At 62.1% G+C, this 57,671-nt stretch carries 56 protein-coding genes (1 of these 56 running past the window's edge); 43 read left to right on the top strand and 13 right to left on the bottom strand.

Annotation, left to right across the window (positions count from 1 at the left end):
• The 10 genes from rplA to tuf all read left to right on the top strand — a co-directional run.
• Positions 1 to 491: the 3' portion of a 50S ribosomal protein L1 gene (rplA, locus tag QWU44_RS04885; RefSeq protein WP_370914580.1), read on the top strand. 226 nt of this gene lie to the left of the window's left edge; only the last 491 of its 717 coding nucleotides appear in the window; its start codon lies off the left edge, out of view; the stop codon is at positions 489 to 491.
• Between the two features lie 456 nt (positions 492 to 947).
• Positions 948 to 1,469: a 50S ribosomal protein L10 gene (gene rplJ, locus QWU44_RS04880; protein WP_370914579.1), complete on the top strand. Its 522-nt coding sequence runs from the start codon at positions 948 to 950 to the stop codon at positions 1,467 to 1,469.
• A 98-nt stretch (positions 1,470 to 1,567) separates the two neighbouring features.
• Entirely contained in the window at positions 1,568 to 1,951 is a 384-nt protein-coding gene (gene rplL / locus QWU44_RS04875) for a 50S ribosomal protein L7/L12 (protein ID WP_370914578.1), read from the top strand.
• Positions 1,952 to 2,125: 174 nt separating this feature from the next.
• Entirely contained in the window at positions 2,126 to 3,112 is a 987-nt protein-coding gene (locus QWU44_RS04870) for a DUF3068 domain-containing protein (protein ID WP_370914577.1), read from the top strand.
• Between the two features lie 357 nt (positions 3,113 to 3,469).
• On the top strand, positions 3,470 to 6,967 hold the full coding sequence (locus QWU44_RS04865; protein WP_370914902.1) for a DNA-directed RNA polymerase subunit beta: 3,498 nt from the start codon (positions 3,470 to 3,472) through the stop codon (positions 6,965 to 6,967).
• Between the two features lie 140 nt (positions 6,968 to 7,107).
• The gene (locus QWU44_RS04860) at positions 7,108 to 11,112 is read left to right on the top strand and encodes a DNA-directed RNA polymerase subunit beta' (protein WP_370914576.1); all 4,005 of its coding nucleotides are present in this window, start codon (positions 7,108 to 7,110) and stop codon (positions 11,110 to 11,112) included.
• Between the two features lie 339 nt (positions 11,113 to 11,451).
• Entirely contained in the window at positions 11,452 to 11,823 is a 372-nt protein-coding gene (rpsL, locus tag QWU44_RS04855; protein ID WP_198734971.1) for a 30S ribosomal protein S12, read from the top strand.
• A gap of 3 nt (positions 11,824 to 11,826) precedes the next feature.
• Positions 11,827 to 12,294, top strand: coding sequence for a 30S ribosomal protein S7 (gene rpsG, locus QWU44_RS04850; protein WP_370914575.1), 468 nt, complete (start codon positions 11,827 to 11,829; stop codon positions 12,292 to 12,294).
• Between the two features lie 349 nt (positions 12,295 to 12,643).
• Positions 12,644 to 14,773, top strand: coding sequence for an elongation factor G (gene fusA / locus QWU44_RS04845; RefSeq protein WP_370914574.1), 2,130 nt, complete (start codon positions 12,644 to 12,646; stop codon positions 14,771 to 14,773).
• Between the two features lie 407 nt (positions 14,774 to 15,180).
• A complete protein-coding gene (tuf, locus tag QWU44_RS04840; protein ID WP_370914573.1) occupies positions 15,181 to 16,371 on the top strand; it encodes an elongation factor Tu in 1,191 nt (396 codons plus the stop codon).
• A gap of 1,121 nt (positions 16,372 to 17,492) precedes the next feature.
• Here the strand turns inward: tuf and QWU44_RS04835 are convergent.
• The 6 genes from QWU44_RS04835 to QWU44_RS04810 form a co-directional block, all read right to left on the bottom strand.
• Complete coding sequence (locus QWU44_RS04835) at positions 17,493 to 18,062, bottom strand: alkaline shock response membrane anchor protein AmaP (RefSeq protein ID WP_370914572.1); 570 nt, start codon at positions 18,060 to 18,062, stop codon at positions 17,493 to 17,495.
• Positions 18,059 to 18,607: a DUF6286 domain-containing protein gene (locus QWU44_RS04830; protein WP_370914571.1), complete on the bottom strand. Its 549-nt coding sequence runs from the start codon at positions 18,605 to 18,607 to the stop codon at positions 18,059 to 18,061. Before QWU44_RS04830 ends, QWU44_RS04835 begins: the two co-directional genes overlap by 4 nt.
• Entirely contained in the window at positions 18,600 to 20,534 is a 1,935-nt protein-coding gene (locus tag QWU44_RS04825; protein WP_370914570.1) for an Asp23/Gls24 family envelope stress response protein, read from the bottom strand. The genes QWU44_RS04830 and QWU44_RS04825 overlap by 8 nt, the downstream gene beginning before the upstream one ends.
• A 5-nt stretch (positions 20,535 to 20,539) precedes the next feature.
• On the bottom strand, positions 20,540 to 20,710 hold the full coding sequence (locus QWU44_RS04820; RefSeq protein WP_370914569.1) for a hypothetical protein: 171 nt from the start codon (positions 20,708 to 20,710) through the stop codon (positions 20,540 to 20,542).
• A gap of 83 nt (positions 20,711 to 20,793) precedes the next feature.
• Positions 20,794 to 21,102, bottom strand: coding sequence for a hypothetical protein (locus tag QWU44_RS04815; RefSeq protein WP_370914568.1), 309 nt, complete (start codon positions 21,100 to 21,102; stop codon positions 20,794 to 20,796).
• 7 nt (positions 21,103 to 21,109) lie between these two features.
• Complete coding sequence (locus QWU44_RS04810) at positions 21,110 to 21,619, bottom strand: Asp23/Gls24 family envelope stress response protein (RefSeq protein WP_370914567.1); 510 nt, start codon at positions 21,617 to 21,619, stop codon at positions 21,110 to 21,112.
• A 768-nt stretch (positions 21,620 to 22,387) separates the two neighbouring features.
• Here QWU44_RS04810 and rpsJ point away from each other — a divergent pair.
• From rpsJ to rpsQ, 11 genes are read left to right on the top strand one after another with little or no spacing between them, the layout of a single operon-like run.
• The gene (gene rpsJ / locus QWU44_RS04805; protein ID WP_003854291.1) at positions 22,388 to 22,693 is read left to right on the top strand and encodes a 30S ribosomal protein S10; all 306 of its coding nucleotides are present in this window, start codon (positions 22,388 to 22,390) and stop codon (positions 22,691 to 22,693) included.
• 37 nt (positions 22,694 to 22,730) lie between these two features.
• On the top strand, positions 22,731 to 23,387 hold the full coding sequence (gene rplC / locus QWU44_RS04800) for a 50S ribosomal protein L3 (RefSeq protein WP_370914566.1): 657 nt from the start codon (positions 22,731 to 22,733) through the stop codon (positions 23,385 to 23,387).
• Positions 23,384 to 24,040 carry a 50S ribosomal protein L4 gene (gene rplD / locus QWU44_RS04795; protein ID WP_370914565.1) on the top strand — a complete coding sequence of 219 codons (657 nt, stop codon included), beginning with the start codon at positions 23,384 to 23,386 and terminating at the stop codon, positions 24,038 to 24,040. The genes rplC and rplD overlap by 4 nt, the downstream gene beginning before the upstream one ends.
• Complete coding sequence (rplW, locus tag QWU44_RS04790) at positions 24,040 to 24,345, top strand: 50S ribosomal protein L23 (protein ID WP_198739022.1); 306 nt, start codon at positions 24,040 to 24,042, stop codon at positions 24,343 to 24,345. Before rplD ends, rplW begins: the two co-directional genes overlap by 1 nt.
• A 30-nt stretch (positions 24,346 to 24,375) precedes the next feature.
• Positions 24,376 to 25,218, top strand: coding sequence for a 50S ribosomal protein L2 (rplB, locus tag QWU44_RS04785; RefSeq protein WP_370914564.1), 843 nt, complete (start codon positions 24,376 to 24,378; stop codon positions 25,216 to 25,218).
• Positions 25,219 to 25,231: 13 nt separating this feature from the next.
• The gene (gene rpsS / locus QWU44_RS04780) at positions 25,232 to 25,510 is read left to right on the top strand and encodes a 30S ribosomal protein S19 (RefSeq protein WP_013241207.1); all 279 of its coding nucleotides are present in this window, start codon (positions 25,232 to 25,234) and stop codon (positions 25,508 to 25,510) included.
• A gap of 3 nt (positions 25,511 to 25,513) precedes the next feature.
• Positions 25,514 to 25,879: a 50S ribosomal protein L22 gene (rplV, locus tag QWU44_RS04775; RefSeq protein ID WP_198734956.1), complete on the top strand. Its 366-nt coding sequence runs from the start codon at positions 25,514 to 25,516 to the stop codon at positions 25,877 to 25,879.
• On the top strand, positions 25,879 to 26,631 hold the full coding sequence (rpsC, locus tag QWU44_RS04770) for a 30S ribosomal protein S3 (protein WP_198734955.1): 753 nt from the start codon (positions 25,879 to 25,881) through the stop codon (positions 26,629 to 26,631). The genes rplV and rpsC overlap by 1 nt, the downstream gene beginning before the upstream one ends.
• Positions 26,632 to 26,635: 4 nt before the next feature.
• Positions 26,636 to 27,052 carry a 50S ribosomal protein L16 gene (rplP, locus tag QWU44_RS04765; protein ID WP_198734954.1) on the top strand — a complete coding sequence of 139 codons (417 nt, stop codon included), beginning with the start codon at positions 26,636 to 26,638 and terminating at the stop codon, positions 27,050 to 27,052.
• On the top strand, positions 27,052 to 27,282 hold the full coding sequence (gene rpmC, locus QWU44_RS04760; RefSeq protein ID WP_198734953.1) for a 50S ribosomal protein L29: 231 nt from the start codon (positions 27,052 to 27,054) through the stop codon (positions 27,280 to 27,282). The genes rplP and rpmC overlap by 1 nt, the downstream gene beginning before the upstream one ends.
• Before the next feature lie 2 nt (positions 27,283 to 27,284).
• Positions 27,285 to 27,575 (top strand): 30S ribosomal protein S17, encoded by a 291-nt coding sequence (gene rpsQ / locus QWU44_RS04755; RefSeq protein WP_198734952.1) that lies wholly within the window; start codon positions 27,285 to 27,287, stop codon positions 27,573 to 27,575.
• 403 nt (positions 27,576 to 27,978) lie between these two features.
• On the opposite strand, the gene QWU44_RS04750 is transcribed toward rpsQ, so the two are convergent.
• A complete protein-coding gene (locus tag QWU44_RS04750) occupies positions 27,979 to 28,113 on the bottom strand; it encodes a hypothetical protein (RefSeq protein WP_370914563.1) in 135 nt (44 codons plus the stop codon).
• 276 nt (positions 28,114 to 28,389) lie between these two features.
• Here QWU44_RS04750 and QWU44_RS04745 point away from each other — a divergent pair, with 276 nt between their 5' ends.
• The 7 genes from QWU44_RS04745 to rplE all read left to right on the top strand — a co-directional run bounded on the left by QWU44_RS04745 (position 28,390) and on the right by rplE (position 36,156).
• Positions 28,390 to 29,703, top strand: a complete 1,314-nt coding sequence (locus tag QWU44_RS04745) for a lysine 6-monooxygenase (protein ID WP_370914562.1) — start codon at positions 28,390 to 28,392, stop codon at positions 29,701 to 29,703.
• Positions 29,704 to 29,767: 64 nt separating this feature from the next.
• Entirely contained in the window at positions 29,768 to 31,372 is a 1,605-nt protein-coding gene (locus QWU44_RS04740) for an amino acid adenylation domain-containing protein (protein WP_370914561.1), read from the top strand.
• A gap of 54 nt (positions 31,373 to 31,426) precedes the next feature.
• Positions 31,427 to 32,536, top strand: a complete 1,110-nt coding sequence (locus QWU44_RS04735) for a thioesterase domain-containing protein (RefSeq protein WP_370914560.1) — start codon at positions 31,427 to 31,429, stop codon at positions 32,534 to 32,536.
• A gap of 117 nt (positions 32,537 to 32,653) precedes the next feature.
• The gene (locus QWU44_RS04730) at positions 32,654 to 34,444 is read left to right on the top strand and encodes a siderophore-interacting protein (RefSeq protein WP_370914559.1); all 1,791 of its coding nucleotides are present in this window, start codon (positions 32,654 to 32,656) and stop codon (positions 34,442 to 34,444) included.
• Positions 34,445 to 34,900: 456 nt separating this feature from the next.
• On the top strand, positions 34,901 to 35,269 hold the full coding sequence (gene rplN / locus QWU44_RS04725) for a 50S ribosomal protein L14 (protein WP_198734946.1): 369 nt from the start codon (positions 34,901 to 34,903) through the stop codon (positions 35,267 to 35,269).
• Positions 35,270 to 35,584, top strand: coding sequence for a 50S ribosomal protein L24 (gene rplX / locus QWU44_RS04720; protein WP_198734945.1), 315 nt, complete (start codon positions 35,270 to 35,272; stop codon positions 35,582 to 35,584). It abuts the gene before it with no gap.
• A gap of 2 nt (positions 35,585 to 35,586) precedes the next feature.
• Positions 35,587 to 36,156, top strand: a complete 570-nt coding sequence (rplE, locus tag QWU44_RS04715) for a 50S ribosomal protein L5 (RefSeq protein WP_198734944.1) — start codon at positions 35,587 to 35,589, stop codon at positions 36,154 to 36,156.
• A gap of 95 nt (positions 36,157 to 36,251) precedes the next feature.
• On the opposite strand, the gene QWU44_RS04710 is transcribed toward rplE, so the two are convergent.
• From QWU44_RS04710 to QWU44_RS04685, 6 genes are read right to left on the bottom strand one after another with little or no spacing between them, the layout of a single operon-like run.
• Positions 36,252 to 40,211 carry an amino acid adenylation domain-containing protein gene (locus QWU44_RS04710; RefSeq protein ID WP_370914558.1) on the bottom strand — a complete coding sequence of 1,320 codons (3,960 nt, stop codon included), beginning with the start codon at positions 40,209 to 40,211 and terminating at the stop codon, positions 36,252 to 36,254.
• A 54-nt stretch (positions 40,212 to 40,265) separates the two neighbouring features.
• Positions 40,266 to 40,496 (bottom strand): phosphopantetheine-binding protein, encoded by a 231-nt coding sequence (locus tag QWU44_RS04705; RefSeq protein ID WP_198734942.1) that lies wholly within the window; start codon positions 40,494 to 40,496, stop codon positions 40,266 to 40,268.
• A gap of 3 nt (positions 40,497 to 40,499) precedes the next feature.
• Positions 40,500 to 42,146, bottom strand: a complete 1,647-nt coding sequence (locus tag QWU44_RS04700; RefSeq protein ID WP_370914557.1) for a (2,3-dihydroxybenzoyl)adenylate synthase — start codon at positions 42,144 to 42,146, stop codon at positions 40,500 to 40,502.
• Entirely contained in the window at positions 42,130 to 43,248 is a 1,119-nt protein-coding gene (locus tag QWU44_RS04695) for an isochorismate synthase MenF (RefSeq protein WP_370914556.1), read from the bottom strand. The genes QWU44_RS04700 and QWU44_RS04695 overlap by 17 nt, the downstream gene beginning before the upstream one ends.
• Positions 43,249 to 43,250: 2 nt before the next feature.
• Entirely contained in the window at positions 43,251 to 43,913 is a 663-nt protein-coding gene (locus QWU44_RS04690) for an isochorismatase family protein (protein ID WP_370914555.1), read from the bottom strand.
• A gap of 45 nt (positions 43,914 to 43,958) precedes the next feature.
• Entirely contained in the window at positions 43,959 to 44,699 is a 741-nt protein-coding gene (locus tag QWU44_RS04685) for an SDR family oxidoreductase (protein ID WP_370914554.1), read from the bottom strand.
• 286 nt (positions 44,700 to 44,985) lie between these two features.
• On the opposite strand from QWU44_RS04685, the gene QWU44_RS04680 reads away from it, so the two are divergent.
• The 15 genes from QWU44_RS04680 (at position 44,986) to QWU44_RS04610 (ending at position 57,582) form a co-directional block, all read left to right on the top strand.
• A complete protein-coding gene (locus QWU44_RS04680) occupies positions 44,986 to 45,930 on the top strand; it encodes a methionyl-tRNA formyltransferase (RefSeq protein WP_370914553.1) in 945 nt (314 codons plus the stop codon).
• Positions 45,930 to 47,099 carry a serine hydrolase gene (locus QWU44_RS04675; RefSeq protein ID WP_370914552.1) on the top strand — a complete coding sequence of 390 codons (1,170 nt, stop codon included), beginning with the start codon at positions 45,930 to 45,932 and terminating at the stop codon, positions 47,097 to 47,099. Before QWU44_RS04680 ends, QWU44_RS04675 begins: the two co-directional genes overlap by 1 nt.
• Positions 47,096 to 47,620 (top strand): helix-turn-helix domain-containing protein, encoded by a 525-nt coding sequence (locus QWU44_RS04670; protein ID WP_370914551.1) that lies wholly within the window; start codon positions 47,096 to 47,098, stop codon positions 47,618 to 47,620. Before QWU44_RS04675 ends, QWU44_RS04670 begins: the two co-directional genes overlap by 4 nt.
• 228 nt (positions 47,621 to 47,848) lie before the next feature.
• Positions 47,849 to 48,823, top strand: coding sequence for a sugar ABC transporter substrate-binding protein (locus tag QWU44_RS04665; protein ID WP_370914901.1), 975 nt, complete (start codon positions 47,849 to 47,851; stop codon positions 48,821 to 48,823).
• Entirely contained in the window at positions 48,820 to 49,905 is a 1,086-nt protein-coding gene (locus tag QWU44_RS04660; RefSeq protein ID WP_370914550.1) for an ABC transporter permease, read from the top strand. Before QWU44_RS04665 ends, QWU44_RS04660 begins: the two co-directional genes overlap by 4 nt.
• Positions 49,906 to 49,915: 10 nt before the next feature.
• A complete protein-coding gene (locus QWU44_RS04655; protein WP_370914549.1) occupies positions 49,916 to 50,722 on the top strand; it encodes an ATP-binding cassette domain-containing protein in 807 nt (268 codons plus the stop codon).
• Between the two features lie 103 nt (positions 50,723 to 50,825).
• Positions 50,826 to 52,055, top strand: coding sequence for a phosphatase PAP2 family protein (locus QWU44_RS04650; RefSeq protein WP_370914548.1), 1,230 nt, complete (start codon positions 50,826 to 50,828; stop codon positions 52,053 to 52,055).
• A 364-nt stretch (positions 52,056 to 52,419) separates the two neighbouring features.
• Positions 52,420 to 52,818 (top strand): 30S ribosomal protein S8, encoded by a 399-nt coding sequence (rpsH, locus tag QWU44_RS04645; RefSeq protein ID WP_198734931.1) that lies wholly within the window; start codon positions 52,420 to 52,422, stop codon positions 52,816 to 52,818.
• A gap of 17 nt (positions 52,819 to 52,835) precedes the next feature.
• Positions 52,836 to 53,372: a 50S ribosomal protein L6 gene (gene rplF, locus QWU44_RS04640; protein ID WP_370914547.1), complete on the top strand. Its 537-nt coding sequence runs from the start codon at positions 52,836 to 52,838 to the stop codon at positions 53,370 to 53,372.
• Complete coding sequence (rplR, locus tag QWU44_RS04635; protein WP_370914546.1) at positions 53,372 to 53,773, top strand: 50S ribosomal protein L18; 402 nt, start codon at positions 53,372 to 53,374, stop codon at positions 53,771 to 53,773. Before rplF ends, rplR begins: the two co-directional genes overlap by 1 nt.
• A 40-nt stretch (positions 53,774 to 53,813) precedes the next feature.
• A complete protein-coding gene (rpsE, locus tag QWU44_RS04630; protein WP_370914545.1) occupies positions 53,814 to 54,461 on the top strand; it encodes a 30S ribosomal protein S5 in 648 nt (215 codons plus the stop codon).
• A gap of 3 nt (positions 54,462 to 54,464) precedes the next feature.
• Positions 54,465 to 54,650, top strand: a complete 186-nt coding sequence (gene rpmD, locus QWU44_RS04625; protein ID WP_200253855.1) for a 50S ribosomal protein L30 — start codon at positions 54,465 to 54,467, stop codon at positions 54,648 to 54,650.
• 8 nt (positions 54,651 to 54,658) lie between these two features.
• Positions 54,659 to 55,111 (top strand): 50S ribosomal protein L15, encoded by a 453-nt coding sequence (rplO, locus tag QWU44_RS04620; RefSeq protein WP_370914544.1) that lies wholly within the window; start codon positions 54,659 to 54,661, stop codon positions 55,109 to 55,111.
• Between the two features lie 609 nt (positions 55,112 to 55,720).
• Positions 55,721 to 57,040 carry a preprotein translocase subunit SecY gene (gene secY / locus QWU44_RS04615; protein ID WP_370914543.1) on the top strand — a complete coding sequence of 440 codons (1,320 nt, stop codon included), beginning with the start codon at positions 55,721 to 55,723 and terminating at the stop codon, positions 57,038 to 57,040.
• The gene (locus QWU44_RS04610) at positions 57,037 to 57,582 is read left to right on the top strand and encodes an adenylate kinase (protein ID WP_370914542.1); all 546 of its coding nucleotides are present in this window, start codon (positions 57,037 to 57,039) and stop codon (positions 57,580 to 57,582) included. Before secY ends, QWU44_RS04610 begins: the two co-directional genes overlap by 4 nt.
• The last annotated feature ends 89 nt before the right edge of the window (positions 57,583 to 57,671 follow it).

The following is a 57,671-nucleotide window of genomic DNA, read 5'->3' as shown; positions in this document are numbered from 1 at the left end:
TCGTCTTCGCTGCAGGCGAGAAGGCAACCCAGGCTGAAGAGGCCGGTGCCGACATGGTTGGGACTGATGAGCTGATCGAGAAGATCCAGGGCGGGTGGACTGACTTCGACGCCGCGATCGCCACCCCGGATCAGATGGCGAAGGTTGGCCGCGTTGCCCGCGTCCTCGGCCCCCGTGGTCTCATGCCGAACCCGAAGACCGGAACCGTGACGATGGATGTCGCGAAGGCTGTCACCGAGATCAAGGGCGGAAAGATCTCCTTCCGCGTTGATAAGGCCTCGAACCTGCATGCTGTGCTGGGCAAGGCTTCCTTTGACGCTGAAAAACTGGCTGAGAACTACGGTGCGCTCATCGATGAGCTGCTGCGTCTCAAGCCCGCATCCTCGAAGGGAACGTATCTGAAGAAGGTCACGATCTCCTCGACCAACGGACCCGGAATCCCGGTGGATAACACCGTCGTCAAGAATTATCTCGACGAGCCGCAGGTTTAAAACGGGAACGGTTTTCCCGGTTCCTTCCGGATGAACCCCCTGGCCCTCCAATATGTGAGGGCGAGGGGGTTCGTCTTATGGAGAGGGGCGCGACGCACCTCGTGGTGCCCCGGAACCGGCTGTGGGGAGGGACTCTCGCTTGGATTCGGTACGGGATTTGACGGTAGCGATAGCAAAGATTACAATGACCATTTGAAGTTTGAACGGCGTGTATCGTGTTGCGCCGAGCTCAAGTTTCACCGAAGACCGTCGGTCATCCCTCAGAGGATCGAAGGAGTCCGCCATGTTGCGGATCGGCCCACGCAGGAGACACTTGGAGCCACTTACCTCCTACCAGGTATGTGCCCCGTGCTCTTGCACGGGGCTTTGTCGTGTTCCGGCCGCATTGTGGACGGTGCAGCGGAGAAAGCCCCGGCGGATCAGATGACATACACACATGAGGAAGGAGGCGAAGTAATGGCTAACGCAAAGAACGTCGCCGCAGTGGCTGAACTCAAGCAGCGTTTTGAGTCCACCAATGCCGTCGTGCTCACCGAGTACCGCGGACTGTCCGTGGCTCAGACCACGCAACTGCGTAAGGCTCTCGGCTCGGACGTCACGTACTCCGTCGCCAAGAACACCATGATCAAGCTGGCTGCGAAAGAAGCCGGCGTTGAAGGTCTTGATGATGTCCTGACCGGTCCCACCGCAATCGCCTTCATCGAAGGCGAGGCTGTTGACGCAGCCAAGGCGATGAAGGACTTCGGCAAGGACAACAAGGCGTTCGTGGTCAAGGGTGGCTACATGGACGGCGAATTCCTGAGCGCAGCTCAGGTTGAAGCCATCGCCGAGCTGGACAATCGCGAGACCACCCTCGCGAAGCTGGCTGGCGCCATGCAGGGCAGCTTGGCAAAGGCCGCAGGCCTGTTCAACGCACCGGCTTCCCAGATCGCACGCCTCAGTGCTGCGCTCCAGGAAAAGAAGCAGGGCGAAGAATAAGTCGTTTCCGCCACACGGCATGAAACGCACAGAGTTATACCACCGCACAAACTTTTCGGTCCGGTTCGTCCGGGCCACCAACTGAAAGGACTGCCACCATGGCTAAGTTCACCAATGACGAGCTCATCGAGGCTTTCAAGGAAATGACCCTCATCGAGCTCTCCGAGTTCGTGAAGCTCTTCGAGGACACCTTCGACGTCACCGCCGCCGCTCCGGTCGCTGCTGTTGCCGCCGGTGGAGCCGCTCCGGCCGCCGCTGAAGAAGAGAAGGACGAGTTCGACGTCGTGCTCGAGGACGCCGGTGCCAAGAAGATCGGCGTCATCAAGGCTGTCCGCGAGATCGTTTCCGGCCTGGGTCTGAAGGAGGCCAAGGAGCTCGTTGAGTCCGCTCCGAAGGCCATCATCGAAGGCGCGTCCAAGGACGATGCCGAGGCCGCCAAGGCGAAGCTCGAAGGCGCTGGCGCAAAGGTCTCCCTGAAGTAATCCTCTGGGTTCCACTTCTGTTCCCGTCCTCTGGCGGTGACAACTTGAACGGTCCCTACCACTCCCGTCAAGGAGTAGGGTAGGGACCGTTCGCCTTTTCCAGTCCCACCGGAGAGCGGCGAGCAGATGGACCGGGTGCGTAGCGCGGCCCGCATCGGAGGTAGCATCGGGGGCATGCTTGCGAAGTCGCGTATTTTCTCGGTGTTGCTCCTCGGGTTTGGATCAGCTCTCCTCACCTGGGGACTTGTGTCACCGCATTTCTTTCACGACGACGGCAGGCTTCCCCTGTCGCTGGAAGATACGACCCTGACAGTTCGGGACGACACCGCGGAAACAACGGTGAATCCCGGTCCCGGTGAGATCGTGCCCGGGCCGGTGATCCGGCAGCATCACGTCGAACTCGTCGATCCCGCCGATGCGGAAACTGTGACCGTCCGGATCGGGTCGACGATGATGCGCGAGGCGGACGTGGATGATATCGAGCGTCTGGTCGAGGCATCGGTGTGGAGTTTCGTCATGGACCGCAGGACAGGTGAAGCTGTCGGTCCTGCGACGATGACCTCGCAGCTCGGCTTGCCTCCATCGGAAGTCCCGGTGACGGGTCTATGGGCGAAGTTCCCTGTCAATCCGGGAAAAACGACCTATGAGGTTTTCGATGGCTCGCTGCGGGGCAGTGCACCGGCGGTGTACATCGATTCTGTTGTATTGGGCGACCGCATGGTCAACATCTATCGGCAAACGATTGAACCCACGAATTTGGCCACTCGCTATGCGGACTTCTTCAACACCACTACCTTTGATACGGAAGACGGTGGTACGGAACCCGGCTACCTCTTCTATTCCGCGGAGCGCGACTGGTACGTCGATACGGAGACGGGCCTGATCGTCGATATTCGGGAGAAACTTGACAGCTATTACGGAACTCGCGATGGGGAGGTCCGGAAACCGGTTCTCCGGTTCGATGGTGCCGGCACTCAGGAGTCAGTCGACGGTCTTCTCGCGGAGGCGGCGAGAATTCCCGACGGCTCGGGCCAGCGCACGTTCACCAGGATTCTCCTCGTTCTCGGAGGCTTCCTGATGCTCGTCGGGCTACTCGGCGCGTTCTTCGGTTGGCGTCGGCCGAGGGGGCCGGTGGAACACCGTGAGGGTGTTTCCGGGTAACGGAGCTAATTTCCGGGGACGCTGTGCATCGAAGTGGGGCCGTATCTGTTAGGGTGGCGCCTGCACCTCCCTCTCCGCCCGGCTCGGCGAGTTCGTCGGAAACCCTTTCTCCGGGGTCCCGTCCGCTTATCACCGGAAACTGGCGCTTTACAAGCTGTGGGTATTGGTATAGGCTAGGTCGTTGCGCTGGAATATCTCTCCGGTTATGCTGTCCGACCTTGACCAATCGGGTTCAAAAACCCGGTTTGACAAGGTCATTCAGTGCTATCCGGGGATGAATGGTTCCACAGCAGACCAAATGCTAAAAATTCTAGCGGAACGGGCCCACCATCGTCGTGGGTGTGCCCACCGCGTGAGGTGCTGGAAGGACGCATCTTGGCAGTCTCCCGCCAGACCAAGTCAGTGACCGAAATCCCCGGAGCTCCGCAGCGTTATTCGTTCGCGAAGATCACCGAGCCGATCGAGGTGCCTGGACTTCTCGATCTGCAGCTTGAATCTTTCGCGTGGCTCATCGGAACGCCCGAGTGGCGTGAACGTACCCAGGCCGCAATGCCCGAGGGTACCCGAGTGAGCAGTGGACTGGAGGACATCCTCGAGGAACTGTCCCCGATTCAGGATTACTCCGGAAATATGTCCCTGTCGCTGTCGAAGCCCCGTTTCGACGAGTTCAAGAACTCGATTGACGAATGCAAGGACAAGGACATCAACTATTCGGCTCCGCTGTATGTCACAGCGGAGTTCGTCAACAACGAAACCGGAGAGATCAAGTCCCAGACGGTCTTCATCGGTGATTTCCCGATGATGACCGACAGGGGCACCTTCATCGTCAACGGCACCGAGCGTGTCGTCGTCAGTCAGTTGGTGCGTTCTCCCGGTGTCTACTTCGACCAGACCATCGACAAGTCGACCGAGCGGCCGTTGCATGCCGTGAAGGTCATTCCTTCCCGTGGTGCCTGGCTTGAGTTCGACGTCGACAAGCGCGATACCGTTGGTGTCCGCATCGACCGGAAGCGTCGTCAGCCGGTCACCGTACTGCTGAAGGCACTCGGTTGGACGACCGAGCAGATTGTGGAGCGCTTCGGCTTCTCGGAGATCATGATGTCGACCCTGGAGGCTGATGGTGTCTCGAACACCGACGAGGCACTCCTGGAGATCTACCGCAAGCAGCGTCCGGGTGAGCAGCCCACGCGTGACCTCGCGCAGTCTCTCCTGGACAATTCGTTCTTCAAGGCGAAGCGTTATGACCTGGCGAAGGTCGGCCGGTACAAGGTCAACCGCAAACTGGGGCTCGGTGGCGACAATGAGGGCAACCTCACGCTGACCGAAGAGGATATTGCCACCACCATCGAGTATCTCGTCCGGCTGCACGCGGGCGAGACCTCGATGAAAGCCCCGGACGGTCAGATGATCCCGGTGGAGACCGATGACATCGACCATTTCGGTAACCGTCGTCTACGTACCGTCGGTGAACTCATCCAGAACCAGGTCCGTGTCGGTCTGTCACGGATGGAGCGTGTCGTCCGTGAGCGGATGACCACCCAGGATGCCGAGTCGATCACCCCGACCTCACTGATCAACGTGCGGCCGGTCTCCGCCTCGATCCGCGAGTTCTTCGGAACCTCGCAGCTCTCACAGTTCATGGACCAGAACAACTCTCTGTCCGGGCTGACCCACAAGCGTCGCCTCTCGGCGCTCGGTCCCGGTGGCCTGTCGCGTGAACGCGCCGGCATTGAGGTTCGCGACGTGCACCCGTCGCACTACGGGCGCATGTGCCCGATTGAGACCCCTGAGGGCCCAAACATCGGCCTGATTGGCTCACTCTCCTCGTATGCTCGGGTCAACCCCTTCGGCTTCATCGAGACCCCCTACCGCAAGGTTGTCGACGGACGTCTGACCGATGACATCGACTACCTCACAGCGGATGAGGAGGACCGACACATCGTCGCCCAGGCGAACACCCCGTACGACGAGGACGGACTGATCACCGAAGAACAGGTGGTCGTGCGTATGAAGGGCGGGGACAACGAGGTTGTCGAGCGCGAGCGCATCGATTACATGGACGTTTCCCCGCGTCAGATGGTCTCCGTCGGTACCGCGATGATTCCGTTCCTCGAGCATGACGACGCCAACCGTGCCCTGATGGGTGCGAACATGCAGAAGCAGGCCGTGCCGCTGGTCCGCGCCGAGTCGCCGTACGTCGGCACCGGTATGGAACTGCGCGCAGCCTACGATGCCGGTGACCTCATCATCTCCGCGAAGTCCGGTGTCGTGGAGAACATCGCCGCAGACTTCATCACTATCATGGGCGACGACGGTATCCGTGACACCTACATGCTGCGTAAGTTCCAGCGAACGAACCAGGGCACCTGCTACAACCAGAAGCCTCTGGTGGACATGGGGGACCGGGTCGAAGCCGGACAGGTTCTCGCCGACGGTCCCGGCACCCACAAGGGCGAGATGGCCCTGGGACGGAACCTGCTCGTCGCGTTCATGCCCTGGGAAGGTCACAATTACGAGGATGCGATCATCCTCAACCAGCGTCTGGTGGAGGAGGACGTTCTCACCTCCATCCACATCGAGGAACACGAGATCGACGCCCGCGACACCAAGCTCGGTGCCGAGGAGATCACGCGTGAGATCCCGAACGTTTCCGAGGATGTCCTCAAGGATCTCGACGATCGTGGCATCGTGCGCATCGGCGCCGACGTCCGCGACGGAGACATCCTCGTCGGTAAGGTCACCCCGAAGGGTGAGACTGAGCTGACCCCGGAAGAGCGTTTGCTGCGTGCGATCTTCGGGGAGAAGGCCCGTGAAGTCCGCGATACCTCGATGAAGGTTCCGCACGGTGAGACCGGCAAGGTCATCGGCGTGCGCCGCTTCGCTCGCGAGGACGACGATGACCTCCCGCCCGGAGTCAACGAGATGATCCGTGTCTACGTCGCACAGAAGCGCAAGATCCAGGACGGCGACAAGCTCGCGGGACGCCACGGAAACAAGGGTGTTGTCGGTAAGATCCTTCCCGCCGAGGACATGCCCTTCCTGCCTGACGGCACGCCGGTCGACATCATTCTGAACACCCATGGTGTTCCGCGTCGTATGAACATCGGCCAGGTTCTCGAGGTTCACCTCGGCTGGCTCGCGGCCGCCGGTTGGCACGTCGATCCGGAGGACGCCAAGAACGCCGAACTCATCAAGACGCTGCCGGATTCGCTCTACGATGTCCCGCCGGAGTCCCTTACCGCCACACCGGTGTTCGACGGTGCCTCCAACGAGGAACTCGCGGGCCTGCTCGCGAACTCCCGTCCGAACCGTGACGGTCAGACCCTGGTCGACGGCAACGGCAAGGCTCAGCTCTTCGACGGTCGTTCAGGTGAGCCCTTCCCGTACCCCGTGTCGGTCGGCTACATGTACATGCTGAAGCTGCACCACCTCGTCGACGAGAAGATTCACGCCCGTTCCACCGGCCCGTACTCCATGATCACCCAGCAGCCGCTCGGTGGTAAGGCCCAGTTCGGTGGACAGCGTTTCGGTGAGATGGAGGTGTGGGCGATGCAGGCATACGGTGCCGCCTACACTCTTCAGGAACTCCTGACCATCAAGTCCGATGATGTCGTGGGCCGCGTCAAGGTCTACGAGGCGATCGTCAAGGGCGAGAACATCCCCGATCCGGGTATCCCGGAGTCGTTCAAGGTTCTCCTCAAGGAGCTCCAGTCGTTGTGCCTTAACGTCGAGGTCCTCTCGGCTGACGGCACCCCGATGGAGCTGGGTACCACGGACGACGACGAGTTCGACCAGGCAGGTGCCTCACTGGGCATCAACCTGTCCCGCGACGAGCGAACCGACGACGTGGCCTGACAGCGAACGGACACCGCACGACGGTCTGACCGCAGGCCACCGAACCCGCGAGGGAACGGTGGCCTGCGGACGGGCAGCTAATCACCGATATTCTTTTCTTCACACAACACCCCCGGAAAGACGGGGGGAAAGGGAGTTACGTGCTTGACGTCAACTTCTTCGACGAACTCCGCATCGGCCTTGCGACGGCCGATGACATTCGCCGCTGGTCCAAGGGCGAGGTCAAAAAGCCGGAGACCATCAACTACCGAACCCTGAAGCCCGAGAAGGACGGCCTGTTCTGCGAGCGGATCTTCGGACCCACCCGCGACTGGGAGTGCGCCTGCGGCAAGTACAAGCGTGTCCGTTACAAGGGCATCATCTGCGAGCGCTGTGGCGTCGAGGTCACCAAGTCCAAGGTACGTCGTGAGCGCATGGGCCATATTGAGCTGGCGGCCCCGGTCACCCACATCTGGTACTTCAAGGGTGTCCCGTCGCGTCTCGGCTATCTGCTGGATCTCGCGCCCAAGAACCTTGAGCGCATCATCTACTTCGCCGCCAACATCATCACCTCCGTCGACGACGAGGCTCGCCACAACGACCTGTCCACTCTGGAAGCGGAGATGCTCCTGGAGAAGAAGGACGTCGAGGCTGACGCCGAGTCCGATATCGCAGACCGCGCCCAGAAGCTTGAAGAGGATCTCGCGGAGCTCGAGGCCGCCGGAGCGAAGGCTGATGCACGCCGCAAGGTACAGAATGCCGCCGACAAGGAGATGCAGCACATCCGGGAGCGTGCAGAGCGCGAGATCGCCCGACTGGATGAGATCTGGAACACCTTCGTCAAGCTCGCACCTAAGCAGATGATCGTCGACGAGACGATCTACTCGGAGCTCGTTGACCGTTACGAGGACTACTTCACGGGTGGTATGGGTGCGGAAGCTATCCAGACCTTGATCCGAAACTTTGACCTCGACGCTGAGGCCGAGGAACTGCGCACTATCATCAACGAGGGTAAGGGCCAGAAGAAGGCCCGGGCGCTCAAGCGACTCAAGGTCGTCGCTGCGTTCCAACGCTCCGGTAACGACCCGGCGGGCATGGTCCTGGACAGCATCCCGGTCATCCCGCCGGAGCTGCGCCCGATGGTCCAGCTCGACGGTGGTCGGTTCGCCACGTCCGACCTGAACGACCTCTACCGTCGCGTGATCAACCGCAACAACCGCCTCAAGCGCATGATCGATCTCGGTGCACCCGAGATTATCGTCAACAACGAGAAGCGGATGCTGCAGGAGTCCGTCGACGCACTGTTCGACAACGGTCGCCGCGGACGACCCGTTACCGGGCCGGGCAACCGCCCGCTGAAGTCGTTGTCCGATCTCCTCAAGGGCAAGCAGGGTCGTTTCCGTCAGAACCTGCTTGGTAAGCGCGTCGACTACTCCGGTCGTTCCGTGATCATCGTCGGTCCGCAGCTCCGTCTGCACGAGTGCGGCCTGCCGAAGCTGATGGCGCTGGAGCTGTTCAAGCCTTTCGTCATGAAGCGGCTCGTTGAGCGTGAGTTCGCGCAAAACATCAAGTCCGCGAAGCGCATGGTCGAGCGTCAGCGTCCCGAGGTCTGGGATGTGCTCGAGGAAGCCATCTCTGAGCATCCCGTGATGTTGAACCGTGCTCCCACCCTGCACCGCCTGGGTATCCAGGCCTTCGAGCCCGTGCTCGTCGAGGGTAAAGCCATTCAGCTCCACCCGCTCGCGTGTGAGGCATTTAACGCTGACTTCGATGGTGACCAGATGGCCGTCCACCTGCCACTGTCCGCAGAGGCACAGGCCGAAGCTCGTATTCTCATGCTTGCCTCGAACAACATCCTCTCCCCGGCGTCCGGTAAGCCGTTGGCCATGCCCCGACTGGACATGGTTACCGGTCTGTACTTCCTCACCCTGCAGAAGAACACCGATGAACTGGGTGGTCAGGGTGCCTACGAAGCCGCGACCGGGAATGGCCCGGAACGTGGTGTCTACAGCTCCTTCGCTGAGGCGATCATGGCCTACGACCGGGGCGTCCTCGGTCTACAGGCCCCGATCAAGGTTCGGATCTCCCACCTTCGCCCGCCGGCGGACATCGAAGCGGAGCAGTTCCCCGACGGTTGGAACCGCGGTGACGTCTGGATGGCGCACACCACTCTCGGCCGGATCATGTTCAACGATCTGCTGCCGTGGAACTACCCGTATCTGGAAGGCGTCATGGTCCGTAAGGGCGGCGGCACCGACAAGATCATGCTCGGTGACGTCATCAACGACCTCGCCTCCCGTTACCCGATGATCACCGTCGCGCAGACGATGGACAAGATGAAAGACGCCGGTTTCTACTGGGCCACCCGGTCCGGCGTCACGATCACCATGTCCGACGTGCTCGTCCTTCCGAACAAGGCGGAGATCCTCGACCGTTACGAAGCTGAGGCACGAGAGGTCGAGCGCAAGTATTGGGTCCAGGGCGCACTCACCGAACGTGAGCGCTACGACCGTCTGGTCGAACTCTGGAAGGATGCCACGGACACGGTCGGTAAGGCCGTCGAGGACATGTACCCCGACGACAACCCGATCCCCATGATCGTGAAGTCCGGTGCCGCCGGTAACATGCGTCAGATCTGGACCCTGGCGGGTATGAAGGGCATGGTCGTGAACTCGAAGGGTGACTACATCACCCGTCCGATCAAGACCTCCTTCCGTGAGGGCCTGTCCGTTCTGGAGTACTTCAACAACTCCCACGGTTCCCGTAAGGGCCTGGCCGACACCGCGCTACGTACCGCCGACTCCGGTTACCTCACCCGTCGTCTCGTCGACGTCGCACAGGACGTCATCGTCCGCGAGGAGGACTGCGCGACCCGACAGGGCATCAAGGCTCCGGTGTCCGTCGAGGTCACCGATGCACAGGGCAACGTGAGCGGACATCGGCGTCACCAGCTCGTCGAAACCTCGGTCACCGGCCGGGTTCTCGCAGCGGATGCCACGAACTCCTCTGGAGAGGTCATTCTCGCCGCAGGTTCAGAGCTCGGTGAATTGGAGATCGACGCACTCGTCGAGGCAGGTGTCGCCGAGGTTAAACTCCGCAGCGTTCTGACCTGCCAGACCCCCACCGGCGTCTGTGCTAAGTGTTACGGCCGTTCGATGGCGTCCGGCAAGCAGGTCGACATCGGAGAAGCCGTCGGCATCGTCGCCGCGCAGTCGATCGGCGAGCCCGGTACCCAGCTCACCATGCGTACGTTCCACCAGGGTGGTGTCGGTGGTGACATTACCGGTGGTCTGCCGCGTGTCCAGGAGCTTTTCGAGGCCCGCGTTCCGAAGAATAAGGCGCCGATCGCGTCCGTCGCCGGAACCGTTCATCTCGAGGACGAAGGTAACTTCTGGACGTTGACGATCACCCCGGATGACGGCTCGGACGAGGTCATTTACGAGAAACTGTCTAAACGACAGGGGCTCGCGATGATCAACGCCCCGATGGAGTTCTCGCCAGGTTCGCACATCGACCGCACCCTACAGGAGGGCGACCATGTTGATGTGGGCGACCGACTGCTTCGTGGTCCGGCGGACCCGCACGACGTCCTCGAGGTCCTCGGACGCCGTGGCGTTGAGCAGCACCTCATCGACGAGGTGCAGGCTGTCTACCGTGCTCAAGGTGTGGCAATCCACGACAAGCACATCGAGATCATCATCCGCCAGATGCTGCGGCGTGGCACCGTCATCGAATCCGGCTCCACCGAGTTCCTTCCCGGTACGCTCGTTGACCTTGCTGAAGCGAAGATCGCGAACGCCGAGGCTCGGGCGGCGGGCGGCGACGTCGCCGCACTACGCAGTGAGATCATGGGTATCACGAAGGCCTCGCTCGCAACCGAATCGTGGTTGTCGGCGGCCTCCTTCCAGGAGACCACCCGCGTGCTCACGGACGCCGCGATCAACAAGCGCTCTGACAAGCTCATCGGGCTCAAGGAGAACGTGATCATCGGTAAGCTGATCCCGGCCGGTACCGGCATCTCCCGCTACCGCAACATCTCGGTCAAGCCGACCGAGGCGGCGCGGAATGCGGCGTACGCGATCCCGACCTACGGCGACTCGATCTACGGTGACGACGGTTACGGTGAGTTCACCGGGCCTTCCGTCCCGTTGGACGACTACAGCTAAACCGTTTCCTTCGGGGGAGAGCAGCTCTCCCCCGTGGGCAAGGCCCCCGGTGGTGCTTCGCACCTTCCGGGGGCCTTGGATTTAACGGTGTCTCTGTTCCGCCGATACCGTGGTATTGGAGGTGAGGTTGGATTCCTGTGGCTGGTGAGGTATGGTAGTTAGTTAGTCCCACGTCTCCATGGTGGGAGCCTGAATTTCCCCGGTAGGCCAGCGAGAGCGGCTGACTGGGTTTCGCGCGTTTTCATTACGTTTCGCGCGATCAGGCGACAAGCAAGGAACGTACAGTACTCGGTCGGCGTCATCGAACCGAGGAAGCCGATCAGACAAGAAAGACGGTTCATGCCCACTATTCAGCAGTTGGTCCGAAAGGGCCGCCATGACAAGACCACCAAGGTGAAGACTGCGGCGCTCAAGGGTTCACCCCAGCGTCGTGGTGTGTGCACCCGTGTGTACACGACCACCCCGAAGAAGCCGAACTCGGCGCTCCGTAAGGTCGCGCGTGTTCGATTGACCTCCGGCATCGAGGTTTCCGCCTACATCCCCGGTGAGGGCCACAACCTGCAGGAGCACTCCATGGTGCTCGTGCGCGGCGGCCGTGTGAAGGACCTTCCCGGTGTCCGTTACAAGATCGTACGTGGTTCCCTGGACACCCAGGGCGTCAAGGACCGCAAGCAGGCCCGTTCCCGCTACGGTGCGAAGAAGGAGAAGTAAGACATGCGTAAGTCTGCAGCGCCGAAGCGCGAAGTAGTCAAGGATCCGGTCTACAACTCCGAGGTCGTCACCCAGCTCGTCAACAAGGTGCTCCTGGACGGTAAAAAGTCCACCGCACAGCGAATCGTCTACGGTGCGCTTGAGGCCTGTCGCGAGAAGACGGGCACCGACCCGGTCGGCACCCTGGAGAAGGCTCTCGGCAACGTAAAGCCTGACCTTGAGGTACGCTCCCGGCGCGTCGGTGGCGCCACGTACCAGGTGCCCGTCGAGGTTCGCCCCGGCCGCGCCAACACCCTCGCGCTGCGGTGGCTCGTGAATTTCACCCGCCAGCGCCGTGAGAAGACGATGACCGAGCGTCTCGCCAACGAGATTCTGGATGCCGCCAACGGCCTCGGTGCCTCGGTGAAGCGTCGCGAGGACACCCACAAGATGGCAGAGGCCAACCGCGCCTTCGCCCATTACCGCTGGTAACAGCAGTAGATCAGCTCATGGCCCCCTCGCCGAACACACCGTGTCACGCACGTTTCATTGGATACCCAGCGTATCCGGAGTGTGTATTCAGACCTGGTCCGGTGTCGGGGTCATTGCGCTAATCCACGGTCGTCCGTTATCGGCCCGCTCTCGGACATGAGTCGCGGGTCGCGAGACGGTCGGCGCCGTTCACCTTCGGTTCATCTGAGGTGCCTAAGCTCTCCACGAGCGGCTGGCCCGGGTTTCGGGCCGTGGCGCGGTACGGCAAAGAATTCATATCCACCGGTGACAACATCGCCCGAGCAGACGCCCGGGTAATCACCAAGAACCAACGAGTTTGGGGAACACTGTGGCACAAGAAGTGCTTACCGACCTGAATAAGGTCCGCAACATCGGCATCATGGCCCACATCGATGCCGGCAAGACCACCGCTACCGAGCGAATTCTCTTCTACACCGGCATCAACCGGAAGGTTGGCGAGACCCACGACGGCGCCTCGACCACCGACTGGATGGAGCAGGAGAAGGAACGCGGCATCACCATCACCTCCGCCGCCGTTACCTGTTTCTGGAACAATAACCAGATCAACATCATTGACACACCCGGTCACGTCGACTTCACCGTTGAGGTCGAGCGTTCTCTTCGTGTTCTCGACGGCGCAGTCGCTGTTTTTGATGGTAAAGAAGGCGTTGAGCCGCAGTCAGAGCAGGTGTGGCGTCAGGCCGCCAAGTACGAAGTTCCGCGTATCTGCTTCGTCAACAAGATGGACAAGCTGGGCGCCGACTTCTACTTCACCGTGAAGACCATCATCGAGCGCCTCGGTGCCAAGCCGTTGGTTCTTCAGCTACCCATCGGTGCTGAGGACGATTTTGACGGCGTCGTTGATCTCCTGAACATGCGCGCCATCACGTGGCGCGGCAAGGTCGACATCGGAACCGAACCGACCTACGAGGACATTCCGGAGGATCTCAAGGAGATCGCCGAGGAATACCGCGAGAAGCTGCTTGAGGCTGTCGCCGAGTCTGACGAAGAACTCATGGAGAAGTACTTCGGGGGCGAGGGTCTGTCGATCGACGAGATCAAGGCCGCCATCCGTAAGATGACCGTCAACTCCGAGGTTTTCCCGGTTCTGTGTGGTTCCGCGTACAAGAACAAGGGGATCCAGCCCCTACTCGATGCCGTCATCGATTACCTCCCGACTCCACTGGACATCGGTGAGGTTCACGGGCACAAGGTCGGCGACGAAGCCGTCGAAATGTCCCGTAAGCCCAGTGTCGACGAACCCTTCTCCGCTCTGGCTTTCAAGATCGCCGCACACCCCTTCTTCGGCAAGCTCACCTTCGTTCGCGTTTACTCTGGCCGTGTCGATCCGGGTGCCCAGGTCATGAACTCGACCAAGGGCAACAAGGAGCGCATCGGCAAGCTCTTCCAGATGCACGCCAACAAGGAGAATCCGGTTGATGAGGCCCGCGCAGGTAATATCTACGCGTTCATCGGCCTGAAGGACACCACCACCGGTGACACCCTCTGTGACCTCAATGATCAGATCATCCTGGAGTCCATGGACTTCCCGGATCCGGTTCTGCAGGTTGCCATCGAGCCGAAGTCGAAGGCTGACCAGGAGAAGCTCGGTACCGCCATCCAGAAGCTCGCGGAAGAGGATCCCACCTTCACCGTCAAGCTCGACGATGAGACCGGTCAGACCGTCATCGGCGGCATGGGCGAGCTCCACCTCGACGTCCTCGTCGACCGTATGCGCCGCGAATTCAAGGTCGAGGCCAACGTCGGAGCTCCGCAGGTCGCGTACCGTGAGACGATCCGCAAGCCCGTCGAGAAGCTCGAGTACACCCACAAGAAGCAGACCGGTGGTTCGGGTCAGTTCGCCAAGGTCGTTATCGCTCTTGAACCGTACTCACCGAATCCCGAGGATCTTGAAGAGGGCGAGTCCGCCACCTACAAGTTCGAGAATGCCGTCACCGGTGGTCGCGTCCCGCGCGAGTACATTCCCTCTGTCGACGCCGGTATCCGCGATGCCATGCAGTATGGCTACCTCGCAGGTTTCCCCTTGGTCAACATCAAGGCCTCGCTACTTGACGGCCAGTACCATGAGGTCGACTCCTCTGAAATGGCCTTCAAGGTTGCTGGTTCGCAGGCGCTGAAGGAAGCGGTCGCGAAGGCCAAGCCTGTACTCCTGGAGCCGGTCATGGCCGTCGAGGTCACCACCCCCGAGGAGTACATGGGTGAGGTCATCGGTGACGTCAACTCCCGCCGTGGTCAGATTCAGGCCATGGAAGATCGTGCCGGCGCGAAGGTCGTCAAGGCGAAGGTACCGCTCTCCGAGATGTTCGGTTACGTCGGCGATCTGCGCTCAAAGACACAGGGCCGCGCCAACTACTCGATGATCTTCGACTCTTACGCCGAGGTTCCGGCCAGCGTGTCGACGGAGATCATCGCGCAGCGTAACGGCACCTCCAACTAGGTGCCGTTCGCCCGGGTGTCCCCCAGTCGACGCCCGTGTGACCCTGTTTCTTCCACGCCGTCGTTGGCGAAGAAACAGGGGCACCCAGCCCGGAGCTTTCCGGGTACGGATAGCCAGCGACACAAAGTTGTTCCGCTGGGATGAATCCGCTATAACCTTCCAGTCGCGGGTAACGGTCCGCTGAATTTCCGGGCACCGGATGTTGAGCCGGCCGTTACCCGAGGTACGGGCCTCACCCGTGGTTTGAAAACTGCGCGTTGAGCACCTAGTATCAGGTAACTGGCACAAAAATGAACCAGTCATACTCGTATGCCCCCTTTCAAAAACGTGGGGCTGCCGACAGTATGGCACTACCACCTATGTGGCTGCGAGAGTCGTAGCCACCGCGAAGTCCAGGAGGACATACAGTGGCAAAGGCGAAATTCGAGCGTACAAAGCCGCACGTCAACATCGGTACCATTGGTCACGTCGACCACGGTAAAACCACCACCACCGCAGCCATCACCAAGGTCCTGGCTGAGGCATACCCGGATCTGAACAAGGCCTTCGCCTTCGACGCCATCGATAAGGCGCCGGAGGAGAAGGAGCGTGGCATCACGATTAACATCTCCCACGTCGAGTACCAGACCGAGAAGCGCCACTACGCGCACGTTGACGCCCCCGGTCACGCCGACTACATCAAGAACATGATCACCGGTGCGGCTCAGATGGACGGTGCCATCCTCGTTGTCGCCGCCACCGATGGCCCCATGCCCCAGACCCGTGAGCACGTTCTGCTCGCGCGCCAGGTTGGCGTTCCCTACATCCTCGTTGCACTGAACAAGTGTGACATGGTCGACGACGAGGAAATCCTCGAGCTCGTTGAGATGGAAGTTCGTGAGCTTCTCGCTGAGCAGGAATTCGATGAGGATGCCCCGATCATCCACATCTCCGCTCTGAAGGCCCTCGAGGGCGACCCCGAGTGGACCGCGAAGATCGTTGAGCTCATGCAGGCCTGCGACGACGCTGTTCCGGATCCGGAGCGCGAGACGGACAAGCCCTTCCTGATGCCGATCGAGGACATCTTCACCATCACCGGTCGCGGCACCGTCGTCACCGGCCGTGTTGAGCGTGGCCAGTTGAAGGTCAACGAGGAGGCCGAGATTCTCGGTATTCGCGAGAAGTCCATCAAGACGACCGTCACCTCCATCGAGATGTTCAATAAGTTCCTGGACTCCGCTGAGGCCGGCGACAACGCTGCTCTGCTTCTCCGTGGTATCAAGCGTGAAGACGTCGAGCGCGGTCAGATTGTGGCTAAGCCGGGCGCCTACACCCCGCACACCGAGTTCGAGGGTTCCGTCTACATCCTGTCCAAGGATGAGGGCGGCCGCCACACCCCGTTCTTCGACAACTACCGTCCGCAGTTCTACTTCCGGACCACCGACGTCACCGGCGTCGTGAAGCTGCCGGAGGGTACGGACATGGTCATGCCCGGCGACAACGTTGACATGTCTGTCACGCTGATTCAGCCGGTCGCCATGGACGAAGGCCTGCGTTTCGCTATTCGCGAGGGTGGCCGTACGGTCGGTGCAGGCCGCGTCACCAAGATCACCAAGTAATTTGATGATCTGAACCATCTTGGGAGTGCGTGGGAGTAAATTCCCCGCTGTTCCCGGATCATGAAACACCCCGTTTCCATTTTTGTGTTGGGACGGGGTGTTTCGCTGTGTACAGGTCCCGGGAACGCGTTTCTGTACGGTTTCTTCCCCGGTTTTACCTTGGGATGGCTCGTGAGGAAAGGCACGCTTGGAAGCTTGTTAACTACTCTCCCCGGGGGAGAGGAGTGCTTCTATAGGATTTTTCGTTCGCGTTGGAGAGGAGAGAGAGAAAATATATTTTAGTCGGTGGGCTTGATTGTGGGGTGGGGTGCACTTTGCTGTGAGTCGAGTCCCGTGCAGGGCTTTTCTCAGGAAAACTGGCTAGGCGGTTTTTCGGGGCGGAACGGCTCTCAGTGGCTTAGTAGCAGTATCCGGGGGTAGCGCGTTTTGGTCGTACAGCTTGTCGAGGAGGCCGCCGTCACAGGGATGGTGGAAGAAGGCGCGCTTGTTGATGTCCGGAAGGAAGTCTTTCGTAGCCCGTGATGTCCATTTCCGGAACCTTGGACCAAAAAGTCGGAATATGCCGGACAGCCTATGTCGGCTCGTCTCGGCGGACGGAATGTCGGTCCGTGATCATACCTGGACCCGGTGGGACCGCGTATGCGGGCCCAAATAAAAGCTGTTGAACCAAAGTTTGTCGGCGGCGAAGAAACATGGTTCAGTGAGGGAGGAAGCTGTGCTTGAAACAGTCTCATTCGGAGCAGACATTAAAATAGAGTTTGGAGCATGTTGTTTCCGCCCTGTATTCCCGGTGTTGCTCCGTCCATTCTTCGTGAGAACGGAGCGCCTGCACAGGCTCCCTTCTCCAGAACCCACAACGGCGAAGATAGTATTGTTGGATCGGTAAGAACAGGATTCGTCTAAAATACAGTGTTCGCATGGTATTCAGTAAAAATTGGATGGATCGTTGTCGGTTCTGAATTCCGATGCTCCGAGACCCTATTTGATGTTGCTCTTGCAGGGCGGGTGCACTTTAGACATGGAAAAACCCCTTGCTGCTCTGTTTTCCCGAACCGGTTGATGGGAAGAGGATGAGAGCAGAAGGGGCACCATTATTGAATTTCTTGCCCGGATACTGGTGTTCAGACGTCGTGGTTCTGAGGTACGCGCTCGATGTGTATCCGGTAAGAAGTTGCGATCTCGCGATCCCTTACCGCATCCCGAAGATCGCGTTCCGCTTGTTCAACCGCTTTGTAGATTCCCGGAACGCTGCAATCGGGGTCAGCGTCGATGGTGAACTCCATGGTGGTGAGACCACGATCGACTGCAACCCGTCGTCGTACCCTGGAAACCCCGGGAGCCGCGTCGATTGAAAACGCTACCGCGTCGGCGAGGTTACCGAGATGGAAGCTGATGTCTCCCATGTCGGTCGAGGCAACACTCGTCACCACCGATACTGACCGGCGCCGCACATTCACGATGATTAGCCACAGGCCGATGATGATACCGGCAGCCACCGTAACGATGAGCGCCCAGAGATACCATGCTTGGTCTGCGGCATTACGCCACATTTCTTGGTCGGCGTAGGCGGTGATGCGTTCAGCTTGTTCAACATCGAAGAACAGTGCGATCGACCAGGCCCCAAGGAGCGTGAGAAGGAGGCCGATGATGAACACGAGCAGTCGATCGACGAAAGCCAGTCCATGGCTCATTTGTTGGTCTCCTTCTTCTGGACACTCACGTTTAGTGAGGGGGAACCGCCGACGAGACTGACCAAGGGTTCGAGAGAACGCTGCAGATTGTCGCGGAGTTCGGAGTCCTGTGGATTACCGATAACGGTCACGTTGATGCTTCGCTTCTTGGCCACAGTGTGAGCGGCCATGACCCCGGGGATTCGCTGAGCGCTGGCTGTACACATCCGTGCCACATCCACGGGGCGCATCCAGACCGCTACGGCCGAATCCAGTTCGCGGTGGGTCTTGGTCCGCGGACGCAGAGATGCCCAGAGCAGGAGCAACCCGAGAATCAAGGTTGCGATACCAGCAGGAAGCATCCAGCTCCGATAGGTCAGATGACCGATCCAGTCAGTGGCAGTTGAGATCCATGGCTGCCAATCGATGTCGGTGTAACGAATGTAGAGATCGCGACCTGCGACAGCAGCCGCTGCGATTAGCAGTACACCGAGGAGGATCGCCAGATACCGCGCGACCGGACTGGCTGCGGGCCGGTGTCCCCGAACCGTCTGGATTTCACTCATCTCTCAAAACCGCCTTTGCGTTGGCAGGGTCGACATGCACCGGGATGATGGTGGTGCGTTTGACTGTGATCGGCCGAAGTTCCTTGAGTTTCGGGGTTGGCGGAGTTCCCGAAGCCGAGCTACGAACGCGATCCACTCTTTTATCCACACGTGGTTTCTTGTCCACCTGAAGTGGGTTTCGCTTGACTGGACGTACCCGGGCCGGTGTCGGTTGTTTAACGGGGCTTACTCGGGGTGCCTCGGCATGAATCTGGGCGAGACGATGGGTATCCGGAGCATGGACGCGTCGGAGCCGACGCGCCTTCGGGGTCTCGACCTTCCGTAACGGTGCGGGGTGCGGCAATTCGACTGACCGAGGCTCTGGAGCATCGGGCACGCGCACGGAAATTACCTGTCGAGCAGGAGGAACCGCAACGGTGTACGTCGGGAGTTCGGTTGAGGAGATCTCCCGTAGCGGAGTGGGCGCGGGTAACGAGATTTCTTTCAGGGGTTGAGCTTTGGGAACTGTTATGGGGCGCAGCTCGGTGTCGGATGAGACGGTTGGAGAGAATACCGAAGTTGCGGCTTCACCGGTCACAGAGATCTTCCGCAGATCCTTTGGTTCAGCCGCAGAGATCGTTGCTAGGTCACCACCGGGGGCAACCCCAATCTCTCGAAGTTCGCAGTGATCAGACTCTGAGACCCGAATAGGAGCAAGCTCCCCATTCCCGGTCTGAACGACGATTTCTCGGAGATTCTCGTACTCCCCGCTGCATCGAACTTCATCGAGAGATGCGTTCCTGGCGGTCACGACAACGGGTCGGAGCGGAGGGGTGGTGTCGAAAGACATGAGTTCAGCCTCGGTGACACGCTCTCCACCAGGGACGATCGGACCGACGGTGACGTTGACTCGAACGACCGGGATATCGGTCATATCACGGATCCAGTCAAAAATAGCTGTCCGTACGGTCTCGGCCACGCGGGTCACGGGCGACGGCCAGATGACTGCGACATAGGCATCAATGGAGACAGCGTCCGAGTTACTATCCAGCTCGACATCGAAACGAGGGTATCCGCGCCCCAATACGTCGAGGCCTCCGGAATGCTCGGTTGTCCCGGGGACGCTTGCCGCAGCCTGCCGCACAATTTTGGTGACGGTCTTCTCGGAGATCTTTACCCAACCGCGGCTCGGATTGTCGTCTTCAGGCTCATCGGGAGGGGCCAGGCGTTCGGGGACTGCGACGCGCTTGGTCTCGGAACCGTGATTATCGTCGGAAGACTGGGAAGACGTTTCGGCCTCGGAATCCGGGGATTCTCCTGCCGGAGAAGAGCCGGCATCTTCGGAGTCGCCATCCCCGCCCTCGATATCAGGAGCAATGGAGAGGTCGTTGTCTCCGGATTCGTCATCAAAAGTGTTGGATTCACTGGATCCAACGTGATTCTCCGGGTGATCCGTGTGGCTGTCATCCGTGGTGACTGATCGCGCTGTCATCGAACGGTCTTCGGTCTTTGACACCCGGGGTTCGGAGGTGAGCTCCTGATGGGTCGAGAGCGCGGAGGGGTTAGAGCTTACTTGATCACCTGATAGCTCCGGGTTCTCTGGTGATTCCTTCGGTGCCGGTGTTTCGGACGAAAACGTTTCCGGAGATGTCGACGTCGTATCCTCGCGTGCTGCGGCGTCGCCGGAACCCGTAGCGGACTTGTCACCGTCGACGAGGATTCCATTCTCCCGGAGAATGCGGCGGTCTTCGTCGACCTTGGCGTCTTCGCGGGCTATTTCGATGAGGGCTTCGTCTGCCCGGCGTTCGGCTTCGGCACGGAGACGGGCTTCTACAGTCTCAGCGTCAGTCGGCTCCGGCGTGATAGAAGTTTTTTCCTCGTTGGCCGAAGCTTCGGAGCCGGGTGAACGGCGCTTGGAGGGGCGGGACCTTCCAGAACGTTTCGTCAACGAGATTACCCCCTGTTGCCGGAGCCGTTGATGACTGCGCGGAGATCTATTTTTCCTTCAAAGTGGGCGCCGATGACGCCACCAACGGTAACGAACAGCAGTGCCCAGAGGAAGCCGACCAAGCCACCGAAGATCACGGCAAAAGCAAAAGCGAAGCCGAGGATTAGTCCGGTCACGGTAAGAGATTTCATGACACTCTTTCAGAGTTGAAGTGTTGTGGGAAGAAGGCGTGGAGAACGGAGTGAAGGCGGGCTTCCGGTCATTCAGCGTCGCTGAAGAAGACGTCAACCGGCTGGGTGATGTACTTTTCTGCGATGGTGCGAACTTCCCCGGCGAGTGTGCCGAGGTCCGGGAGTTGTGACAGATCTACGATGAGATGGATTTCCATCCGTGCCTCATCCGGGCAGCCACGGGGCGTGAGCAGGTGAAGCCCACGTACCCGTGCTCCCGGATAGAGCATCGCAACCTCTCCAAACTGCCCGCCGTGCATGCCGGAGACTCCGGGGACCGAGAGAATCTCATCCCGAAGTGCTTCGGCCTGCTCGTGGGATAGGGGATCAGGTTGCACGGAATTCCTACTTGACGCGGGGAGCGTGATCGGTCTGGGCCTCGGGAGCTTCGAGCTCCTTGGTCTCTTCGTCGTCATCGCTCTTGTCGTCATCGAGATCCAGGTGGACGTCGTGTACGGTCACGTTGACCTCGGTGACCTCAAGCCCGGTCATACGCTCGATGGCATTGATGATGTTACGACGGATGGCGTCGGCGAGCTCGTGGATCGCAACACCGTACTCGGCGACGATCGCGACATCGGCGGCGGCCTGGGTTTCACCGACCTCTACGGAAACACCCTGGCGGACGTCAACACGGGAACCGGCCATGTCGCGCAGAGCGCCGAGGGCGCGGGCTGCACCGCCCCCGAGTGCGTGGACACCGGAAACCTCACGGGCTGCCATGCCTGCGATCTTGGCGACGACAACATCGTCGATGTGGGTGCGGCCGTGCTCGGTCTCGAGTGCGGAGTTGTACTCGGGGCTGTTGTCTTCGACGGTGGCGGGGGTCTTGCTGTCGGACTTGGTCTCGCTCATTGAGATGCTCCTCATGTAGTCAGGTGATTGGGGATGCACCATGTTGGCGGTGCACTAGGTCGATACTAGGTGAGGGTTTGGCAGTCTCGCCGCCCTGTGTGCAATACGTTACATGTTTGTCACTTTCCGGGGGTTGGCTTGCCAGCAGGCCGGTGCTGTGTTTCAATGCTTGGGTTGCTTCAACACGATTTTTACGCTTGCGACGACTTGACTGGCTACTGTCGGTTATTGAGTCAACCAAGGGTAAATCGCTGGTGAGGCAAACATGGCACCTGGTGCCTCTGGTTTCCCGGATTTATCGGGTCATCAAAGGGATCTCGGTGTCTCCGCACTCTTGGTCGCACAGCGGCCGGGAAGTGGAGGCCGGGAAACATCACGGGAACATGGCAAATAAACAGCGGCAGTAGGCAGGATGCCCGCCCACGTCAGTTGCGGCCGGTGAGTACTTCTCACTAATTATTCCCCACACCTGACGTCGAGTGGACCTCATCCCGACGACCTGACATACCTCATAAGCTCACAGTAACCTTTCCCCGCTCGGTTAGCCGGGCCAGAAGGAAATTGGTCTCTGTGTCGCATTGCTGGGGGAGTTGTTTGTGGTTCATGTGATCCGGTGAAGGCCCGGTCAGGTTTCCAGACAGGTTCAGGTCAAGACAACTGGCGTTGCGCCCGAGTTTCCGTGAGACACGGCCGGACAACGTTATAGAGATGACAACAGCGACCCCCACCAATCATCGCGATGTGGGGAAGCGAAGAAAGAGGACAAACGTGGCGGGACAAAAGATCCGCATCAGGCTGAAGGCCTACGACCACGAGGCGATCGACGCGTCCGCGCGCAAGATCGTCGAGACGGTCACCCGTACGGGTGCACGTGTCGTCGGCCCGGTGCCGCTGCCCACTGAAAAGAACGTTTACGCCGTTATTCGTTCTCCCCACAAGTACAAGGACTCGCGCGAGCACTTCGAGATGCGCACTCACAAGCGTCTCATCGACATCCTTGACCCGACACCGAAGACGGTTGACGCGCTCATGCGCATCGACCTTCCCGCAAGTGTCGACGTCAACATTCAGTGATCGCGTAACCAGTCTTTCAGCCAGTGGAGAATAAGTAATGAGTGAAACAGAGATCAAGGGCATTCTGGGCACCAAGCTCGGTATGACCCAGGTCTTCGACGATGACAACCGGGTTGTTCCGGTAACCGTCGTCGAAGCTGGGCCGTGCGTGGTCACCCAGATTCGCACCATCGAAAATGATGGCTACAACGCCATCCAGATCGCCTACGGCGACATTGACCCGCGTAAGGCGAACAAGCCTGCCGGTGGTCACTTCAAGAAGGCTGGCGTTACCCCCCGTCGGCACGTTGCGGAGATTCGTATGGACGATGTCTCCGGGTACGAGCTCGGACAGGACGTCACCGTCGACATCTTTGAAGGCATCACCTTCGTTGACGTCACGGGAACATCGAAGGGTAAGGGCTACGCCGGTGCTATGAAGCGCCACGGTTTCGCCGGTCAGGGCGCCTCCCACGGTAACCAGGCCGCACACCGTCGTGTCGGCGGTATCGGTGCCTGCGCGACCCCCGGACGTGTCTTCAAGGGCACCCGGATGGCAGGGCGTATGGGTAATGAGCGCGTCACCACCCAGAACCTTAAGGTTCAGAAGATTGATGCCGATGCCAACCTGCTGCTCATCAAGGGTGCGATCCCTGGTGTGCGTGGCGGCGTCGTAACCGTTAAAACCGCAGTGAAGGGCGGTGCACACGCATGACCAATCTCAAGCTTGACGTCCAGAAGGCCGACGGAGCAACCGCCGGCCAGGTCGAGCTGCCGGCCGAGATTTTCGACCGTGAGGCATCAGTTGCGCTGATGCACCAGGTCGTCCTCGGACAGCTCGCGGCCAAGCGCCAGGGCACGCACTCCACCAAAACCCGCGCAGAGGTGTCCGGGGGCGGCCGCAAGCCGTTCCGCCAGAAGGGAACCGGTCGCGCTCGTCAGGGCTCGATCCGTGCCCCGCACTTCGCCGGTGGCGGTATCTCGCACGGCCCCGTGCCGCGCGACTACTCCCAACGCACCCCCAAGAAGATGAAGGCAGCCGCGCTTCGCGGGGCTTTGACCGACCGGGTTCGCCATGAGCGCATCCACGTTGTCAGCGAACTGGTCGAGGGCCAGACGCCGTCGACGAAGTCGGCCCGTGCCTTCATCGAGCGTCTGACCGAACGCCGCAACGTGCTGGTCGTCCTCACCCGTGAAGACGTCACCTCGTGGAAGTCCGTCCGAAATCTTCCGGGCGTGCACATCCTCACCGAGGATCAGCTGAACACCTACGACGTCCTCAAGTCGGACGACATCGTGTTCTCCGTTGAGGCTCTGACCACCTTCATCAACCGGGCCACTGGCGCGGTCAAGGAGGAGGAGAACTAATGAGCACGATCGCTAACCCGCGTGACATCATCATCGCCCCGGTGGTGTCCGAGAAGTCCTACGGACTGATGGAGCAGGGCACCTACGTGTTCTTCGTCTCCCCGGACGCCCACAAGACCCAGATCAAGATTGCCGTCGAGCAGATCTTCGGTGTGAAGGTCGCCAGCGTGAACACCGCTAACCGTGAGGGCAAGCGTAAGCGCACCCGTTCCGGTTTCGGTCAGCGCAAGGCCACCAAGCGCGCCTTCGTGACGCTCGCTGAAGGCAGCGATTCCATCGACATCTTCGGCGGTTCGGCCGCGTAAGCGCGCCGAAGGTAAGGACTTAGAGAACCAATGGCTATTCGCAAGTACAAGCCGACTACGCCGGGCCGGCGCGCAAGCTCCGTGTCGATGTTCGAGGAAATCACTCGCTCGACGCCGGAGAAGTCGCTGCTGCGCCCCCTGCACAAGACCGGCGGCCGTAACGTTCACGGCCACATCACCACCCGTCACAAGGGCGGTGGACACAAGCGCCAGTACCGCCTGATTGATTTCCGGCGGCACGACAAGGATGGCGTTGAGGCTAAGGTCGCTCACATCGAGTACGACCCGAACCGCACCGCCAACATCGCCCTGCTGCATTACGTTGATGGTGAGAAGCGCTACATTATCGCTCCCCGCAACCTGCGTCAGGGGGCCATCGTCGAAGCTGGCGCCAATGCAGACATCAAGCCCGGCAATAACCTGCCGCTGCGCAACATCCCGGCCGGTGCCACCGTGCACTGTGTCGAGTTGAAGCCCGGTGGCGGCGCCAAGCTGGCCCGTTCCGCAGGAACGTCCATCCAGCTTCTCGGTAAGGAAGGCAAATACGCGATCCTGCGTATGCCCTCCTCCGAAATCCGCCGCGTTGACATCCGCTGCCGTGCCACCATCGGTGAGGTCGGTAACGCCGACCAGATCAACATCCGTTGGGGTAAAGCGGGTCGTATGCGCTGGAAGGGCTGGCGTCCGACCGTCCGCGGTGTCGTCATGAACCCCGTCGACCACCCGCATGGTGGTGGTGAGGGTAAGACCTCCGGTGGTCGTCACCCCGTTTCCCCGTGGGGCCAGCCTGAAGGCCGGACCCGCCGCCCGAATCGTCCGAGCGACAAGCTGATCATGCGTCGTCGCCGCAGCAACAAGAACAAGAAGCGCTAGGAGGTAACAGACAATGCCACGCAGCCTCAAAAAAGGCCCGTTCGTCGATGAGCACCTCCTCGCCAAGGTTGATGCACAGAACGAGAAGGGCACCAAGCAGGTCATCAAGACCTGGTCCCGTCGGTCCACCATTCTCCCCGATTTCATCGGACACACCTTCGCCGTCCATGACGGTCGCAAGCATGTCCCGGTGTTCGTGGATGACTCGATGGTCGGACACAAGCTGGGCGAATTCGCCCCGACCAAGACCTTCAAGGGTCACATCAAGGACGACAAGAAGGGACGTCGATAAGCGATGAGCGAAGACACCATCACGTCCGCAAGCGCGACCGCCCGTTACGTCCGCGTCACCCCGATGAAGGCACGCCGGGTTATTGATTTGGTCCGCGGCAAGTCCGTGGCCGAGGCCCTGGCCATCCTGAAGTACGCTCCGCAGGCGGCCAGCGAGCCGGTTGCCAAGGTCGTCGCTTCAGCGGCCGCAAACGCCGAGAACAACTTCGGCCTGGACCGCGACTCACTCGTCATCTCCGAGGCTTACGCCGACGAGGGACCGACGATGCGTCGTTTCCGTCCGCGCGCCCAGGGTCGTGCCTTCCACGTCCGCAAGCGCACCAGCCACATCACCGTGGTTGTTGAGAGCCAGAAGGGAAGTGCTCAGTAGTGGGCCAGAAAATTCATCCCCACGGCCTCCGGCTGGGCATCACTTCCGACTGGAAGTCCCACTGGTACGCCGATAAGCAGTACAGCGATTACGTCGCTGAAGACATCAAGATCCGTAATTTCCTGTCCAAGGGCCTCGATCGCGCCGGCATCGCCGATGTCGTCATCGAGCGCACGAGGGACCGGGTTCGCGTCGACATTCACACTGCCCGTCCGGGTATCGTGATTGGTCGCCGTGGCTCCGAGGCCGACCGTATTCGCGGCGAGCTCGAGAAGCTCACCGGCAAGCAGGTCGCCCTCAACATCCTTGAGGTCAAGAACATCGACGCCAACGCTCAACTGGTGGCACAGTCCATCGCGGAGCAGTTGACCAACCGTGTGGCTTTCCGCCGTGCGATGCGTAAGGCCATCCAGTCCGCGATGCGCCAGCCGCAGGTCAAGGGCATCAAGGTCGTGTGTTCCGGTCGTCTCGGCGGCGCTGAGATGTCCCGCACCGAGCGTTACCATGAGGGCCGAGTTCCGCTGCACACGTTGCGTGCGGAAATCGACTATGGCACCTACGAGGCCCACACCACCTTCGGCCGTATCGGCGTGAAGGTCTGGATCTACAAGGGTGACGTTGTTGGCGGCAAGCGCGAGAGTGAAATGAACGCTCCGTCCGACCGTCGTGGTCGTGGTGGCGCCGAGCGTCGCGAGCGTCCGCGCCGTGGTGGCCAGCGTCGCCAGCGCGCCGAGCAGAAGCAGGAGGGCTAGACAGATGCTTATCCCTAAGCGCGTCAAGTACCGCCGGCAGCATCGTCCCACCCGGACAGGTGTGTCCAAGGGCGGAAACCGCGTTACCTTCGGTGACTACGGTATCCAGGCTCTTGAGCCGTGCTACATCACCAACCGTCAGATTGAATCCGCGCGTATCGCGATCAACCGCCACGTCAAGCGTGGTGGCAAGGTGTGGATCAACATCTTCCCGGACCGTCCCTTGACCCAGAAGCCGCTTGGCGTGCGTATGGGTTCCGGTAAAGGCCCCGTCGAGAAGTGGGTGGCCAACGTCAAGCCCGGCCGCGTCCTCTTCGAGATGAGCTACGCCAACGAGGAAGTCGCCCTCGAGGCACTCCGTCGCGCAGCCCAGAAGCTGCCCTGCAAGGTCCGCATCATCAAGAAGGAGGACCAGCTCTAATGGCTAACGGTACCCCCGCATTCGAGCTCCGCGAGCTCAACGCCGAGGAGCTTGTCACCCGCCTCAACGAGGCGAAGGAGGAGCTTTTCAACCTCCGCTTCCAGATGGCCACCGGCCAGCTGACCAACAACGGTCGCCTGAAGACGGTCAAGCGTGACATCGCCCGTATCTACACGGTCATCCGTGAACGTGAGCTGGGTCTGTCCGTCGTTCCGGGAGCTGAAGGCTAATCATGAGTGAGGCAAACGTGAACAACCAGGAATCCACCAACGAGAGGGGCGCCCGCAAGGTCCGCACCGGCTACGTTGTCTCGACGAAGATGCAGAAGACCATCGTTGTCGAGCTCGAGGATCGTCGTCAGCACGCGCTGTACGGCAAGACCATCCGCACGAATAGCCGCGTGAAGGCCCATGATGAGGACGGAACTGCCGGCGTCGGCGACCTCGTCCGCATCATCGAGACCCGCCCGCTGAGCAAGGACAAGCACTTCCGTCTCCTCGACATCGTCGAGAAGGCACGCTAGTTCTCTACCGGAATCAACTGTTCGCCCTTTCTGGTTCATCCGGAAATACCGTGAACGGACGATCAAACGAATGTCCCAACCAGTTTCTGGTTGGGGCATTCGTTGTTTTTCACTCGTCTCGCCCGGGCAGTCAACCCCGCGGCAGTGGCGTCGGTTGCGGATTAGGCATCCGGATATTCACTGACCGCAGTGAGGTGAGAATCAATGACGCCTTCTTGTACCGGGTCCTCGGGGGAGGGAAAGTCCTGACCTTCCCGCGTAGCCACGGGCTCTCTGTGTAGGCAGGGAAACAGGAACATGTGTAGGTGAGTTACTCGCATTGGCCCCAACGGACTTGGCAGATCACGCGGGGTGATAGTGCTCCCCGTTGATGTCGGTATCTTCGCCATCAACGGGGAGTTTCCTATCCGGGAAGAATGTCGGTATCTAGATCTTCGAGGAGTTCATGCGCGGGGCTCTGAGCGACAGTCTCGTCACCACTGGTCATATCTGTGCGGCGCGTGACTTCCTTGGGGTGCGTATCTGGCACATTCTTCATTGGGATTCCGAGAAATGGCTTCTGAAGTGTGCGAAGGGGGAGGATGGAGGATTAGCTAAGCGGATACTGAGATTAGATGGAAGGCCCTGACAGGGGCCTGGATATTAGATGAGTCTGCCGGCAATGTAAGGTAGATACGAGCTAAAAGCTAAGGCTGCCCTACGGCGGGTAGCGATCCTCTGATGTCGTGGACCCGTATGTGGTTTTCACGCGCTGTTATGCCGTCGGATCTGGCGGACGGAAGAACCCCCAATATACAGGAACGAGAAAAGCCCAGTGAGTACCCTCACCATCGTCGGAGCAGGCCCCAAGGCGGTCGCGGTGGCTGCCAAAGCCCACGTCGCCGGACGCCTCGGACTGGAGGTGCCGGAGATAATCGTTGTTGACCCCCATGGCATCGGTGCGCACTGGTTGGCCTCCGGGGGTTGGACCGACGGTCGCCACCGGCTGGGCACCCCCCCTGAAAAAGACGTGGGCTTCCCCTATCGGACCGAACTTACCGGTGACCGGGATATTGATGCGAGGATTGACCGAGAGATGGCCGATCTCTCATGGGCGGCCCATCTCATTGACACGGGCAGCTACGCGGACTGGATTGACCGGGGTCGCCCCCAACCGATGCATTGTGAGTGGGCCGATTATTTGCGTTGGGTCGGTGACCGGATTGAGCTGAGTCCGGTACCGGGACGAGTGACCAATGCCGAGGCGATTGACGAGGGCTGGCGGATTCGGGTCGAGGACACGATCTCGGGGGCCCCGAGTTTTCTCTCTTCGGAGGCTCTCATGCTCACGGGGCCGGGAACGAGTGACCGACGTTTTCTCCAGGACAGCAATGTTCTGAGTGTCGCGGGTTTCTGGGCTCGGGTGGCCGCTGACGCTCGTTTCACGGGGCGTGTCTGTGTTGTCGGTGGTGGAGAGACCGCTGCCAGCATCATCGAGGAGCTCACTGTTCACCGTGTCTCAGAGATCATCACCGTCGCACCTACCGCGTGCCTGCTCTCACGAGGAGAGAATTTCCAGGAAAACGGGTTGTACACGGATCCCGATGTGTGGACCACACTGGACGCCGCGACGAGGCGTGCGATGCTGTGTCGAACGGACAGAGGAGTTCTTTCGCTACAGTCGCTCGAACTGATCAGTCGTGACGGTCGGTGTAGACATGTCATGGGGTCGGTCTCGACGGTCAAGATGGGGGCGACGGGGCCGGTCGTCCATGTCGAGAACCCCGCAGGGTCGATCGTGGTGGATACGGTCATTGACGCCCGTGGCGCGGACCCGTCCTGGTTCCTCGGCCTGCTGGGGACGGAAGCATGTGCGCAACTTGCGACCGCGGCCGGGATGGACCAACGTGATGGCGCGAGTAAGGGGGGTCTTGTGGCCGGAATCGAGGGAAGTATCCGCAGGGATCTCACGGTTGATGGGATGAACTCCACTCTTGTTCTCCCGACACTCGCGGGTTTCAATCAGGGGCCGGGTTTCGGCAACCTCAGTTGTCTGGGGCTCCTCGCGGATAGGGTTCTCGGTGGTCTCTCCGGAAATGATGACGGATTGGTTTCCGCGGGGTCTCCGGCTACCTGTGACCGTGCCTGATCTGTCCGTCCCGTGATGACGGGCTGACGTAAGCCAACTATGACTGATAGACGAGAATGGACCAATGATCTCGACCTCTCCCAACCAGATGCGCCCGGTGCCCGCTAGGAACCGTGGTCCGGCGGTCCCGGTCGAACCCGAGACCGTCGACGCGATGATCCGGCTCGCTGCACGGTGTTACCCGGATCTCGACGCGGTGGTCGCGGCTGACGCGACCCTGACCCACGGTGAGTTCGACTCCCGAGTCAATGCGTTCACTCGGACTCTCCTCGACGCGGGTGTCTCGACAGGGGACCGGGTCGCGGTTGTCGCTCGCCGGTCGGCCGCATTGCCGATCGCCGCAGCGGCTGTGATCCGCGCCGGTGGCGTCTATACCCCGGTGGATCCCTCGCACCCGGCGGAGCGTATCGCGTTCATACTCGAGAACGCTGATCCCGTTCTGGTGCTCACAGTCGGCGACGTGGAGATTCCCGGCACGGATCTGCCGGTGATTCCGGTTCCCCTGGCTCCGGAGGGGGACACTTCCACGGTCGAGCCGGAGGAGCTCACCCGGCCGGTAACCCCGGAGGATGGGGTCTACCTGATCTATACCTCCGGTACGACGGGCACCCCGAAGGGTGTCCTGAATGTCCACCGGGGTGCGGCCGCCCACATGCAGTGGTTCGTGCGCACGCTGGGGCCGGTCGAGGATTTCCGGTGGATGCAGAAGGCGCCCGTGGGATTCGATGTGAGTGTTGCGGAGATGATCACTCCGCTGGCCGGTGGCGGTGCCGTCGTGTTGCCCCCGGCAGATTGGTGGCCGGGGGATGTCGACGGTTTTGTGGAAGTCATCCGGAACAACCGGGTCACGGTGCTGTCCATGGTGCCGAGCCACATGAGGGTCGTTGCTGAGGTTCTTGAGGACTTCGGGGACTCTCTCGATGCACTGAACGGACTCCGGTTCCTGCTGCTCGGCGGGGAGGCCGTCCCGACGGATCTGGCGCAGCGCTGCCTGGATGAGATCGGATGCCGGATACTGGGCCTGTACGGTCCGACGGAGGCGGCCATGGATGTAACCTGTGTCGAATACACTGCGGATTCGACCCCGCCCTGTCCAGAGGGTACCTGTCTGCTGGGTCTGCCCGAGGACAATGTCACCGTCCATATTCTCGACGCCGAGGGTAATGAGGTCGGCGACGATGAAACCGGGGAACTGTATCTGGCCGGCGTGCAGCTCGCCGCCGGTTACATCGGCGATGAGGAGCTCACCGCCCGGACGTTTGTGCCCAGCCCCTTCGAGGGGGACGTCGGTGGGCGGATGTACCGGACCGGTGATCTCGCGGGCTGGCACCGAGGGCAGATGTATTACGCCGGGCGGGTCGATGATCAGGTGAAGATCCGCGGTAACCGGGTGACCCTCGGTGAGGTTGAGTCAGCACTGAGTGGGCTTGACGGTGTCCGTGCAGCCGCGGCGGTGGCTGACACGACGGGTGAGAATCCGGAGTTGCGGGGATTCATCGTGGCTGAACCGGGATGTCCGGACTACGACGCCCTGGCTGCACAGATGCGGGGACGGGTTCCCGCCTACGCGGTTCCCTCGACGATCACCTTGATTGAACAACTTCCCGTCACCGGGAACGGGAAGCTGGATCGCCGAGAACTGATCCGGATCTACCATTCCCGGAAGTGACTTCCACCCTGTCGATGTTTTTCATACAGTACTTCTCCAAGGAGCCCCTGCACCATGACCAAGAATTCCAGTGCCATTCCGGATCGTGCGGAGGCCACGGAGCTCATCGCACGCCACATGAGCGAGCTGACCGGAACCGTCCTTGTGCCGGGTGATGACTTCTTCGCGTGCGGGGGACACTCGCTGTCCGCGATGAAGCTGCTCGGTAGGCTCCGGCGTGCCGGGCTCGACGTGGGTGTTGACACGATCCTCACCCACCGGACTCCGGAAGCCATCGCCACGGCGGTCACCGCTTCTGATGGGGATGGCGCCGCCCCCCGTCCGCAGTTGCCGGGTGAGGGAGTTCTCGTAGATTTCTCCGGCGGTGAGGGCGCCCCGATCTTCTGTTTCCATGCCGTTGTCGGCTTGGCCTGGAGCTACGCGCCCCTGGCGGGGTTGCTTAAGGGGGACTATCGGGTGATTGGTGTGCAGCTCCCGGACGCGGAGACCACGCTGTCGATCGGTCTCGATCATGATGCGCTGTGCCGGTACTATCTTGACCTCGTGCGTCAGGTGCAGCCCGAGGGGCCTTACCGGTTGCTCGGGTACTCGTCCGGGGGTGCTCTCGCACACACGATCGCGGGGATGCTGCAGCAGGACGGTGAGGTTGTCGAGTTCCTCGGTGTCATTGACGCGTATCCGTCGGGGATCTCTCCGGACACCCCGAATGGCCTGGCTGCGGCGTTGGACACTTTCATCCGGCATCATAAACCGGGCGAGGAGATCCCGGAACTTCCCGGCGACGGTGGATTCGGTGACATACTCGCGGTCCTGGAGCATTTCGATGACGCACTGATCGGGGAGATGATCCGGGCGGCGAACGCCCCGAACTTCTCGGATGAGGAGATCGACGCCATGAAGGACGCCTCCGGCAGGTGCTTCATGATTCACATGACGGCAACACGCTCGCCCTATACGGGGCCAGTGCTTGTTCTCCGAGCCGGGGACACGACGGATATGGCGGGCCTGAATTGGGAGCCGCTGAAGGCCTGGGAGGACCTGGACGGTGTGGAGCCGGTCAGTTCACACACCGTGGACAGCGCCCACCTCGCAATGAGTTCCCTTGAGGCGTGGGAATCCATGGTGCCGGTCATTGAACGTCATCTCACCCGGGGGCCGGTGTAGCTCCCCGGAAGATGCTGGGGGGATGAACACCCGATAACTTTGTTCGCTCCTCCGGGGGTTCGGTAGCATGAGGGTTTCCTAACCTTCTTCCCCACTTTTGGAAGGGCCTTGACGCATATGGCGCGGAGTAGTCGGCACCACGACATCTATCCGATCAGTATCCGGGAGCTAGAGGTGATCCGGGCGGAGGATGTCACGCCCGGGATGCGTCGGGTGGTTCTCGGTGGGCCGGGTCTTCGGGCACACACCCGGGACGGGTACGAGGTGCCTGAGTTCATCAGTGATGGATTCGATGATGATGTGCGCATCATCTTCCCTGATCCCGTCACCGGATCGAGGCCCTATCCACCGCCGACAGGGGATGGGCGGTTGCAGTGGAATGAAGAGGTCAACCGGCTGTTCCGGACCTACACGGTACGGCACTTCGATGTGGTCAAAGGTGAGGTCACCATCGATTTCGCCCGCCATGGCCACGGCCTCGCGGAAGGTTGGGCAGTGTCCGCGACACCTGGGGCGAAGGTGTGGGTTGCAGGTCCGAAGCGGTGCGGCGTGTTGCCCACCCACACTGATCATCTCATCCTGGTGGGGGATGAGACGGCGCTCCCCGCGATCAGCCGCTGTCTCGAGGAACTATCCGGGTCCGCGTCCGTGACCGTGCTCGTGGAGGTTGCGGAGCGGTGTCATATCCAGCAGCTCGACAGCACCGCCGCAGTGGATCTGCGCTGGATCGTCCGTGCCGATGGTGGGGATCTCGCCGAGGAATTCGCCAAGATGGACTGGCCGGAGGGCCGCGTCTACGTGTGGTGTGCCGGGGAAGCGGGACAACTGCGGGCAATGCGCCAGGTCATCAAGGACCATGATGTTGATCCGGCGGATCGGGAACTGACCGGCTACTGGCGTGAACAGACTGAGGGGGACGGTGGCGGGGCGGCCCCGGTGCGGGCGTTGGCGCGCCTCGCGGATGTCTCCGGTGGGCTGGCGCTCCGGGCGGCGGTGCGGACCGGGATCTTCACTGCGATTGGGGCCGGTCATGACACCCCGGCGGCGCTCGCTGCCGCGACCGGCATGAATGAGGCGATCACGGTGCGTTTCCTCCGGTATCTCGAATCGCAGGCGTTGCTTCGGCTCGTCGTTGAGACGCAGGAGGACGGCCCGGTTGTCACCGGTGTCCGGTTGACGGCGATGGGCCGGGAACTCGCTGACCCGGAATCGAGTACGGTGCAGATGCTCGCGGGTCCGGGGCTGGTGAAGCTGTTGGCGTTTCTGCGTCTCGACGCAGCAGTGTGCAGCGGTGGTGCGGTTGACCTCGGTGCCCGGGCGGACGCGGGGGGCCTCGACGTCGCGGGGACGGTGTCCCGGGTGGTGGGCAGTCAGCAGGCGGCAGCGGCCGCGTGGACGGCGCCCGCCGTGATAGCGGCGCTCGACCTCCGGGCGGACGGCGACCGTCGGCCAGTGGTCGGCTTCATGGGGGCCGCCGCAGCGGCATATGCGGAGGAGTGCGCGCACCGCCGAACGGATGTCTCCGTGGTGTGCCTGTGTGCGGCGGAAGAACCGGATGGGCAGCGCGCAGACGGGGTCGTCCGCCGCGGTTACGCGCCGGGTGAGCAGGTCTCGGGCGTCGATACGCTGGTTGTGGTGGACCCGTTCGCCTGCGCGTTCCCCGGTGGTGTCGACGAGGTGCTCGCTGCCACTGGAGTCCCGAGGCTAGTCCTGGTGACACCGCAAGTGGAGGAGCACGCCGGGGATGCAGAGGACTACGAGGCCGACCTCATCCGGCTGTGTGTCTCCGGGGCATCGGTTCCCACCCGCCGAGACATCCGGGATGCGCTCGGGCGGGCTGGCTATCTGCTCGACACTGCAGAACCCGCCGGGTGGGGTTTCTGGCGGATCACGGCTACTCGACGGTAGTCGCAGAATCGGAGAGAGCGTCTCCCCCTACCCGTAGCTGCTATTCCGGGTTATTCAGCATGGGGATGATGGCGAGCGGTCCTCCGTCCTGGATCGTGAGTTCGTGGGCGAGGCGGGAGCATTGGGTTATCCGGCATGTCGAATATGTGCTGGTGTCGGTAGAACTAGGGGTGGGGTAGGGGGGTGGGTTGCCGCATTTCGTCCGGTATGGTTCAATGATTCGGTCGCTGACGTGGGTCGGTTCGCCGTGCGTTTCCGAGCGCGGGCCGAGACCCTTCGACATCGCAGGTACTGTCGGGCGGACTGTGTCCGGTTGGCCGGTGCTTGCTCATGTACGGTGTTCGTCGCCTTCACCGGGTTCTTCCCGGAGCGTCAGTGGCCGTGCAAGTACATCAGACCGCGTGTGTTCGGGTCGGAAATCCGGCGCACATTGAAATCCAGGTCAGGAGACCCATAGTGATTCAGCAGGAATCGCGTCTGCGGGTCGCCGACAACACTGGTGCACGGGAGATTCTGTGCATCCGCGTTCTCGGTGGCTCCACCCGACGCTTCGGCGGTATCGGTGACGTCATCGTCGCCACCGTCAAGGAAGCCACTCCCGGCGGCAACGTGAAGGCCGGCGAAATCGTCAAGGCCGTCATCGTGCGCACGAAGAAGGAGACCCGTCGTCCGGACGGCTCCTACATTCGTTTCGACGAGAACGCAGCCGTCATCATCAAGAACGACAGCGATCCGCGCGGTACCCGTATCTTCGGCCCCGTCGCCCGTGAACTCCGTGAGAAGAAGTTCATGAAGATCGTCTCGCTGGCACCGGAGGTAATCTAAATGAAGATCCACAAGGGCGATAACGTCCTCGTCATCTCCGGTCCGGACAAGGGCGCACGCGGCAAGGTCATCGAGGCCTACCCGAAGCGTTCCAAGGTCCTGGTCGAGGGAGTCAACCGCATCAAGAAGCACGTCGCGAACTCCGCGCCCGAGCGTGGTGCCGAGTCCGGTGGCATCGTCACCCAGGAAGCGCCGATCCATGTCTCCAACGTCATGGTCATCGACTCCGATGGAAACCCGACCCGCGTCGGCTACCGTGTCGATGAGAACGGCAAGCGCGTGCGCATCTCCCGACGCAACGGGAAGGACATCTGAACATGAGCGAGAACTACACCCCTCGTCTGAAGACCCGCTACCGCGAGGACATCCGCACCGCGCTGTCTGAAGAGTTCAACTACGACAACGTCATGCAGATCCCCGGCGTCGTCAAGGTTGTCGTCAACATGGGCGTCGGCGACGCCGCCCGTGACGCCAAGCTCATCAACGGCGCACTCGAGGACCTCACCCTGATCACCGGTCAGAAGCCGGAGATCCGTCGGTCCAAGAAGTCCATCGCCAACTTCAAGCTGCGTGAGGGCATGCCCATCGGCGCCCGCGTCACCCTCCGCGGTGACCGCATGTGGGAGTTCCTGGACCGCCTGCTGACCGTCGCCCTGCCCCGTATCCGCGACTTCCGCGGACTGTCGGATCAGCAGTTCGACGGTCACGGCAACTACACGTTCGGCCTCACGGAGCAGACCATGTTCTACGAGATCGACGTGGACAAGGTTGACCGTCCCCGTGGTATGGACATCACCGTCGTCACCACGGCAACGAACAACGATGAAGGCCGTGCCCTGCTTCGCGAGCTGGGCTTCCCCTTCAAGAAGCCGGGCCAGGAGCGCTAGTCTCCGTCAGCCCGCCGACAAGGCCGCCCTCCCCGAACCTCGGGGAGGGCGGCCTTTCGTCATTGTGGATGCGGCGCCGGTGCACACGCACCGGGTCATTGAATGAGATCAGCGACCCGGGCAAACACCTCGGGGGACACCATGCCCGGATGCGTGGTCTGCATCCGGTGGACACGAAGGTCACCGCAGAACGGTCGCCACGTCCCTTCGTCCATGTGTTCCGGGTTGAGTTCGGCGCGGAACATGTCGATGGTTCCCGACCACGGGATCGTGCGGTGCTCCCGCATGATGCGGGCGTTGTGCCCGATCATGGTGGTGACGGAGGAGAGCACGGAATCGGGGAGCGTGCTGAACGCCCCGGGCGCGGCGCGTAGTGCGGTGACGACGGTGGCGGTGTCGAGCTCGCCGTAATCGTCCGGATCCTGCCCAGCCATCACGAGAACGCCGCGGAGCCGCTCCTGGTCGTCTGGGGCGGGTTTGCCGCGCCAGAGCTCGGCGGGGTAGGCGTCGAGGAGGACGAGGTGACGTACCCGGATACCGGTGTCGGCGAGCCGGACCGCACACGCCTGGGCCAGTACACCTCCCACTGACCAGCCGACGAGCTCGACGTCGGTGATGTCCTGTTCGGCGCAGAGCGCCAGGATGTCCGTCGCGGCACGTTCAGCGGCCGCAACGATGGATGCGACCATCGGGGGACCGTCGGGAACCAGGCCCGGGGACTGGACCGCGAACACGCCTCGGCCGCTGTCGAGGAAGGGGATGAGACGGGCGTAGGACCAGCCGATGCCGCCCGCAGGGTGGAAGCAGAATACGGGGACCCCGGCGCGGTGCGGGCGCAACGCCAGCAGAGGCCGGAACCCGGCTGACCCGGAGTCGTGATCGCCACGGGCGGTGAGGTGGGCGGACAGGGCGCGGATCGACGGGGCCGCGAACACATCGGACACGTTGAGGTCCAGACCGGTCCGCTCCCGGAGCACTTGGGCGAGTCGGACCGCGCTGAGTGAGGTTCCCCCCAGATCGAAGAAGTTGGCCCGGGCTCCGGGCCGGATCCCCAGCACCTCCCGGAAGGCGTCGAGCAGGGATTCCTCCAGCGGGCCGACGGCGGGATCGTCGTCGGCGTCTGAGTCCACGGCAGGGGGATCGGGGAGCGCCCGGATATCGAGTTTCCCGTTGGTGGTCATCGGGAGAACATCCACGGTGACCACGGCGGACGGGATCATGTAGGCGGGAAGCCGACTGCGGGCGTGCTCCAGGACGGAGTCGGTGTCCGGTGGTGCGGAGTGGTCGCGGGGAACGATCCACGCGATGAGCGCATCCTCCCCGGAGCCGGGGAGCGGCCGCACCAGAACCGCGCTCGCGGCGATGTCGGGGTGTGCCGAGAGAACCTCTTCGATCTCGCCCGGTTCGAGTCGTTGCCCACGGAGTTTCACCTGGTTGTCGGCGCGCCCGAGGTAGAGTAGCTCGCCGTCGTCACGCCACTGCGCGATGTCCCCGGAATCGTACATCCGTTCGCCGGGATGGAACGGGTCTTCGGTGAAACGTTCGGCGCTCAGATCCGGGCGACCGACGTACCCGGTGGCGACCTGGACCCCGGCGAGGAAGAGCCTGCCGGGGGCGCCGATGGGGAGTAACCTGCCGATCGGGTCGAGGACATGGGTTCGGGTGTTCCACACCGGGGCACCGATCGGGATGGTCGTTTCACCGGGGCGCACCGTGTGCGCCGTGACATCGATGGAGGCTTCGGTCGGTCCGTAGAGATTGTGCACCTCGACCCCGAGGCGCTCGCGGCAGGTCGATGCGGTACGAGCGGGCAGCGCCTCGCCGGAGGTGATGACGGCCCGGAGTGCTGGGAGGTCGATGCTCCCGGTGTGCCACCGGAGGAACGCGTCGAGAGCTGAGGGGACGAAGTGACAGATCGTGGTTCCCGTCTCCCGGAGGACCGGAAGCAGCTCACCGGGATCGCGGTGGGCATCCGGTGCGGGCACCACGAGTCTCGGGCCGTGGGTGAGCGGAAGGAGGAATTCCCACCCGGATACGTCGAAGGAGGCCGGGGTCTTCTGGATCAGGGTGTCGTTCTCCCCGATGCCGTAGTAATCCGCCATCCACGCGAGGCGGTTGAGGATTCCCTCCTGCGGCACGGCGACGCCTTTGGGGGTTCCGGTGGAGCCCGAGGTGAACAGAATGTAGGCGGTGTCCCGGGCTGTTGCGTGCGGGGCCGGGGCGGGGTCCCACTGGGGTGGTGCGGCAGGTGCGGGGCGCAGCACCGTTTCATCGAGTTCGATGATCGGGCTCAGTTCCGGTGTCGGTGTTCCGGTCGTGCGCCCGGTGATGAGAAGGTGTGGGTCTGCGGTGGCGAGCATGTCCCGGCGTCGTTGTTCGGGAAGTGCGGGATCGAGGGGCAGCCACGCGGCCCCAGTGAGTGCGGTCGCGGCAATTGCGGTGCATAGTGCGGGCGAACGGGTGAGCTGCAGCGCGATGGTTGTTCCTGGTGCGGCGCCGTGCTCGTGGAGGACCGCGGCCAGGCCGTCGACGTCGGCCCAGAATTCCTCCCGGGTGATCCACTGCCCGTTCCACCACAGGGCCGGTTCGGTGGGCCTGGTGGTCAGGTCGGCGGTGCGCCGTGCGTGGATCAGTGCGTGGAGGGTGGGGTCGTCACCGTCGGGGAGCGTGATCGGGTGTGTTGTTCCGTTGAATTTCTCCAGTAGGATTCGGCGTTCGTCGGCGTCGATGAGGTCCAGATCACCGAGGCTGAAGGCGTCATCATCGGCGGTGATGTCGGCGGGATCGACGTGGGCCAATTGGTTGACCAGGAGCGCGAGCCGCCGGGTGTGTGCGTCGAGCTGCTGTTGTTGTGCCGGAGTGCCGTGGGCGAGGGAGTGCAGGGTCATGCTGCCGTCGTCCTCGGACTGGAAGATCAGCTCGACATCGGCGACCGGGCCGACGGAGAGAGTGGTCAACTCGCCGCGCACCCCGTTGAACCGGAATGTCGGGGTGAAGGGGCGCAGGTTGATGGTCGGCCCGGTCATCCGGTGTGCGGGGTCGCTGATGCGCAGTAGTCTGCGGAGTTCCTCGCCGCGCAGCGTCCCGTGTGACCGGAGTTCCGCGAGCGCCGCGCCAGTCGCGGTGACGGTGTCCACGAACCGCGCGCGCAGGTCCGCGGTGTCGAGGCGGAGCGGGAGCAGATTGACGGCGGGGACGAAGTCGATGCTGCGGCTGCCCATCGGACGGTTCATCAGGGGGATACCGAGGGTGATGTCTGCGGATCCGGTGACGGCCGCCGTGTAGTGCGCGGTGACGGCGGCGAGGGCGTCCAGCTCGGTCACGCGCATCGTGCGGGTGAGGGCGCGGAGCGCGACGCGGGCGTCATGGTCGATGGTGGCGTGGGAACGCAGTGGGCGTACCGGTCCCCGACCGTCCGCGGGGAGAATCGTGGGCGGATTCTCGGCGGCTACCCGCGCCGGATCCCGCCAGAAGGCGAGGTCATCGTCACCGGGGCCCGGGTGCGTGGTGGCCCAGTGGTCGCTGAACGGCGTTTGCGGGGCGTCGCCGCCCGTGGCGCGTGCCGTGTAGCAGGCCGCGATCCAGCGGATGAGCGCGCCGATGGCGTATCCGTCGGCGAGGATGTGGTGGAAGCGGGCCAACCACAACGGGCGGCCGTTCGCTCGCTGCATCAGGTGATGTCCGGTGAGTTCGGTGCCGGAGATCTCGTCCCTGCGGGTCATGGCGGGTACGGCGATGGTACGGCTGGCCCACTCGTCGATGTCCGCGTCAGCGTCGAGAGTGCCGGTGATGATGCTTATTGACGCAGGTTCCCACTGCGGGTCGGTTTCGGCGCGCAGTGTTCCTGAGGTGGTGCGGAGGAACCGGCAGCGGAACGGTTCGAGTGTGGAGAGGCAATCGCGGATGGTGTCTGCCAGAAGTTCGAGGTCGATCTCCGCGTCAAACTCGATGAGTTCGGCACACTGGAACGCCGTCCCGCCGGGGTCGGCGGCCTGGGCGAACCAGATGGCGGCTTGTCCCGGCCCCATGTCATGGATGGTGGTGCTGGTGGTCATGGGTGATGCTCCTCGGCGGGGATGGCGGCGTGGAAGGCGTGTTCGCGGCCTGTCTCAGGTGAGTGCGGTGATCCATTCGTCGAGGGTCTGCAGGGACATGATCTCGTGGAAGTCGACCGTGGCGCCGTCGGCGCGCCAGGTCTCGACGAGGGTCACGGCGCGCAGTGAATCGAGTCCCTGTTCCACGAGTGGTGCGTGCGGATCGAGGGTGTCCGGGGTGATTCCGAGAATGTCGGCGGTGTCTTCGATGATGCGGGTTCCGGTGAGTGCGGGGGTGTCGCTCATGGATTAATCATCCTTGCTGGTGTCGGTGGTGAGGGTGGCGGCGAGGCGGCGGCGGAGTGCCTTCCGACTGATCTTTCCCACGCCTGTCAGTGGGAAGGAGGATTCGAACTCGAAGCGGTCCGGCAGTTTGTAGGCGGCGAGCCCACGGCGGGTGAGAAATTCCCGGATCTCCGTGGCGGTGGGTGGCGTGTCGCTGATGATCCAGGCGCAGGACCGTTCCCCGAGGTAGTCGTCGGGGATTGCGACGAGGGCGGCATCGATGATGTCGGGGTGCGCGATGAGATGGTTCTCCACCTCCTCCGCGGAGATTTTCTCGCCACCCCGGTTGATGTGGTCCTTGTCGCGGCCCTCGACGATGAGATGCCCGGTGGGGAGTCGGCGGACGATGTCACCGGTGCGGTAGAAGCCGTCGTCGGTGAACGCGCCGGGATCGGCACCGTTGAAGTAGCTGCGGATCGTGTACGGGCCACGGGTGAGCAGATGGCCGGATTCGCCCTCGGGGACCGGGTGTCCCTCGTCGTCGAGAATGAGGATCTCATCGGCCGGGGAGATGGGCCGACCCTGGGTTCCCGTGACCACGTCCTCGGGATCGTCGGCGCGGGTGTAGTTAACCAGCCCTTCCGCCATCCCGAACACCTGCTGGAGCCGACACCCGAGGACCGGGGTGACCTTCCGGGCCGCTTCGGCGGGGAACTTCGCCCCCCCGACTTGCAGTACCTCCAGTGTGTCGAGGTGGGCGTCAATCCTCGGGCGCAGAGCCAGCCAGGTCATCGCCAGAGGCGGAACCGCTGCGGTCATGGTGACCTTCTCGGCGTCGATGAGGTGGAACACCGAGGTTGGTGTCGGGTCCTCGGTGAGGATCACGGTGCCCCCGGCCCACAGCACACCGAGCACACCGGGAGAACTCATGGTGAAGTTGTGCGAGACCGGAAGGACGACGAGCATCCGGGTAGCGGTACTGAGCTGACAGATCCGGGCGGACTCCCGCACCGAATAGAGATAGTCGGCGTGGGTGCGGGGGATCAGTTTCGGGATGCCGGTGCTTCCCCCGGAGACCTGGAGGAACGCCAGTTCCTCCGGCGCCACCGGTGCGGGGGCCGGAAGATCGGCCACCGGATCACCGCCGAGGGAGGCAAACTCCGCAGGGTCGGGCCCGGCGATGATCACCTGCACCGGGTTCGGCAGCGCCGGTAGCACCTCGCGGGCCAGGTCCCGGTAGTCGAAGCCGTTGTGGCTGCCGGGTGCGATCCAAGCCGCGGCGTTCGTGCTGGCCAGGAAATGTCTGAGTTCGGCGGCGCGATGAGCGGGAAGGGCGAAGACGGGACGCGCTCCGAGGTGGAAGAGCGCGAAGATGGTGGGCAGGAACTCCGTGGTGTTGGGAAGCTGAACGACGACGAAGTCTCCCCGGGTGATGCCGAGAGCCCGGAGTCTGCGGGCGGTGGCGTCGGCGGCGGTGCTCAGCTCACGGTAACTCAGCCGGTGGTCGATGCCGTGCAGATCATGCCCGACGACGGCCTCGTTGTCACCGAAGCGTGCGGCCGCCTCCCGCAGGAAGGTGGCGAAAGTGTCGTCGTTCCAGTACCCGGCGGCGCGCCAGGCGGCGACGTCCGCAGCGGGATAGAGCGCGGTGCTGTCAGTGTGTTCGGACATGTCGTGCCTTCGGTTCAGGGGTGGAGTGGATTCCGAGTGCCGCGCGGAGCGGGCCGAACTTCGTCCTCGTCTCCCGGACCTCGGTGTCCGGGACGGAGGTAGCGACGATGCCGCCGCCTGCGTGGGCGCGGATCTGGTGGGCGCGGGAATCGACGACGCAGCTACGGATCGTGACGCGCCATTCCCCGTCGCCGTGTTCATCGGCCCAACCGACCGTCCCGGCGTAGAACCCACGTTCCGGCTCGTAGGTCCGGAGGAGTTCGAGGGCACTGCTGGTTGGGTGTCCGGCGACAGCCGGCGTCGGATGAAGCGCCAGGGCGAGTTCCAGCACCGAGACCCGGTCGTCGCCGAGCGTGCCGGTGATCGGGGTGCCCAGGTGCCAGGTGTGGGAGGTGCGGGTCAGCGTGGGGCGGCGGGGAATGTGGAGCTCGGTGCAGTAGGGGCGCAGGACGCGGTCGATCTCCGAGGTCACGTAGGCGTGCTCATCAAGATCCTTCGGGGAGAGCAGCAGCTCGGTCGCCCGGGCTTCGTCCTGCACCGGGTCCGTGGAACGCGGTGCGGTTCCCGCCAGCGGATGCGATTCGATGCGATTCCCGCGCTTCCGGATCAGCAGTTCCGGGCTGGAACCGACGATGGTTTCGCCGAGGTGGGAACGTCCTGCGACACTGATATCCACGAGATACCCGGTTCCGGTTCCGGACCCGTCGATGAACCGTGAGAGCAGAACCTCCGGGTTGACGTCCCGGTCGAAGTGGTAGGTCTCCCGTCGGGCCAGGACGATCTTGGCGACCTGTCCCCGCTCGATCGCCGCCACCGCAGACGCCACGCGCTCGGCGTGTTGCTCGGTGCTCGGGTGCTCGTCGATACTCGTCGGCGCGGGGACGCAGCCGTCGGGAAGCTCCGGGGTGCCCAGATGATGCCGGTAGTGGTCCGGGGTGAAGAGCGCCGGAGTCTCCGTCGTATAGAAGGGGAGTGCCCCGACAATGAGCGGAACGGCGCCGGTCTGCAATGCCTTGACCGCATCCATCGGAGTGGGCCAGAACCGTGCTATTCCGGTCGCCGTCAGGGTCGATTCACCATCGGAGAAAATAAACTCGCGCACGGTCACTCCCCTTTACCCGGTGTGGTGAACTGCTCAAGAACATCGCCCGTCCGGAGTGCGACACCGGCACGTCTGCCAACCCACTGCACCGCAGAACGGTGCTCATCCGCGGAGAAATCGGCGACGGCATCGGCGACGAGGAAAGGCTGAATGTCGTTCATGAATGCGTCTGCCGCACTCACCTGGCACCCCATGTGCGCGTACACCCCGGTAACCACCAACTGGTTCCGCCGGGCGAAGGAGAGTGCCTGCCGTAGATCCGTCCGCTCGAAAGCGGAGTAACGCCATTTGGTGATGAGATGGTGGTGTGCTCGCGGAGCCAGCTCAGGAATCACCGCAGCCTCTTCCGCGTCCGAGATACCGGTGCCCCAGAAATCGGTGAGCAGGCCGCGCCGGGCGGGTGCCTGGGCGGGCGGCTGCACCGAGTAGAACACCGGTGCCCCAGCCGCGTCGAAGGCGTCGATGAGCGCCCTGATGTTCGGGATCATCGTCGAGGCGGGTTCCCGGGAACGGTCGTAGGCTGCGAGGAAATAGGCCTGCATGTCATGAACAAGTAGGGCGGCGTGCCCGGGATCGACACTCCAGTCGACAACGGGTTCAGGAACCGGAGCATCGGGGGGACAGGCCGCCGAGAGAGGATAGGGCGCGATGAGGGGAATAGCCATACGGGGGAGATTCTGCTTTCCGCGAGTGGGGGAGAGGGGCTCGGATCAGGCGTCGAGGGTGGCGCCACCGTCGATACGCAGGTCGTGCATCGTGATGTGTCGGGCGGCCGGAGAAATGAGGAAGGCGCAGGCTCCGGCGATGTCGGAGGGATCGGCGAGCCGCTGCAGTGGGATCCCCAGACGGTACTGCTCCGGAGTTCCCGCTATCACCTGCGCGCTCTGATCACTGCCTTCAGGCCACATACCGCGCAGCATGGGCGTGTCGGTGGAACCGGGGGAGATGACATTGCACCGGACCCCGTGCGGGGCGCACTCCAGGCCGAGAGTGCGGACCCAGGAGGTTGTGGCCGCTTTGGACGCGCCGTAGGCGGCCATCCCGGCTCGGGGTACGGCTGCCGCGTTCGAGGAGACGACCACGAGGGAACCGCCGCGACGTTCGACGAAGCGGCGCGCGACCGGAGCGCAGACCGCGACCGTGCCGAGAAGGTTGACCTCCAGAGAGAACCGCAGGGCAGCGGGGTCGGGGTTCAGGGCGGAATCCGGTCGCAGGACGCCGGGAGTGTGGACGAGGGCATCGAGTGGATCGCTGTCATCGAGGTCGGCGATCGCAGCGGCGATGGAGTCCGAGTCGGTCACGTCGTACTCCGGAAGGTCCCAGGCGCTCACCCGGTGTCCGAGGTTCCGCAGGTGCTCAACCACCGCGGAACCGACACCACCCCGTGCACCTGTGACCAGGACGTGGAGAAGGGTGGATGATGACTGTGACGGGCATTCGATCCCTGGCATGACGGAGCGGGGCGCCTTTCGCGAAGAGGGGTGGTGCAGTAGTGCCGAGGGGTCCGGGGCGGACCCGGGAAAACACCGTTAATTAGGTTAGGCACCACACAATTAACAGGCTTCGTGCCGGTGTTGTCAACAGCGGGGGCCCGGCTGGACGGCTTCGCTTGTGGAGCCATCCCGTGTGTCGGGTGGACACCCCGCCGTCGTGCCCGAAGTTTGGGCTCCGTTACTATTGCCGACGTTCAGCTTCTCCTCATCTACTACTTCTTTGAAAAAGGGGTTCGACCCAGGTATGCGCGTTATTTTCACCGGTTTTGCCACCTTCGGCTATCGTTCCATCACGGCCCTCGCGGACAGTGGGCACGAGATAGTGCTCGTCTGCACCCAGCCGCCGATCGATGACCCCTACTATGCGGGAATGGACGAGGATGTCGCCGCCTTCGCCAGGGAACGTGGGATTCCCGTTATCGAGACGAAACGCCTGGACGGGGCGGCAGCCGACGCCATCCGGGCGGCGGAGGCGGATTTGATGGTGGTGACGAACTGGACGTCGGTGATCGCCGAAGACGTGTACGATGCGCCGCGCCTGGGAACCCTCAATATTCATGATTCGCTGCTGCCCAAGTACGCGGGATTCGGGGCCCCGAACTGGGCGCTGATCAATGACGAGTCCGAGGTTGGCGTCACCGGGCACCTCATGGCGGAAGGGTTCGACACCGGCCCCATCGTCGCCCAGCGCGCCACCCGGGTCACGGATTCTGACGATGCACTGACGTTGACCAACCGGTGCCTCGACCTGGTGGGCCCGGTCCTGCAGGATTCCCTCGATTTCCTCGACGCCGGTAAGACACCGACTCCGCAGGACCCGGAGCAGTGGACCTACTTCCACCGCCGTCGCCCCGCCGACTGTGGGATCGATTTTTCCCTCGGTGCTCGCGCGGTGTTCAACCTGGTCCGGGCGAGCTGCGACCCCTTCTTCAACGCCTGGGCCTACCTGGGGGAGCAGCTCATCTACCTCACCGACGTCGAGATTAGCCCGATGCGCTTCGGTGGAACGCCGGGCCGTGTCGTGACTGACGGTGAGCATATCGTCGTCGTCGCCGGTCCCGCAGCCCACACCGGGCGTGAATACGGTGTGCAGATCAACCGCATCAGGTTGGCGGATGGAACCGACATCGACAATCCCGGGAGGATCATTCGGCCGGGGATGTATCTGCGGTTGACCCCCGGGAGGTAGTGGATACTACCAGTGACATAATTCTAGAACTCTGGAAATATGTCACTTCGCCATGCTTCCCGCCCCCTCACCACAGTCATCCTGTCCGGCGTCCTCGGCCTGGCGGCCTGTGCCCCCCGACACCACCAGAAGACGGGGGAGACACCGCACGGCACATCACCACCGCATGCCGCCACGGTGACACCGACCTGACTGAATCCTCCGGCTGGGTAGCACACCTCGCCGCCCACCCAGACGACTCCGCAGTCTTCATAATCCCCGACGCCACCGCCCCCGACGGTCCGGACACCGTACGGAAGAACGCTGATACCCCACTCGACATCGCATCCGCAGCGAAAGCCATCCACCTGCTCGCCTACGCCGACGCCATCACCGACGGCACCATCGACCCCGACACCCCGGTTCCCGTCTCCGAATGGGAGTCCTTCTACCTGCCACTCGATGGTGGGGCGCACGCAGCGGCACTGGCCCGACTCGGTATCGACAGGAGGGAACCGTCCCCCGGGGTTGCCGTTGCAGCCGACCCGGACACCACCGTCACCCTCGACTATCTCGTCAGCACGATGATCATCGAATCCGACAACGCTGCAGCGGACTGGCTGGCCGACACACTGGGGGAACCCGCCCTCACCGCAGCCGCCACCAGAGCAGGATGGGACAACCCCCACATCCCCAACTACCTCGGATCACTGCTCGCTGTCCTCGATCCCGACAGTGCAGGAAACCCGGACGCTGCCTCCCGCAGATACCGCGAAGACCCCGAATGGGCCGCCACCATCCTCCACCGCGCATCCGGCGGATGTTCCGAGCAGCGGGACATCCTCCGCGGAACAGCGACCGCCACCGCAGGCGACCTCGCCGCCGTCTACACCCGACTCGCCACCGGCGAGCTCGGCCCGGCTGGGGACATCGCACGACGTCACCTCGAACACACCCCCGCACCCGGCTACACCGCGATCGGACACAAGGGCGGCAGTTTGCCCGGCGTCCTCGCCGACGCCATGGAGATCCGCCGCGAGGACGGAACCCCGGCGGTCGCGGTCCTGATCTCCACCGCGATCCCGGAAGCCGACTACACGGACACACTCGCCGCCTTCGCCTGGCAGGACCTAATACTCCAGGCAGTTGACTCCCACGACATACGTGAACAGCTAACCTGTGGAGAATGACTGAAGCACAGGAACTCGCGGACCTCCGGAAACGCGTCACCGACCTTGAGTCCCGCGTACGGAAACTCGAGCATTCCGAGGTGCCGGGGCAGTCCCAGAACCACGCAGACGAATCCGAGGCCGGTGCAATCACCGGAACGATCCACTACAGCGGCGAACTCACCGCACCACGTCAGCTCCGCTGGACGATCACCCTCGACGCAGACACCGTGCGTTCCGTGCCGAGCGACGGGATCACGGAGGTTTTGGCCGCAGTGTCCAGTCCGGTACGGCTGATCATCCTCCGGGAACTCCTCGTCGAACCAGCTAGTGCCAGGCAACTACAGGAACTCCTCGGCTACAGCTCACCCGGGCCGCTCTACCATCACCTCAAGCCCCTTCAGTCCGCCGGAATCGTGGCACGTGACGGGGACGGAAAATACCAGATACCCGGCCCCGGAGTCGTGCCGTTGCTGATCCTGCTGGCGGCCGCCGGTGACGTCGCCGGAGAACTCGACACCGGGATGGGGAAGCGGCGGTGACTGGGATGACGCACGTCCGAACGAGGTTGATGGTGCTTCCGCATGCTGGATTTCTTTTGCTGTTACTCCGCTGGTCATCTTCACTGAATCGGTAAATACGCAGTTCAGCCAGCTTGTTTTTGGCTGGAGGGGTGCGTTCAATGGCTCAGTGTGAAACTCAAAGATCTCTTCTCGCTGTTCTCCCGTGACCGTGCCTCCCAGGTCCGTCCCGCTCGCCGGGGCGCCGCGGTGGCCGCAACCCTCACCGCCGGGGCGCTCGCTCTCGCGTCGTGTTCATCCACCGGCGGAGCCCCGGAATCTTCCGGTGGCGCCGCCGGTGGTGGGACCGTCGACACGCCCCGCGCGGTTGTCGCGATGGTGAGCCACGGGGCTCCCGGTGACACATTCTGGGATCTCGTGCGCAAGGGCGCGGAGGATGCCGCGAAGAAGGACAACATCGAGCTGCGTTACTCCTCCGATCCGCAGGCGCCGAACCAGGCGAACCTCGTGCAGTCCGCGATCGACGCCGACGTCGACGGTATCGCCGTGACACTCCCCAACGCCGAGGCCATCGGACCGGCCGCGAAGAAGGCCGTGGATGCGGGGATCCCCGTCGTCGGGCTCAACGCCGGAATGAACGACTACTCCGACTACGGCCTGTCCGCCTTCTTTGGTCAGGATGAGTCCATCGCCGGTGAGCTTGCCGGAGAGCGGCTCGCCACCGAGGGGGCGAAGAAGGTTCTCTGTGTCATCCACGAACAGGGCAACTCCTCCCAGGAAGCCCGCTGCGGCGGAATCAAGAAGGGCCTCGGGACCTCCGGGGACATGGAGATTCTCTACGTCAACGGGATGGACATGACCTCCGTCGCCTCCACCGTGCAAGCGAAGCTCGCCCAGGATCCCTCCATCGATTGGATCATGGGGCTTGTGGCCCCAGTTGCGATCACGAGTGTCGACGCCGCGAAGGACGCGGGCAGTGACGCAAAGATCGCCACGTTCGACACCAACGCCGAACTGGTCAAGGCCATCAAGGACGGCACCATCGCGTGGGCCATCGACCAGCAGCCCTACGTGCAGGGATACCTGGCTGTGGACGCCATCTGGCTCGCGATCCGGAACGGATCGACCCTCGGAGGCGGCAAGCCGGTCCTCACCGGCCCCTCCTTTGTTGATTCGACGAACGTCGATGCCATTGCTGACGCCGCAACGGAAGGTCTTCGATGAGTGGTGGGGACACGTCCAGCGGTGACACGGACGTGACCGAGGGGCTTACCCCGTTTTCTAACGGGGTGGTCGACGACCGGCTGCGCGAGCGCACCGTCTTCGATCGGCTCATTCGTCGTCCGGAACTGGCGAGCCTCGTCGGCGCCGTCATCATCTTCACGCTCTTCATGGTCGTGGCGCCGCCGTTCCGTACACCTGATGCATTCGCCACCGTTCTCTACGCCTCTTCGACGATGGGGATCATGGCGCTGGCCGTCGGCATGCTCATGATCGGAGACGAGTTCGACCTCTCCTCGGGTGTTGCGGTGACGTCGGCGGCACTCGCCTCGGCGATGCTCAACTATCACCTACACCTGAACTCCTGGGTCGGAGCGTTCCTGTCCCTCGGGATCGCTCTGGCGGTGGGCGCACTCAACGGCTTCCTGGTCACCCGCACCGGGATACCCTCCTTCCTGATCACGCTCTCGGTGTTTCTCATGCTGCAGGGGCTCAACCTCGCGCTGACGAAGCTCATCGCCGGACAGGTGGCCACGCACTCCATCGGGGACATGGACGGGTTCGCCTCCGCCAAGGGACTCTTCGCGAGTTCCGTCAGCATCGGCGGGGTGAATGTGAAGGTGACCGTGTTCTGGTGGCTGCTGTTTGTCGCGATCGCGAGCTACATCCTGTACAAGACCCGCTTCGGGAACTGGGTCTTCGCCGTGGGCGGCGACAAAGCCGCGGCTGAGGCGGTCGGCGTACCCGTACGCAGGGTCAAGATCGTGCTGTTCATGTTCGTCGGCTTCGCTGCCTGGTTCGTCGGTATGCACAATCTCTTCGCCTTCGATTCGATCCAGGCGGGCCAGGGCGTCGGCAACGAGTTCCTCTACATCATCGCCGCCGTCATCGGAGGCTGCGCGCTCACCGGGGGTAAGGGAACCGCCGTGGGAACCGCCATCGGCGCCCTCATCTTCGGCATGACAAACCAGGGCATCGTCTACGCGGGATGGAACCCCGACTGGTTCAAGTTCTTCCTCGGCGCGATGCTCCTGTTTGCGGTCATTGCCAACAGAACGACAGCCAACTACACGGAGAGCAGGTAGGAACAGGCAGATGAACACCACCAGCACCCTGCCCGAATCCCGGGATACGGGTACCGCCATCGTCGAACTACGCGACGTCGCCAAGTCATATGGTGCCTTCAACGCACTCTCCGGAGTCAATCTCACCGTCCGGGAAGGCGAGGTCACCTGCATCCTCGGGGATAATGGAGCGGGTAAATCCACACTCATCAAGATCCTCTCGGGACTTCACTCCGCGACCTCGGGTGACGTGCTCATCGACGGTGAGGTCGCCCACTTCCGTGGACCGAAGGACGCCCTCAACGCCGGTATCGCCACCGTGTACCAGGACCTCGCTGTCGTCGGAACCATGCCCGTCTGGCGAAACTTCTTCCTCGGTCAGGAACTGACCACCGGTCCGTTCGGACACCTCCGGGCCGCGGAGATGCGCAGGATCACCCGTGATCAGCTCCTGGCGATGGGAATCGATCTTCCTGATGTCGATGTCCAGGTGAACCGACTCTCCGGAGGACAACGCCAGGTCGTCGCCATCGCGCGGGCCATCTACTTCGGGGCCCGCGTCGTCATCCTCGATGAACCCACCGCAGCACTGGGTGTCAAACAATCCGGTATGGTGCTCAAATTCGTGGCTGATGCCCGCGATCGGGGAATCGCCGTCATCCTCATCACCCACAACCCGCACCACGCCTATCTCGTCGGAGATGAGTTCATCGTCCTCGGACTCGGCCGACAGATCCTCGCTGTGAATCGGGAGAACACTAGTATCGATGAACTTGCCCTCCAGATGGCCGGCGGCGGCGAACTTGATGCTCTGGAGCATGAGCTCAAGAGAAACTGAACCACCCCCGTTTCCCCGCAGGACGTGAACGGACAATGACGATCCGGTGAGCACCCGGCGGGATAGTGTTCCTGCCTCTGGCGGGTGCCCTAGACTGTCGGCCATGTCGTACCGTCGCCACGTTGTCGCCACCGTATCCTCCCTCGCGTTCGCAACCCTCTGCGCACAGTCGGTACAGGCGATCGAACTGCCTCCCGTGCCAGGGAAACTTCCGGGCCAGGAGATCGCCGTCCATCACGATGGCGCACCGGTGCCCGTCCCTTTCGGGCCGCAGGACTACGTGGGCTACATCTCCGACATCAGTTCGCATCCCTACGGCATCTATCTCGATGTGATCGGCTCATTCGGGGAAATCCGGGAGAACCCGGATGTGATGAGTTCCAACCTGGAGCAGGTTATCGCGGTAAACAATGCCGCTAGGAACGACCCGGCCCGGATCCTCCGTGCACAGGTGGACGCGAGGGCGGACCGGGACGGCGTGCTTGATCCCGTGGCTGACGCCCTGGGGCCTGTCCTGGCGCAGCATTTCCGGGCTGCACTCGCAGAGAACCGGCTCCCCAAAACCCGGATGCTGCTCGGTGGTGGATGGTTCGCGCGTGCCGGTGGCCCAGCCAGCTCTACGTTCGTGGAGAAGGAAATTTTCGACAATCCGCGTCCCTTCGTCGTAGCGCCCGACCGCATCACCAAATTCGTCGCGGCGGACCGGGATTTCTACACCACCTCGAAATCCTTCCCCTCCGGGCACACGAACCAGGCCACGTGGACAACCACGCTGCTGGCTGTGATGCTCCCGGAGTTCGGTCCACAGATACTCGCCCGTGGGTCTGAGGCGGGGGAGCACCGCCTGGTGATGGGCGTGCATTATCCGCTTGACGTCATCGGCGGCAGGATGACCGGTACCGCCGCTGCAGCGGATCGGTGGAATGATCCGAAAATGCGGGCCAACCTCATCGCTGCCGCCGCTGAGATCCGGGCGGAGTTGGAATGGCGGTGCGGAGCCTCCCTCTCCGAATGTGCGTCGGTGGGGCCCGCATACTCCGCTGATCCGGTGGGGGACTACACCCGGCGGATGAATTACGGGTTCACTCCGATGGGAGATACGGCAGCACCGATGATCGTGCCGCAGGCAGCTCCTGATCTGCTTCTCGGGGCATTTCCAGAGTTGTCTTATGCGCAACGTGCGGAAATCCTCCGTAAGACAGCCGGACCTGCCGGGATGCCCCTTGATGTGACGGGTTCTCAGGGCTCTTGGCAGCGGTTGAATCTGGCTGCGGCGTTGGCGGCTGATGTCACCGTGACCCCGGAAGGGGGCGTCATCCTGGGTGGGAACTGAGCGTTGTTCTCCCCTTGTAAACGGAATTCGTTAGGTGTCGGGACCAACAGCTTGCTTACTGCCGTTCAACTGCGGTAATGTGATCTGTTGGACTTGCGTTCGCTCGTGATCATGCTGCCCCGTGCATCAGGATGCGGGTGTCGTGCAGGTCCCTTGTGACAATACCGTCACGAAAACGTACAGACGTTCCACTCCTACTTTGTTGTAGGCCCCCCGCCCGATGGCGTCCATCGGTTACTGCTGGCAGCGAGCTGCACCACTACTAAGTGGATTGTGGCGACAAGTGGCCAGGGAGAAGATGATAACGCCGGGTGGTCATTAGCGTGATCAGGGGAACCGCAACGAGAAAGGCTACTGGTCTGCCATGACCATGACTGATCCTATCGCCGACATGTTGTCGCGCGTGCGTAACGCGAATAACGCGTTCCACGACACCGTGTCGATGCCCTCCTCGACTCTCAAGGCGAACATTGCTGAGATTCTGAAGCAGGAAGGCTACATCGCCGACTACAGCGTCGAAGATGCGAAGGTGGGCAAGACCCTTTCGCTGACGCTGAAGTACGGTCCGTCCCGCGAACGCTCCATTGCGGGTGTTCGCCGCGTGTCCAAGCCGGGCCTGCGCGTTTACGCCAAGTCCACCAACCTGCCGAAGGTTCTCGGAGGCCTGGGCGTGGCCATCATCTCCACGTCCCAGGGTCTGCTGACCGATCGTCAGGCTACCGAGAAGGGTGTAGGCGGAGAAGTTCTCGCCTACGTCTGGTAAGGGAGGATTGAGCAACAATGTCGCGTATCGGTAAAAACCCGATCGTCGTCCCGAACGGCGTCACCATCACCATCGACGGCCAGAATGTCGAGGTCAAGGGTCCCAAGGGAACCCTGGCCCAGGCGATCCCGGCTCCGATTACCGTCGTCCAGGAGGAAAACGAGATCGTCGTTTCCCGCCCGGACGATCACCGCAAGAGCCGCGCCCTGCACGGCCTGTCCCGATCACTCGTCAACAACATGGTTGTCGGTGTCACCGAGGGCTACACCATCAAGATGGAAATCTTCGGTGTCGGTTACCGCGTTCAGGCCAAGGGCAGCAACCTCGAGTTCGCTCTCGGCTACAGCCACCCGATCCTGATCGAAGCTCCGGAGGGTATCACCTTCGCCGTCGACGGCAACACGAAGTTCTCCATCACGGGTATTGACAAGCAGAAGGTCGGCCAGATCGCCGCGAACATCCGCCGCCTGCGCAAGGATGACCCCTACAAGGGTAAGGGCATCCGTTACGCCGGTGAGCAGATCCGCCGCAAGGTCGGAAAGACGGGTAAGTAATGAGCAACACTGCACAGAACAAGCGCCTCCCCATCGGTCGGGATATCTCCACCCGCCGTCGTGTCGCTCGCACGCGCCGCCATGCGCGCCTGCGCAAGCACATGCGTGGAACAGCGGAGACCCCTCGTCTCGTGGTGCACCGCACCTCGCGTCACATGCACGTCCAGATCATCGACGACTTGGCTGGCCACACCCTGGCTGCCGCGTCCACGATGGAACCGGAGATCCGTGGCATCGAAGGCGACAAGAAGGCCCGCGCCGCCAAGGTCGGAACCCTCATCGCCGAGCGTGCGAAGGAAGCCGGCATTGAGTCGGTCAAATTCGACCGCGCCGGCTACAAGTACCACGGACGTGTCGCCTCTCTGGCTGACGCCGCCCGCGAAGGTGGTCTGAAGTTCTGATGACCGCTTTCACCAAGATCAACAACGGAAGGATCGCGTAATGCCGGGACGTGAACGGCGTGACGGCGGACGCTCCGCCGATAGCACCACCAACAGCAAAGACAACAACAACCGCAACGAGCGCCGTGGCGGAGGACGCCGCGATGATCGTCGCAATCAGCAGCAGGACGAGCGTAACCAGTACATCGAGCGCGTCGTCACCATCAATCGCGTGTCCAAGGTCGTCAAGGGTGGTCGTCGCTTCAGCTTCACCGCTCTCGTGATCGTGGGCGACGGCCAGGGCATGGTCGGCGTCGGTTACGGCAAGGCCAAGGAAGTTCCCGCGGCCATCCAGAAGGGTACAGAGGAAGCTCGCAAGAACTTCTTCCGTGTCCCTATGGTCGCCGGAACCATCACGCACCCGGTCCAGGGTGAAGCGGCAGCGGGCATCGTCATGATGCGCCCGGCTGCTCCGGGTACCGGAGTCATCGCCGGTGGCGCTGCCCGCCCGGTGCTCGAGTGTGCTGGTATCCAGGACATTCTCTGCAAGTCCCTGGGCTCCGACAACGCCATCAACGTTGTGCACGCTACCGTCGCCGGTCTGAAGCAGCTCGTTCGTCCCGAAGAGGTCGCCGCCCGCCGTGGCAAGACTCTCGAAGAGGTCGCCCCGGCTCGGATGCTACGCGCTCGCGCAGGCAAGGAGGCTTAATCAATGGCCCTCAAGATCACCCAGCTCAAGGGCACAGTCGGTGCCAAGAAGAACCAGAAGGACTCGCTGCGTACTCTCGGTCTCAAGCGCATCCGCCACTCTGTGGTCCGGCCCGACACCCCTGAGGTGCGAGGACTGGTCAACGTGGTGCGCCACATGGTCGAGGTTGAAGAAGTGGCGGGGGAGTAGGTAGTTAAATGAGCGATCCCATCAAGCTTCACGATCTGCGTCCCGCCAAGGGCGCGAACAAAGCTAAGACCCGTGTCGGTCGAGGCGAGGCCTCCAAAGGTAAGACCGCTGGTCGCGGTACCAAAGGTACCAAGGCTCGCAAGCAGGTTTCGGCAGCATTCGAAGGCGGCCAGATGCCGCTGCACATGCGTCTGCCGAAGCTGAAGGGCTTCAAGAATCCGGCGAAGATCACCTTCCAGGTGGTCAACGTCTCCGATCTCGAGAAGGCATTCCCCGAGGGCGGCGACATCACCGTCGCTGACCTCGTGGCAGCCGGCCTCGTCCGCGCCAAGCAGCCCGTTAAAGTGCTCGGCAATGGCGAGATCAGTGTCAAGGTCAACGTCACCGCCACCAAGTTCTCGAACTCCGCGAAGGAGAAGATCGAGGCCGCAGGTGGTTCCGTGATGGCCGAAGGCAAGTAACAGAAACGCCTGAGACAGGTCGCAGGTTCCTCCCGGTTTCCGGAAATGGACAGGCACCTAAACGAAAGCCCCCGTACTCCCCGTAACAGAGGAGTACGGGGTTTTCGTTATCTGTGACGACCCCTTGCTGGGGGAAGAGCCTTCTCTCGGTTGCGGTTTCTCCTTGTACGGTGTTCCCGATGTCCCCGGCGGACAGTGTTACCTGTTGATTTTTGGAGACAGGGACACAGTGTTTTCAAAGCATGTGAGCCGAAAGAGACCGAGGGAAGGCCACTAGGTACGGCACTAGTAGTTGGCACCTGCTTAAGCTGGTACTGGCGTTAACTGATTCCTGGGTTCCTGTACAGCAACGATGCTGGAATATGGGCATGTCTTCATGTGTGTTTCAGCCCCAGTATGTGTGCCCTTTGCAAGGGGCTGGTAGGATTACGTAGTCGTACAACTTCTGTGCCACTGACCGACCCCGCCGCCAGCGGTTGTCGGGTCCGATGTGGTACATCGAAGAAGAATCTCAATTACCGTCACCTTCTCCATGAAACCGCGGACCCTCGTCGTAGGGTCGAAGCCCATCGGGGCTTTCTGCGGCGGGGGGAGCCAGCAGGAGGATATGTGTCCGCCATCGTCTCGGCATTCAAGGACGCTGATCTACGCAAGAAGATCTTGTTCACTATTGCGATGATCATCTTGTACCGTATCGGTGCCCAGATCCCGTCCCCGGGCGTCAATTACGGCGCGATCGCGGGTCGGTTGCGTGATCTCACCCAGGATCAGTCCAGCGTCTACTCGCTGATCAATCTGTTCTCGGGCGGTGCGTTGCTCCAGCTCAGTATTTTTGCGGTTGGCATCATGCCGTACATCACTGCGTCCATCATCACGCAGTTGCTCACCGTCGTCATTCCCCACTTCGAGGAGCTCAAGAAAGAGGGGCAGTCCGGACAAGCGAAGATGACGCAGTACACCCGTTATCTCACGGTCGCTCTGGCACTCCTGCAGTCTGCGGGGATTGTCGCTCTGGCTGATCGTGGGCAGTTGCTGGGGTCGGGATTTGAGGTGCTTATCCCGGAACGTAATATCTTCGACCTGGTTCTTCTGGTCTTCGTCATGACCTCGGGTGCTGTTCTGCTGATGTGGATCGGTGAACTGATGACGGAGCGTGGTATCGGAAACGGCATGTCCCTCCTGATCTTCGCCGGTATCGCCACCAGGCTGCCGACGGATGGCGCGGGGATTCTGGCGAGTTCCGGCGGTCTCGTCTTCACCATGGTTCTCATCGCGGTTCTCATCCTCGTCATCGGCGTCGTCTTCATTGAGCAGGGGCAGCGCCGTATCCCGGTTCAGTACGCGAAGCGCATGGTCGGCCGTCGCCAGTACGGAGGGACGTCGACCTATCTTCCGCTGAAGGTCAACCAGGGTGGTGTTATTCCGGTCATCTTCGCTTCGTCGATCATCTACGTTCCGGTTCTGATCACTCAGATCATCAATTCGGGGGGTACCGTTTCCCCGGACAACTGGTGGCAGAACAATGTCGTCCAGTATCTGCAGACACCGTCGTCATGGCAGTACATTGTCCTGTACTTCACCATGATCATTTTCTTCAGCTACTTTTACGTGTCGGTCCAGTACGACCCCAATGAGCAGGCCGAGAACATGAAGAAGTACGGTGGATTCATCCCCGGGATACGTCCCGGTAGGCCCACCGCCGAATACCTTGGTTTCGTCATGAACCGGCTTCTCTTCGTGGGCGCGTTCTACCTGGGTATCATTGCCGTACTGCCGAACCTCATGCTCGATTTGGGAGTCGGTAGTTCGGCCGGGTCCACCCCGTTCGGTGGCACCGCGATCCTGATTCTCGTGTCGGTTGCACTGACCACGGTGAAGCAGATTGAAAGCCAGTTGCTGCAGTCTAACTATGAAGGATTCCTCAAATGAGACTTGTTCTCCTTGGTCCCCCTGGTGCGGGCAAGGGTACTCAAGCCGCCATTCTCTCTGAGAAGCTCAATGTCCCGCACATCTCCACGGGCGATCTCTTCCGCGCCAACATCGGTGAAGGTACCCCGCTCGGACTTGAGGCCAAGAGCTACATGGACGCCGGAAAGCTCGTCCCGACGGATGTCACCGCGAGGATGGTTGAGTCTCGGCTGGCGGAAGAGGATGCTCGTGAGGGTTTCCTCCTCGACGGTTTCCCTCGGACGGTTGAGCAGGCTGAGCTGCTGGAGAAGATGCTGGAGAAGTTGGGGCATGAACTTGATGGTGTCATCCAGTTCAAGGTCGCCGAAGATATTGTAGTCGAACGCATGCTCTCCCGTGGTCGCGCAGATGACAATGAAGAGACCATTCGGACCCGGCTGGGTGTCTACCGTGATGAGACCGCACCCCTGATCGATCATTACGCCGACGTGATTATTCCCATCGAAGCCGAAGGCTCCGTCCAGGACATCAACGAGCGCACCATGGCGGCCCTGAAGAAGTAAGCGGGGTTTTCGAGCCGTAGTGCGCATGGAACCTAAATAGGGTACGACGGAGGACCGGACCGCATCGGCGGCCGGTCCTCCGTTATTTC

The sequence above is a fragment of the Corynebacterium sp. CCM 9203 genome, from assembly GCF_041357675.1.
Classification (GTDB): Bacteria; Actinomycetota; Actinomycetes; order Mycobacteriales; family Mycobacteriaceae; genus Corynebacterium.
This window is presented reverse-complemented; position numbering and strand designations above follow the sequence as displayed.

Excerpts from the sequence above, each read along its gene's own strand:
- QWU44_RS04650 (WP_370914548.1), top strand. The coding sequence starts at position 50,826 with ATGTCGTACCGTCGCCACGTTGTCGCCACCGTATCCTCCCTCGCGTTC.
- QWU44_RS04870 (WP_370914577.1), top strand. The coding sequence starts at position 2,126 with ATGCTTGCGAAGTCGCGTATTTTCTCGGTGTTGCTCCTCGGGTTTGGA.
- QWU44_RS04670 (WP_370914551.1), top strand. The coding sequence starts at position 47,096 with ATGACTGAAGCACAGGAACTCGCGGACCTCCGGAAACGCGTCACCGAC.
- rplD (WP_370914565.1), top strand. The coding sequence starts at position 23,384 with ATGACCAATCTCAAGCTTGACGTCCAGAAGGCCGACGGAGCAACCGCC.
- rplE (WP_198734944.1), top strand. The coding sequence starts at position 35,587 with ATGAGCGAGAACTACACCCCTCGTCTGAAGACCCGCTACCGCGAGGAC.
- QWU44_RS04740 (WP_370914561.1), top strand. The coding sequence starts at position 29,768 with ATGATCTCGACCTCTCCCAACCAGATGCGCCCGGTGCCCGCTAGGAAC.
- rplB (WP_370914564.1), top strand. The coding sequence starts at position 24,376 with ATGGCTATTCGCAAGTACAAGCCGACTACGCCGGGCCGGCGCGCAAGC.
- rplW (WP_198739022.1), top strand. The coding sequence starts at position 24,040 with ATGAGCACGATCGCTAACCCGCGTGACATCATCATCGCCCCGGTGGTG.
- QWU44_RS04690 (WP_370914555.1), bottom strand. The coding sequence starts at position 43,913 with ATGGCTATTCCCCTCATCGCGCCCTATCCTCTCTCGGCGGCCTGTCCC.
- rpsH (WP_198734931.1), top strand. The coding sequence starts at position 52,420 with ATGACCATGACTGATCCTATCGCCGACATGTTGTCGCGCGTGCGTAAC.
- rpmD (WP_200253855.1), top strand. The coding sequence starts at position 54,465 with ATGGCCCTCAAGATCACCCAGCTCAAGGGCACAGTCGGTGCCAAGAAG.
- QWU44_RS04680 (WP_370914553.1), top strand. The coding sequence starts at position 44,986 with ATGCGCGTTATTTTCACCGGTTTTGCCACCTTCGGCTATCGTTCCATC.
- rplF (WP_370914547.1), top strand. The coding sequence starts at position 52,836 with ATGTCGCGTATCGGTAAAAACCCGATCGTCGTCCCGAACGGCGTCACC.
- QWU44_RS04610 (WP_370914542.1), top strand. The coding sequence starts at position 57,037 with ATGAGACTTGTTCTCCTTGGTCCCCCTGGTGCGGGCAAGGGTACTCAA.
- QWU44_RS04700 (WP_370914557.1), bottom strand. The coding sequence starts at position 42,146 with ATGTCCGAACACACTGACAGCACCGCGCTCTATCCCGCTGCGGACGTC.
- QWU44_RS04655 (WP_370914549.1), top strand. The coding sequence starts at position 49,916 with ATGAACACCACCAGCACCCTGCCCGAATCCCGGGATACGGGTACCGCC.
- QWU44_RS04710 (WP_370914558.1), bottom strand. The coding sequence starts at position 40,211 with ATGACCACCAGCACCACCATCCATGACATGGGGCCGGGACAAGCCGCC.
- rpsQ (WP_198734952.1), top strand. The coding sequence starts at position 27,285 with ATGAGTGAGGCAAACGTGAACAACCAGGAATCCACCAACGAGAGGGGC.
- QWU44_RS04705 (WP_198734942.1), bottom strand. The coding sequence starts at position 40,496 with ATGAGCGACACCCCCGCACTCACCGGAACCCGCATCATCGAAGACACC.
- QWU44_RS04750 (WP_370914563.1), bottom strand. The coding sequence starts at position 28,113 with ATGAAGAATGTGCCAGATACGCACCCCAAGGAAGTCACGCGCCGCACA.
- QWU44_RS04685 (WP_370914554.1), bottom strand. The coding sequence starts at position 44,699 with ATGCCAGGGATCGAATGCCCGTCACAGTCATCATCCACCCTTCTCCAC.
- rplJ (WP_370914579.1), top strand. The coding sequence starts at position 948 with ATGGCTAACGCAAAGAACGTCGCCGCAGTGGCTGAACTCAAGCAGCGT.
- rplO (WP_370914544.1), top strand. The coding sequence starts at position 54,659 with ATGAGCGATCCCATCAAGCTTCACGATCTGCGTCCCGCCAAGGGCGCG.
- rplL (WP_370914578.1), top strand. The coding sequence starts at position 1,568 with ATGGCTAAGTTCACCAATGACGAGCTCATCGAGGCTTTCAAGGAAATG.
- rpsS (WP_013241207.1), top strand. The coding sequence starts at position 25,232 with ATGCCACGCAGCCTCAAAAAAGGCCCGTTCGTCGATGAGCACCTCCTC.
- rpsG (WP_370914575.1), top strand. The coding sequence starts at position 11,827 with ATGCGTAAGTCTGCAGCGCCGAAGCGCGAAGTAGTCAAGGATCCGGTC.
- rplP (WP_198734954.1), top strand. The coding sequence starts at position 26,636 with ATGCTTATCCCTAAGCGCGTCAAGTACCGCCGGCAGCATCGTCCCACC.
- rplR (WP_370914546.1), top strand. The coding sequence starts at position 53,372 with ATGAGCAACACTGCACAGAACAAGCGCCTCCCCATCGGTCGGGATATC.
- QWU44_RS04730 (WP_370914559.1), top strand. The coding sequence starts at position 32,654 with ATGGCGCGGAGTAGTCGGCACCACGACATCTATCCGATCAGTATCCGG.
- rplC (WP_370914566.1), top strand. The coding sequence starts at position 22,731 with ATGAGTGAAACAGAGATCAAGGGCATTCTGGGCACCAAGCTCGGTATG.
- QWU44_RS04810 (WP_370914567.1), bottom strand. The coding sequence starts at position 21,619 with ATGAGCGAGACCAAGTCCGACAGCAAGACCCCCGCCACCGTCGAAGAC.
- rpsL (WP_198734971.1), top strand. The coding sequence starts at position 11,452 with ATGCCCACTATTCAGCAGTTGGTCCGAAAGGGCCGCCATGACAAGACC.
- rplV (WP_198734956.1), top strand. The coding sequence starts at position 25,514 with ATGAGCGAAGACACCATCACGTCCGCAAGCGCGACCGCCCGTTACGTC.
- rpsE (WP_370914545.1), top strand. The coding sequence starts at position 53,814 with ATGCCGGGACGTGAACGGCGTGACGGCGGACGCTCCGCCGATAGCACC.
- QWU44_RS04660 (WP_370914550.1), top strand. The coding sequence starts at position 48,820 with ATGAGTGGTGGGGACACGTCCAGCGGTGACACGGACGTGACCGAGGGG.
- QWU44_RS04835 (WP_370914572.1), bottom strand. The coding sequence starts at position 18,062 with ATGAGCCATGGACTGGCTTTCGTCGATCGACTGCTCGTGTTCATCATC.
- rplX (WP_198734945.1), top strand. The coding sequence starts at position 35,270 with ATGAAGATCCACAAGGGCGATAACGTCCTCGTCATCTCCGGTCCGGAC.
- rpmC (WP_198734953.1), top strand. The coding sequence starts at position 27,052 with ATGGCTAACGGTACCCCCGCATTCGAGCTCCGCGAGCTCAACGCCGAG.
- QWU44_RS04735 (WP_370914560.1), top strand. The coding sequence starts at position 31,427 with ATGACCAAGAATTCCAGTGCCATTCCGGATCGTGCGGAGGCCACGGAG.
- QWU44_RS04830 (WP_370914571.1), bottom strand. The coding sequence starts at position 18,607 with ATGAGTGAAATCCAGACGGTTCGGGGACACCGGCCCGCAGCCAGTCCG.